This window comes from Vibrio caribbeanicus ATCC BAA-2122, from assembly GCF_000165125.1.
Classification (GTDB): domain Bacteria; phylum Pseudomonadota; class Gammaproteobacteria; order Enterobacterales; family Vibrionaceae; genus Vibrio; species Vibrio caribbeanicus.
This window is the reverse complement of record NZ_AEIU01000067.1, coordinates 1-43202: the sequence shown is the minus strand read 5'-3', so window position 1 is coordinate 43202 and position 43202 is coordinate 1. Positions and strand designations below refer to the sequence as shown.

42 protein-coding genes and 4 tRNA genes are annotated in these 43202 nt (G+C 43.3%); 36 read left to right on the top strand and 10 right to left on the bottom strand.

Annotated features, from left to right (window positions below; all coding sequences use genetic code 11):
* The 9 genes from RH40_RS20315 to rpoC form a co-directional block, all read left to right on the top strand.
* On the top strand, positions 1 to 69 hold a 69-nt coding region (locus RH40_RS20315; RefSeq protein ID WP_009599998.1), incomplete at its 5' end, for an EF-Tu C-terminal domain-related protein.
* Between the two features lie 275 nt (positions 70 to 344).
* Positions 345 to 770 carry a preprotein translocase subunit SecE gene (gene secE / locus RH40_RS08065; protein ID WP_009600941.1) on the top strand — a complete coding sequence of 142 codons (426 nt, stop codon included), beginning with the start codon at positions 345 to 347 and terminating at the stop codon, positions 768 to 770.
* 13 nt (positions 771 to 783) lie between these two features.
* On the top strand, positions 784 to 1332 hold the full coding sequence (gene nusG, locus RH40_RS08060) for a transcription termination/antitermination protein NusG (protein ID WP_009600940.1): 549 nt from the start codon (positions 784 to 786) through the stop codon (positions 1330 to 1332).
* Positions 1333 to 1495: 163 nt separating this feature from the next.
* The gene (rplK, locus tag RH40_RS08055) at positions 1496 to 1924 is read left to right on the top strand and encodes a 50S ribosomal protein L11 (RefSeq protein WP_006878399.1); all 429 of its coding nucleotides are present in this window, start codon (positions 1496 to 1498) and stop codon (positions 1922 to 1924) included.
* Between the two features lie 4 nt (positions 1925 to 1928).
* The gene (gene rplA, locus RH40_RS08050; RefSeq protein ID WP_009600939.1) at positions 1929 to 2630 is read left to right on the top strand and encodes a 50S ribosomal protein L1; all 702 of its coding nucleotides are present in this window, start codon (positions 1929 to 1931) and stop codon (positions 2628 to 2630) included.
* A 280-nt stretch (positions 2631 to 2910) separates the two neighbouring features.
* Positions 2911 to 3405: a 50S ribosomal protein L10 gene (gene rplJ / locus RH40_RS08045; RefSeq protein ID WP_009600938.1), complete on the top strand. Its 495-nt coding sequence runs from the start codon at positions 2911 to 2913 to the stop codon at positions 3403 to 3405.
* Positions 3406 to 3462: 57 nt separating this feature from the next.
* Complete coding sequence (gene rplL / locus RH40_RS08040) at positions 3463 to 3831, top strand: 50S ribosomal protein L7/L12 (RefSeq protein WP_004747612.1); 369 nt, start codon at positions 3463 to 3465, stop codon at positions 3829 to 3831.
* Positions 3832 to 4061: 230 nt separating this feature from the next.
* Positions 4062 to 8090 (top strand): DNA-directed RNA polymerase subunit beta, encoded by a 4029-nt coding sequence (gene rpoB, locus RH40_RS08035; protein ID WP_009600937.1) that lies wholly within the window; start codon positions 4062 to 4064, stop codon positions 8088 to 8090.
* A gap of 73 nt (positions 8091 to 8163) precedes the next feature.
* The gene (gene rpoC / locus RH40_RS08030) at positions 8164 to 12366 is read left to right on the top strand and encodes a DNA-directed RNA polymerase subunit beta' (protein WP_009600936.1); all 4203 of its coding nucleotides are present in this window, start codon (positions 8164 to 8166) and stop codon (positions 12364 to 12366) included.
* 73 nt (positions 12367 to 12439) lie between these two features.
* Here rpoC and RH40_RS08025 read toward each other — a convergent pair whose 3' ends face one another.
* Positions 12440 to 12934 (bottom strand): Rsd/AlgQ family anti-sigma factor, encoded by a 495-nt coding sequence (locus RH40_RS08025; protein ID WP_009600935.1) that lies wholly within the window; start codon positions 12932 to 12934, stop codon positions 12440 to 12442.
* A gap of 178 nt (positions 12935 to 13112) precedes the next feature.
* Between RH40_RS08025 and nudC the strand changes: the two genes are divergently transcribed.
* The 4 genes from nudC to RH40_RS08005 all read left to right on the top strand — a co-directional run bounded on the left by nudC (position 13113) and on the right by RH40_RS08005 (position 16888).
* Positions 13113 to 13895, top strand: a complete 783-nt coding sequence (gene nudC / locus RH40_RS08020) for an NAD(+) diphosphatase (protein ID WP_009600934.1) — start codon at positions 13113 to 13115, stop codon at positions 13893 to 13895.
* Between the two features lie 79 nt (positions 13896 to 13974).
* Positions 13975 to 15039 carry a uroporphyrinogen decarboxylase gene (gene hemE, locus RH40_RS08015; RefSeq protein WP_009600933.1) on the top strand — a complete coding sequence of 355 codons (1065 nt, stop codon included), beginning with the start codon at positions 13975 to 13977 and terminating at the stop codon, positions 15037 to 15039.
* 174 nt (positions 15040 to 15213) lie between these two features.
* Positions 15214 to 15849, top strand: coding sequence for a TetR/AcrR family transcriptional regulator (locus RH40_RS08010; protein ID WP_009600932.1), 636 nt, complete (start codon positions 15214 to 15216; stop codon positions 15847 to 15849).
* Between the two features lie 73 nt (positions 15850 to 15922).
* A complete protein-coding gene (locus tag RH40_RS08005; RefSeq protein ID WP_009600931.1) occupies positions 15923 to 16888 on the top strand; it encodes a hypothetical protein in 966 nt (321 codons plus the stop codon).
* On the opposite strand, the gene RH40_RS08000 is transcribed toward RH40_RS08005, so the two are convergent.
* The 5 genes from RH40_RS08000 to rsgA form a co-directional block, all read right to left on the bottom strand.
* Complete coding sequence (locus tag RH40_RS08000) at positions 16885 to 18012, bottom strand: murein hydrolase activator EnvC family protein (protein ID WP_009600930.1); 1128 nt, start codon at positions 18010 to 18012, stop codon at positions 16885 to 16887. The two genes, RH40_RS08005 and RH40_RS08000, sit on opposite strands and share 4 nt — an antisense overlap.
* Positions 18013 to 18148: 136 nt before the next feature.
* The gene (gpmM, locus tag RH40_RS07995; RefSeq protein WP_009600929.1) at positions 18149 to 19681 is read right to left on the bottom strand and encodes a 2,3-bisphosphoglycerate-independent phosphoglycerate mutase; all 1533 of its coding nucleotides are present in this window, start codon (positions 19679 to 19681) and stop codon (positions 18149 to 18151) included.
* A 232-nt stretch (positions 19682 to 19913) separates the two neighbouring features.
* Positions 19914 to 20801, bottom strand: coding sequence for a DMT family transporter (locus tag RH40_RS07990; protein WP_009600928.1), 888 nt, complete (start codon positions 20799 to 20801; stop codon positions 19914 to 19916).
* A gap of 101 nt (positions 20802 to 20902) precedes the next feature.
* Entirely contained in the window at positions 20903 to 21766 is an 864-nt protein-coding gene (gene asd / locus RH40_RS07985) for an archaetidylserine decarboxylase (RefSeq protein WP_009600927.1), read from the bottom strand.
* A gap of 98 nt (positions 21767 to 21864) precedes the next feature.
* The gene (gene rsgA / locus RH40_RS07980; RefSeq protein WP_009600926.1) at positions 21865 to 22920 is read right to left on the bottom strand and encodes a small ribosomal subunit biogenesis GTPase RsgA; all 1056 of its coding nucleotides are present in this window, start codon (positions 22918 to 22920) and stop codon (positions 21865 to 21867) included.
* Positions 22921 to 23047: 127 nt separating this feature from the next.
* Here rsgA and orn point away from each other — a divergent pair, with 127 nt between their 5' ends.
* From orn to RH40_RS07955, 5 genes are all read left to right on the top strand, one after another.
* Complete coding sequence (orn, locus tag RH40_RS07975) at positions 23048 to 23593, top strand: oligoribonuclease (protein ID WP_009600925.1); 546 nt, start codon at positions 23048 to 23050, stop codon at positions 23591 to 23593.
* Positions 23594 to 23812: 219 nt separating this feature from the next.
* Positions 23813 to 23888 (top strand) — tRNA-Gly (locus RH40_RS07970).
* 42 nt (positions 23889 to 23930) lie between these two features.
* Positions 23931 to 24007 (top strand) — tRNA-Met (locus RH40_RS07965).
* A gap of 2 nt (positions 24008 to 24009) precedes the next feature.
* Positions 24010 to 24085: transfer RNA gene (locus RH40_RS07960), tRNA-Gly, on the top strand.
* A 52-nt stretch (positions 24086 to 24137) separates the two neighbouring features.
* Positions 24138 to 24213 (top strand) — tRNA-Gly (locus RH40_RS07955).
* A gap of 43 nt (positions 24214 to 24256) precedes the next feature.
* Here RH40_RS07955 and RH40_RS07950 read toward each other — a convergent pair.
* The gene (locus RH40_RS07950; protein WP_039954437.1) at positions 24257 to 24457 is read right to left on the bottom strand and encodes a hypothetical protein; all 201 of its coding nucleotides are present in this window, start codon (positions 24455 to 24457) and stop codon (positions 24257 to 24259) included.
* 275 nt (positions 24458 to 24732) lie between these two features.
* Entirely contained in the window at positions 24733 to 25845 is a 1113-nt protein-coding gene (queG, locus tag RH40_RS07945) for a tRNA epoxyqueuosine(34) reductase QueG (RefSeq protein WP_009600924.1), read from the bottom strand.
* A 198-nt stretch (positions 25846 to 26043) separates the two neighbouring features.
* On the opposite strand from queG, the gene tsaE reads away from it, so the two are divergent.
* The 9 genes from tsaE to RH40_RS07900 all read left to right on the top strand — a co-directional run bounded on the left by tsaE (position 26044) and on the right by RH40_RS07900 (position 35291).
* The gene (tsaE, locus tag RH40_RS07940; protein ID WP_009600923.1) at positions 26044 to 26508 is read left to right on the top strand and encodes a tRNA (adenosine(37)-N6)-threonylcarbamoyltransferase complex ATPase subunit type 1 TsaE; all 465 of its coding nucleotides are present in this window, start codon (positions 26044 to 26046) and stop codon (positions 26506 to 26508) included.
* An 8-nt stretch (positions 26509 to 26516) separates the two neighbouring features.
* Positions 26517 to 28208 carry a LysM peptidoglycan-binding domain-containing protein gene (locus tag RH40_RS07935; protein WP_050790433.1) on the top strand — a complete coding sequence of 564 codons (1692 nt, stop codon included), beginning with the start codon at positions 26517 to 26519 and terminating at the stop codon, positions 28206 to 28208.
* Positions 28209 to 28219: 11 nt separating this feature from the next.
* Positions 28220 to 30121 carry a DNA mismatch repair endonuclease MutL gene (gene mutL / locus RH40_RS07930; protein ID WP_009600921.1) on the top strand — a complete coding sequence of 634 codons (1902 nt, stop codon included), beginning with the start codon at positions 28220 to 28222 and terminating at the stop codon, positions 30119 to 30121.
* Positions 30118 to 31074 carry a tRNA (adenosine(37)-N6)-dimethylallyltransferase MiaA gene (miaA, locus tag RH40_RS07925; RefSeq protein WP_009600920.1) on the top strand — a complete coding sequence of 319 codons (957 nt, stop codon included), beginning with the start codon at positions 30118 to 30120 and terminating at the stop codon, positions 31072 to 31074. Before mutL ends, miaA begins: the two co-directional genes overlap by 4 nt.
* 172 nt (positions 31075 to 31246) lie before the next feature.
* Positions 31247 to 31513, top strand: coding sequence for an RNA chaperone Hfq (gene hfq, locus RH40_RS07920; RefSeq protein WP_009600919.1), 267 nt, complete (start codon positions 31247 to 31249; stop codon positions 31511 to 31513).
* Between the two features lie 41 nt (positions 31514 to 31554).
* The gene (gene hflX, locus RH40_RS07915; protein WP_009600918.1) at positions 31555 to 32844 is read left to right on the top strand and encodes a ribosome rescue GTPase HflX; all 1290 of its coding nucleotides are present in this window, start codon (positions 31555 to 31557) and stop codon (positions 32842 to 32844) included.
* Between the two features lie 45 nt (positions 32845 to 32889).
* A complete protein-coding gene (gene hflK / locus RH40_RS07910; RefSeq protein ID WP_009600917.1) occupies positions 32890 to 34068 on the top strand; it encodes an FtsH protease activity modulator HflK in 1179 nt (392 codons plus the stop codon).
* Between the two features lie 2 nt (positions 34069 to 34070).
* Positions 34071 to 35051, top strand: coding sequence for a protease modulator HflC (hflC, locus tag RH40_RS07905; RefSeq protein ID WP_009600916.1), 981 nt, complete (start codon positions 34071 to 34073; stop codon positions 35049 to 35051).
* Positions 35052 to 35105: 54 nt separating this feature from the next.
* Entirely contained in the window at positions 35106 to 35291 is a 186-nt protein-coding gene (locus RH40_RS07900) for a DUF2065 domain-containing protein (protein ID WP_009600915.1), read from the top strand.
* 2 nt (positions 35292 to 35293) lie between these two features.
* On the opposite strand, the gene RH40_RS07895 is transcribed toward RH40_RS07900, so the two are convergent.
* Positions 35294 to 35524, bottom strand: coding sequence for a SlyX family protein (locus tag RH40_RS07895; RefSeq protein WP_009600914.1), 231 nt, complete (start codon positions 35522 to 35524; stop codon positions 35294 to 35296).
* Between the two features lie 2 nt (positions 35525 to 35526).
* Positions 35527 to 36507, bottom strand: a complete 981-nt coding sequence (locus RH40_RS07890; RefSeq protein WP_009600913.1) for a WD40 repeat domain-containing protein — start codon at positions 36505 to 36507, stop codon at positions 35527 to 35529.
* A 137-nt stretch (positions 36508 to 36644) separates the two neighbouring features.
* Here RH40_RS07890 and fkpA point away from each other — a divergent pair, with 137 nt between their 5' ends.
* The 9 genes from fkpA to RH40_RS07845 form a co-directional block, all read left to right on the top strand.
* The gene (gene fkpA / locus RH40_RS07885; protein ID WP_009600912.1) at positions 36645 to 37424 is read left to right on the top strand and encodes an FKBP-type peptidyl-prolyl cis-trans isomerase; all 780 of its coding nucleotides are present in this window, start codon (positions 36645 to 36647) and stop codon (positions 37422 to 37424) included.
* 211 nt (positions 37425 to 37635) lie between these two features.
* Positions 37636 to 38358: a helix-turn-helix transcriptional regulator gene (locus tag RH40_RS07880; RefSeq protein ID WP_009600911.1), complete on the top strand. Its 723-nt coding sequence runs from the start codon at positions 37636 to 37638 to the stop codon at positions 38356 to 38358.
* Positions 38355 to 38750, top strand: coding sequence for a sulfurtransferase complex subunit TusD (tusD, locus tag RH40_RS07875; RefSeq protein ID WP_009600910.1), 396 nt, complete (start codon positions 38355 to 38357; stop codon positions 38748 to 38750). The genes RH40_RS07880 and tusD overlap by 4 nt, the downstream gene beginning before the upstream one ends.
* Positions 38747 to 39103, top strand: a complete 357-nt coding sequence (tusC, locus tag RH40_RS07870) for a sulfurtransferase complex subunit TusC (RefSeq protein ID WP_009600909.1) — start codon at positions 38747 to 38749, stop codon at positions 39101 to 39103. The genes tusD and tusC overlap by 4 nt, the downstream gene beginning before the upstream one ends.
* 7 nt (positions 39104 to 39110) lie before the next feature.
* Positions 39111 to 39386 (top strand): sulfurtransferase complex subunit TusB, encoded by a 276-nt coding sequence (gene tusB, locus RH40_RS07865; protein ID WP_009600908.1) that lies wholly within the window; start codon positions 39111 to 39113, stop codon positions 39384 to 39386.
* A gap of 176 nt (positions 39387 to 39562) precedes the next feature.
* A complete protein-coding gene (gene rpsL, locus RH40_RS07860; RefSeq protein ID WP_004399892.1) occupies positions 39563 to 39937 on the top strand; it encodes a 30S ribosomal protein S12 in 375 nt (124 codons plus the stop codon).
* A gap of 118 nt (positions 39938 to 40055) precedes the next feature.
* Entirely contained in the window at positions 40056 to 40526 is a 471-nt protein-coding gene (rpsG, locus tag RH40_RS07855) for a 30S ribosomal protein S7 (RefSeq protein WP_004415829.1), read from the top strand.
* A 141-nt stretch (positions 40527 to 40667) separates the two neighbouring features.
* On the top strand, positions 40668 to 42767 hold the full coding sequence (fusA, locus tag RH40_RS07850; protein ID WP_009600907.1) for an elongation factor G: 2100 nt from the start codon (positions 40668 to 40670) through the stop codon (positions 42765 to 42767).
* A 155-nt stretch (positions 42768 to 42922) separates the two neighbouring features.
* The coding region (locus tag RH40_RS07845) for a GTP-binding protein (protein WP_009600906.1) at positions 42923 to 43202 on the top strand (280 nt) is incomplete at its 3' end.

The window sequence follows — 43202 nt, the reverse complement described above, 5'->3', positions numbered from 1 at the left end:
CTACGTTTCGCAATCCGCGAAGGTGGCCGTACAGTAGGTGCTGGTGTTGTTGCTAAAATCTTCGACTAATTCGAAAGAATTAGCTGAAGGTTTCGGAAAATTTTTGAATAAGATTTGACGAACCGTTAGCAAAAAGGGCATCATTTGATGCCCTTTTTCTGCACTGAAAAAAATGTCTGCCGTTTTAATGATCGGTATGGCATCACGCAGGAATGTTTTGACAGATGCTTTTTACTTCGGTCAATAAAGAGTGCGTCAATCAATTTTAGGTTGTCGCTTCATGGATTTGCCCTGCAACAGCGGGGTTGTCGTCGTCTATAGTAAGACTTAAACAGGTTGGTTTTATGAAAGCGAATAATGCTGAAACTCCTGATAGCTCAAATTTTGCAGATATCTTTAAGTGGGTTGTCACTTTTGCTCTGTTAGCTGCCGCTGTTGTGGGTAATTACCTGTACGGTGTGTACAGTGATCCGGGACTATACCCAGACTCTCTATTCACTGGGGCTGGATCGGTAGTCATTCGTGTTGCAGGTGTTGTTATTCTGATTGCTGCTGCATTGGGTGTGGCTGCTACTACACGCAAAGGTAAAGCTGCAATTGAATTTGCAAAAGAGTCACGTATGGAAGTTCGCAAAGTTGTTTGGCCTACTCGCCAAGAAACTATGCAAACAACCCTTATCGTTTTGGCTGTAAGTATTGTAATGGCTCTAATCCTATATGGTATTGATAGCATTATGTACCATATCGTTAACTTTGTAACTGGAGTGTAGAGGGTTTTAATTCATGAGTGAAGCTCCAAAAAAACGCTGGTATGTGGTTCAAGCCTTCTCTGGTTTTGAAGGTCGAGTTGCCCAATCTCTTCGTGAGCACATCAAAATGCATAGCATGGAAGAGTCGTTTGGTGAAGTTCTTGTTCCTACAGAAGAAGTCGTTGAAATGCGTGCTGGTCAGCGTCGTAAATCTGAGCGTAAGTTCTTCCCTGGCTATGTTCTTGTTCAAATGGTGATGAACGATGAATCATGGCATTTAGTGCGTAGTGTGCCACGTGTCATGGGCTTCATAGGTGGGACCTCAGACCGTCCAGCTCCTATCACTGACAAAGAAGCAGACGCGATTTTAAATCGTCTTGAAAAAGCAAGTGAAGCTCCTCGCCCACGTACAATGTACGAAGCGGGTGAAGTGGTACGTGTTACTGATGGACCATTTGCTGATTTCAACGGAACCGTTGAAGAAGTCGATTACGAAAAGAGTCGCTTAAAGGTTTCTGTATCGATCTTTGGTCGAGCAACGCCTGTTGAATTGGAGTTTGGCCAAGTTGAAAAACTTGACTAACTTTGTCGGCAAGCACAGTACAAAAAGTCACCTTTAGACTTGTATAAGGCGTGAGATATGATTATAATTTCGCGCCTTTTTGTTTCATAAGAGACAAAAAGTAATTGTTTAAACGGGGAGCTGGTCAATTGATTAGCGTTAGTACCCAAAATTAGGAATAATCATGGCTAAGAAAGTTGAAGCTTATATCAAGCTGCAAGTTGCTGCTGGTATGGCAAACCCAAGTCCACCAGTTGGTCCTGCTCTAGGTCAACACGGTGTTAACATCATGGAATTCTGTAAAGCGTTCAACGCAAAAACAGAATCTATCGAGAAAGGTCTACCGACTCCAGTTGTTATCACTGTATACAACGACCGTTCTTTCACTTTTGTAACTAAGACTCCACCTGCAGCAGTTCTACTGAAGAAAGCAGCGGGCATCAAGTCTGGTTCAGGTCGTCCAAACACTGAGAAAGTGGGCACAGTAACTGACGCTCAGATCCAAGAAATCGCAGAAACTAAAGCTGCTGATATGACTGGTGCTGATATCGAAGCAATGAAGCGTTCAATCGCTGGTACTGCTCGTTCAATGGGCCTAGTGGTAGAGGGTTAAGATCATGGCAAAACTAACTAAGCGCATGCGCGTAATCCGTGAAAAAGTTGACGTAACTAAAGAGTACGAAATCAATGAAGCTGTAGCTCTACTACAAGAGTTAGCAACAGCGAAATTCGTTGAGTCTGTTGATGTTGCTGTTAACCTTGGTATTGATGCACGTAAATCTGACCAAAACGTTCGTGGTGCTACTGTACTTCCACACGGTACTGGCCGTGACATCCGTGTTGCAGTGTTCACTCAAGGTGCAAACGCTGAAGCAGCAAAAGAAGCTGGCGCAGATGTTGTAGGTATGGAAGATCTTGCAGAGCAAGTGAAAAAAGGCGAAATGAACTTTGACGTTGTTGTTGCTTCTCCAGATGCAATGCGCGTTGTAGGTCAGCTAGGTACTATCCTAGGTCCTCGTGGCCTAATGCCTAACCCTAAAGTTGGTACTGTAACTCCTAACGTTGCTGAAGCGGTTAAGAATGCTAAAGCTGGTCAGGTTCGTTACCGTAACGACAAAAATGGCATCATCCACACAACTATTGGTAAAGCTAACTTCTCTGCTGAGCAGATTAAAGAAAACCTAGAAGCACTTCTAGTTGCTCTGAAGAAAGCTAAACCATCTTCTGCAAAAGGTACATTCCTGCAGAAAGTAAGCATCTCTACAACTATGGGTGCTGGTGTTGCTGTTGATCAGGCTAGCCTGAATACTCAAGCATAATTTAATTTGCTTAGGTGCGAAATTTATGTATAATTTCGCGCCTAATATTTGTGGTTGGGGCTGAACTTTGGTTCTATTAGAATTAAAAACCAGTCTCCGTCCAAGACCGTAGGTGCCAATATTAATTTTTTAATAAAGGCTTAATTTTCCTACGTAGATGGTGCCCGAACTGACAGAAAGCTCTATGTAAATAGTTACCTTTCTTCTGGGAAGCACCTAAATAACTCTCACTGTTGCGATAATAGTGAGTGGTGTAACGACAACCAGGAGTTTATCCAAGATGGCTTTAAACCTTCAAGACAAAAAAGCAATTGTTGCTGAAGTCAACGAAGCTGCCAGTGGTGCACTTTCTGCAGTTGTAGCTGATTCTCGTGGCGTTGAAGTGGGCGCGATGACTTCTCTACGTAAACAAGCTCGTGAAGCGGGTGTTTATGTACGAGTTGTTCGTAACACACTAATGCGTCGTGCGGTTGCAGGTACTGAGTACGAGTGTCTAACAGACATTTTTACAGGTCCTACTCTAATCGCATTCTCTAATGAGCACCCAGGTGCTGCAGCGCGTCTTTTCAAAGACTTCGCTAAAGAGAACACTAACTTCGAGATCAAAGCTGCTGCATTTGAAGGCGCGCTTGCTGACGCTGAAGTACTAGCGACACTACCAACTTACGACGAAGCGGTTGCACGCCTAATGATGTGCATGAAAGAAGCTTCTGCTGGCAAGTTGGCACGTACAATCGCTGCTATCCGCGATCAAAAAGAAGAAGCTGCGGCATAAGCCTTGCTTTTTTCTGGTTGCTTAATAAACTTATTGTTGATTTAAAAGAGAATTGTTATGTCTATTACTAACGAGCAAATCCTAGACGCAGTTGCAGAAATGTCTGTAATGCAAGTTGTTGAACTAATCGAAGCAATGGAAGAGAAATTCGGTGTTTCTGCTGCTGCTGCTGTTGTAGCTGGCGGTGCTGCTGGTGGCGAAGCTGCTGCTGAGCAAACTGAATTTGACGTAATCCTTGAGTCTGCTGGCGGTAACAAAGTTGCTGTAATCAAAGCAGTACGTGGCGCAACTGGCCTAGGTCTTAAAGAAGCGAAAGCTCTAGTAGACGGCGCTCCTGCACCTCTTAAAGAAGGCGTAGAGAAAGACGAAGCTGAAGCTCTTAAAGCTCAGCTAGAAGAAGCTGGTGCAAGTGTTACTGTTAAGTAATTATTGCTTAGTTTCTTAGCCTAACGGCTAATGGCTGGTGGTTTTTAAACCACCAGCCTTTTTGCGCTGTAAGGGTTGAGTGATTTTTCCGCTGTTTGAGCACTCAATTCCTAGCAAAAAACATGTCATTTGATCTTAATGATATGCCACTACAATCAAACAGATTTCAGTCACTACCTCGTCACGACTCGAGGTGGTTTGGGTCACTTATCAGCGAGCTGAGGAACCCCATGGTTTACTCTTATACCGAGAAAAAGCGCATCCGTAAGGACTTTGGTACTCGTCCACAAGTTTTGGACATTCCATACCTGCTATCGATCCAGCTCGATTCATTCGAGAAGTTCATCGAACAGGATCCTGAAGGTCAATATGGTCTTGAAGCCGCTTTCCGTTCTGTATTTCCAATTCAGAGCTATAACGGCAACTCTGAGCTGCAATACGTTAGCTACCGTCTTGGTGAGCCAGTTTTTGACGTTAAAGAATGTCAAATTCGCGGCGTAACTTATTCAAAACCACTACGCGTGAAACTACGCCTAGTTATTTTTGATAAAGACGCGCCAGCAGGTACTGTAAAAGACATTAAAGAACAAGAAGTCTACATGGGCGAAATTCCGCTTATGACAGACAATGGTACCTTCGTAATTAATGGTACCGAGAGGGTTATCGTATCCCAGTTGCACAGAAGCCCTGGTGTATTCTTCGACAGCGATAAGGGTAAAACCCACTCTTCAGGTAAAGTTCTGTATAACGCACGCGTTATTCCTTATCGTGGTTCATGGCTCGACTTTGAGTTTGATCCTAAGGATAACCTGTACGTTCGTATCGACCGTCGTCGTAAACTTCCTGCTTCGATCATTCTGCGCGCGCTTGGTAAGACGACAGAAGAAGTGTTGGATATCTTCTTTGAGAAGATCAACTTCGAAGTGAAGGATCAGACCCTTCTGATGGAGCTAGTCCCTGATCGCCTGCGTGGTGAAACTGCTTCATTTGATATCGAAGCGAACGGTAAAACGTACGTTGAAACAGGCCGTCGTGTGACAGCACGTCATATCCGCCAGTTAGAGAAAGACAGCGTTGACCATATTGAAGTGCCTGTTGAATACATTGTTGGTAAAGTTGCTTCTAAAGACTATATCAATGAGTCTACTGGTGAAATCATCGTTGCTGCAAACCAAGAGATAAGCTTAGAAGCATTAGCTAACCTCTCTCAAGCTGGTCATAAAGCACTTGAAGTCCTCTTTACGAACGATTTGGATCACGGTCCATTCATGTCGGAGACTTTGCGTATTGACAGCACGGTTGACCGTATCTCTGCGTTGGTTGAAATCTACCGCATGATGCGACCAGGTGAGCCGCCAACGAAAGAAGCAGCAGAAGCTTTATTCGAGAGCTTGTTCTTCTCTGAAGAACGTTACGATCTATCTACTGTGGGTCGTATGAAGTTTAATAGCTCTATCGAACGTGAGGATGCTCAAGAACAGGGTACACTTGACGAGCAAGATATCATTGAAGTAATGAAGAAACTGATCGCGATCCGTAATGGTATCGGTGAAGTTGATGATATCGACCACTTGGGTAACCGTCGTATCCGTTCTGTAGGTGAGATGGCTGAAAACCAATTCCGAGTTGGTCTAGTTCGTGTAGAACGTGCAGTTAAAGAGCGTCTTAGCCTTGGTGATCTTGATGCTATCATGCCTCAAGACCTGATTAATGCTAAGCCTATTTCTGCTGCAGTAAAAGAATTCTTTGGTTCATCTCAGCTTTCACAGTTTATGGATCAAAATAACCCGTTGTCGGAAGTGACGCACAAACGTCGTATCTCTGCTTTGGGTCCAGGTGGTTTGACACGTGAGCGAGCAGGTTTCGAAGTGCGAGATGTACACGTGACCCACTACGGTCGTCTATGTCCGATCGAAACGCCTGAAGGTCCGAACATCGGTCTGATCAACTCTTTGTCAGCCTTTGCTCGTTGTAACGATTTTGGTTTCTTGGAAACACCTTATCGCCGCGTTGTTGATGGTGTTGTGACGGATGAGGTTGATTACCTATCTGCAATCCAAGAAGGTCAATACGTTATTGCTCAGGCAAATACTATATTGACAGAGCAAGGCACTTTCTCTGAAGAGCTGATAACGGCGCGTCAGAAAGGGGAATCAGGTCTCCACCCACGTGAGCACGTCGATTATATGGACGTTGCGACAAACCAAGTGGTTTCTATTGCAGCGTCTCTTATCCCATTCCTAGAGCACGATGATGCAAACCGTGCCTTGATGGGGGCGAACATGCAACGTCAGGCCGTACCAACGTTGAAGGCAGACAAGCCACTCGTAGGTACAGGTATCGAGCGTAACATTGCCGTTGACTCTGGTGTAACTGCAGTTTCAAAACGTGGTGGTGTTATCCAGTCTGTAGATGCTTCTCGAATCGTTGTTAAAGTGAACGAAGATGAGTTGATCCCTGGTGAAGCTGGTATCGATATTTATAACCTCACTAAGTACACTCGTTCTAACCAGAACACGTGTATTAACCAGCGCCCATGTGTTATGCCTGGTGAGCCGGTTGCGCGTGGTGACGTTTTGGCCGATGGACCCTCGACGGATCTTGGTGAACTTGCTCTTGGCCAGAATATGCGCATCGCATTCATGCCTTGGAATGGTTACAACTTTGAAGACTCGATCTTGGTTTCAGAGCGCGTTGTTCAAGAAGACCGCTTCACGACTATCCACATCCAAGAACTTTCTTGTGTAGCACGAGACACTAAACTCGGTGCAGAAGAGGTGACAGCGGATATTCCTAATGTGGGTGAGTCTGCGCTTTCTAAACTTGATGAGTCGGGCATTGTTTACATCGGTGCAGAAGTCAAAGGCGGCGACATTCTTGTTGGTAAAGTAACACCGAAAGGTGAAACTCAGCTGACACCGGAAGAAAAGCTTCTACGTGCGATCTTTGGTGAGAAAGCATCAGACGTTAAAGATACGTCTCTGCGCGTACCAAACTCTGTTTCGGGCACGATCATCGATGTTCAAGTATTCACTCGTGATGGTGTTGAAAAAGACAAACGTGCACTTGAAATTGAACAGATGCAGCTGAAAGAGGCTAAGAAAGACCTTACAGAAGAATTCCAGATTCTTGAAGGCGGTCTTCTTAACCGAGTCAAAGCCGTACTCATCGATGGTGGCTACAGCGAAGAGCGCGTTGATGCGATAGATCGCAAAAAGTGGCTTGAGCTGACTCTTGATGATGATGCACAGCAAACTCAGCTAGAGCAACTAGCAGAGCAGTATGACGAGCTCAAAGCAGACTTTGATAAAAAGTTTGAAACTAAGCGTCGTAAGATCACTCAAGGTGATGACCTTGCTCCTGGTGTACTTAAAATTGTTAAGGTATATCTTGCTGTTAAGCGTCGTATTCAACCTGGTGATAAGATGGCTGGTCGTCACGGTAACAAGGGTGTTATCTCTAAGATCAACCCTGTTGAAGACATGCCTTATGATGATAAAGGTCAGCCCGTCGATATCGTACTTAACCCGCTAGGTGTACCATCTCGTATGAACATCGGTCAGATCCTAGAAGTGCATTTAGGTCTGGCGGCGAAAGGTATTGGTGACAAGATCAACCAGATGGTGAAAGAACAACAAGAAATAGCGAAGTTCCGCGATTTCTTACAGCGTGTTTATGATCTTGGTGATACTCGTCAAAAAGTTGATGTATCGTCACTATCCGATGCTGAAGTTGTTACTTTGGTCAATAACCTGCGTGGCGGCTTACCAATTGCGACACCAGTATTTGATGGCGCATCCGAGAAATCGATTAAAGAGCTACTAAAACTGGGCGATCTACCTGAATCTGGTCAGTTAACCTTGTTTGATGGCCGTACGGGTGATGCGTTTGAGCGTCCTGTAACTGTTGGTTATATGTACATGCTCAAGCTTAACCACTTGGTTGATGACAAGATGCATGCTCGTTCTACTGGTTCTTACAGCCTAGTAACACAGCAACCACTTGGTGGTAAAGCTCAGTTCGGTGGTCAGCGTTTTGGTGAGATGGAAGTTTGGGCGCTTGAAGCATACGGTGCTGCTTACACACTACAAGAAATGCTAACCGTTAAATCTGATGATGTTAACGGCCGTACTAAGATGTATAAAAACATTGTAGACGGAAACCACAGTATGGAACCTGGTATGCCAGAATCTTTCAACGTATTGTTGAAAGAGATCCGCTCACTAGGTATCAATATTGAACTAGAAGACGAAGAGTAATCCCCACGGGATTATTGGTAGAAGGTGCTCACTGTTGTGGTGAGCTCCTTTTAACTCCTTACAGGAGCTGATTGTGAAAGACTTATTAAACTTTCTAAAAGCACAGCATAAGACCGAAGAATTTGATGCAATCAAAATTGGTCTTTCTTCACCAGACATGATTCGTTCATGGTCTTTTGGTGAAGTTAAAAAACCTGAAACGATCAACTACCGTACGTTCAAGCCTGAACGTGATGGTTTGTTTTGTGCGCGTATTTTTGGCCCAGTTAAAGATTATGAGTGTCTTTGTGGCAAATACAAACGCCTAAAACACCGTGGTGTTATCTGTGAGAAGTGTGGCGTTGAAGTTACACAAACAAAAGTTCGTCGTGACCGCATGGGCCACATTGAACTGGCTTCACCAGTTGCTCACATCTGGTTCCTAAAATCGCTTCCGTCTCGTATCGGCCTATTGATGGATATTCCGCTACGTGATATTGAACGAGTACTTTACTTCGAAATGTACGTGGTTACTGAACCAGGTATGACAGATCTTGAGAAGTCTCAGATGCTGACAGAAGAAGAGTACTTGGATCGTTTGGAAGAATGGGGTGATGAATTCACGGCCAAAATGGGTGCAGAAGCGATCAAAGATCTGCTTGCATCTATGGATCTTCCTGCAGAAATTGAAGAAATGCGTGAAGAGCTTCAGTCAACTAACTCAGAGACTAAACGCAAGAAGATCACTAAACGTCTTAAATTGGTCGAAGCATTTGTCCAATCTGGTAACAATCCAGAGTGGATGATACTGACAGTATTGCCAGTTCTTCCACCAGACTTACGCCCACTTGTTCCATTGGATGGCGGACGTTTTGCTACTTCTGATCTGAACGATCTTTACCGTCGTGTTATCAACCGTAACAACCGATTGAAGCGTCTTCTTGAACTTGCTGCACCTGATATTATCGTGCGTAATGAAAAGCGTATGCTCCAAGAATCAGTTGATGCGCTTCTTGATAACGGTCGTCGTGGTCGTGCCATCACAGGTTCAAATAAGCGTCCTTTGAAATCTCTTGCTGATATGATCAAGGGTAAACAAGGTCGTTTCCGTCAGAACTTGCTTGGTAAGCGTGTTGACTACTCTGGTCGTTCGGTTATCACGGTAGGTCCTTACCTACGTTTACACCAGTGTGGTCTTCCTAAGAAGATGGCACTTGAGCTATTTAAGCCATTTATTTACAGCAAGCTAGAAACTCGTGGTTTAGCGACGACGATCAAAGCTGCAAAGAAAATGGTAGAGCGTGAAGAAGCTATTGTTTGGGATATTCTTGACGAAGTTATCCGTGAACACCCTGTATTACTAAACCGTGCACCAACACTTCACCGTCTTGGTATTCAGGCGTTTGAACCTGTACTTATCGAAGGTAAAGCTATTCAGCTTCACCCTCTTGTATGTGCAGCGTATAACGCGGACTTCGATGGCGACCAAATGGCGGTTCACGTTCCTCTAACACTAGAGGCGCAGCTAGAAGCACGTACTCTGATGATGTCGACAAATAATATATTGTCGCCTGCATCGGGTGACCCAATCATCGTACCTTCTCAGGACGTAGTATTGGGCCTTTATTACATGACTCGTGATAAAATTAATGTCAAGGGCGAGGGTATGTACCTTGCTAGCCCTGCAGAAGCTGAAAAAGCTTATCGTACTAAAACTGCTGAGCTTCATGCTCGCGTTAAGGTTCGTATCACAGAGACTGTAAAAGACGAAGATGGCCACATCACAACAGAAACGAAAATGGTTGATACAACTATCGGTCGTGCAATGTTGTGGCAAATCGTTCCTAAAGGGCTTCCTTACAGCATCGTAAACCAAAAATTGGGTAAGAAGCAGATTTCTCATTTGCTTAACGAAGCGTATCGTAAGCTTGGTTTGAAAGACACAGTTATCTTCGCTGACCAAATCATGTATACAGGTTTTGCTTACGCAGCACTTTCTGGTGTATCTGTAGGTATCGACGATATGGTCGTTCCAGATGCGAAATACACTGAGATCGAAGAAGCAGAAGCGGAAGTTCGCGAAATCCAAGAACAGTACCAATCTGGTCTTGTTACCGCGGGTGAACGTTATAACAAAGTGATCGATATTTGGGCATCAACCAATGATCGTGTCGCTAAGTTAATGATGGAAAACCTTTCTTCAGAAACGGTTGTTAATCGTGACGGCGACGAAGAACAGCAAGAATCGTTCAACAGCATCTACATGATGGCTGACTCTGGTGCTCGTGGTTCAGCTGCCCAGATCCGTCAGTTAGCTGGTATGCGTGGTTTGATGGCTCGTCCTGATGGCTCCATCATCGAAACGCCAATTACGGCTAACTTTAAAGAAGGTTTGAACGTTCTTCAGTACTTCATCTCAACTCACGGTGCACGTAAAGGTCTTGCCGATACAGCACTTAAAACAGCAAACTCAGGTTACCTAACCCGTCGTCTAGTAGACGTTGCGCAAGATGTTGTTGTTCATGAGCATGACTGTGGTACTCATGAAGGTATCGATATGATGCCTCATATCGAAGGTGGTGATGTTAAGGTTGCGCTGTCTGAGCTTGCTCTAGGTCGTGTCGTTGCTGAAGATGTACTTAAGCCTGGAACCGATGATGTTCTTATCCCGCGTAATACGCTGATCGACGAAAAGTGGTGTCAGATTATGGAGGAAAACTCCGTAGACAGCATGAGAGTACGTTCAGTAGTTACATGTGACGCTGACTTTGGTTGTTGTGCACAATGTTACGGTCGTGACCTAGCTCGTGGACACCTAGTTAACCAAGGTGAGGCTGTTGGGGTAATTGCAGCTCAATCGATCGGTGAGCCCGGTACTCAGCTTACGATGCGTACGTTCCACATCGGTGGTGCTGCATCGACAGCTGCTGCAGAGAACAGCATCCAAGCTAAAACTACTGGTACAGTGAAGCTACATAACGCTAAATTTGTTACTAACAAAGATAGCAAGTTAGTTATCACATCTCGTGCATCTGAACTAACCATCATTGACGAGTTTGGCCGTACTAAAGAGAAACACAAACTTCCTTATGGCTCGTTGCTAAACAAAGGCGACAATGCGGCAATCGAAGCTGGTGAAACAGTGGCTAACTGGGAAGCGCATACCATGCCTATCATCACTGAGGTGGCAGGTCGTATCCAATTTGTTGATATGATCGATGGTGTGACGGTCTCTCGTCAAACAGATGACCTAACGGGTCTATCCTCCAGTGAAGTCACAGAAGCTGCGGCACGTCCCGCTGCTGGCAAAGATATGCGTCCAGCGATCAAATTGGTTGATGCGAAAGGCAAAGACGTTATGATCCCTGGTACTGATATGCCAGCACAGTATTTCTTGCCAGGTAAAGCTATTGTTAACATCGAAGATGGTGCGGAAGTTGGTGTTGGTGATACTCTAGCGCGTATTCCACAGAAATCTGGCGGTAACAAAGATATCACTGGTGGTCTTCCTCGCGTTGCTGACCTATTTGAAGCTCGTAAACCTAAAGAGCCTGCGATTGTTGCAGAGCACACTGGTACGGTAAGCTTTGGTAAAGAAACGAAAGGTAAACGTCGTTTAGTGATCACTCGTGACGGTGGAGACACCTATGAAGAGATGATTCCTAAACATCGTCAGCTTAACGTTTTTGAAGGTGAGAAAGTCGAACGTGGTGATGTGATCGCTGATGGACCAGAATCTCCACATGATATCTTGCGTCTTCGTGGTATTCACGCTGTAACTCAATACATCGCTAATGAAGTACAAGAAGTTTACCGTCTGCAAGGCGTTAAGATTAACGATAAGCACATTGAAACTATCGTTCGCCAAATGCTTCGTAAGTGTACGATCACTTACGCAGGTGACTCTGAGTTCCTCGCTGGTGAGCAAGTTGAGTACGCTAACGTTAAGATCGCTAACCGTGCTCTTGAAGCTGAAGGTAAAGAGCCGGCTCGTTTTGAGCGTGAATTACTTGGTATTACCAAAGCTTCTTTGGCTACTGAGTCATTCATCTCGGCAGCTTCGTTCCAAGAAACAACACGTGTTCTAACAGAAGCGGCGGTTTCTGGTAAGCGTGATGAGTTACGTGGTCTGAAAGAGAACGTTATTGTGGGTCGATTGATACCAGCTGGTACTGGTTTCGCCTACCACCAAGACCGTCAAGCAAAACGTGTTGAAGAGCAAGAAGGACCGTCAGCAGAACAAGCTACGGATAACCTAGCTGCTTTACTCAATGCAGGCTTCTCAACAGAAGAGTAACGATAAAGCTCGTTAAGTAAAAAGGCACCTTCGGGTGCCTTTTTTAGTGTGTGTATGAAATTTTTTAATTGGGCTATGCCCCAGGGGGGATGGCTAAACTTTCGGCAATTAATTGTATTAGGTGGTCTTCAACTTCAAAGCGAACCTCAATGATCTCACCTGTTTTTGAGAGATCTTCATCGAATGTTTCCAGCGCCTCTTGTTCATTGATGGAAGCATAAGTATCGGTAAAATTGAGCAGTGGTTCTGTAGTAAGTACAATCTTTCCATAGGTCTGGTTAATTTCTTCTGTGGCTTCAAATCCAGTTGAGCGCCACTTATCCATCACCATATCGTATATCCTGAAATGACCTTCAGAAATGTAATCAACTAGGTGTTGGCAAAATATTTGAAGCTCGTTTGAGGTGGGAAGTGAAGCCATGGTAGCTTTCGCTGAACAGGGCTGTAAAGATGCCAATTTGCAGTATTCAACGATCAGTAATTGTCGAGTTTCAAGCCAGTGGTCAATAACTTCACTTGAACCACCCCATTGTTGCTGCGTTTGTTTGAATTTATTAAGCATGACCATATCCTCATGATCGAACCACTTCGCCGGTGGCTATTACGCTTTGACTCCCAAAGCCGGTACAAAATAGAACCTTTTGTCGCTACTAAAATCTACAGTTCTAACTATTATCAACCACAAACTCTAGTATGAAACTAGATTGCCAGTAAAATAAACAGACTGCAAGCAAAGAGGTGAACAAATGTTAAATAAATGTAAAGTTGATGGTGCAGGGGCCTCATATTGGTGTGTTGTGTCTGGTTCTACAGTCTGGCTGAACAGTGGGAAGGTTCCGTTTGGTACTGCGAAAGAACTCAATTTGAGTGACGATGCTGTGTGTATCGGGCAGTATCAACAATTTCCTGTAATGTGGGTTGACGCAGATAGCATAGCTCATGAGTATGAACTGACATCTTTTAGGGAATGCTTATCTTTGCCTGAAGAGTTATTTTTTATGCTGAGCAAAGCGGTTCAACTGAGTCATATGCTACATGGCTTTCGATTTTGTCCGCAATGTGGTGGACGTAATCACTTTAACCACAATCAATTGGCCATGCAATGTGGTGATTGCCGCACTCTTCACTACCCAAGGATCTCTTCTTGCATTATCGTCGCGGTTAAAAATAAAGAGCAAATACTCTTGGCTCAACATCCACGCCATCGTAACGGTATGTATACCGTCATTGCTGGTTTTGTTGAAGTTGGGGAGACGTTGGAGCAATGTGTAGCGCGAGAAGTAAAAGAAGAAACCGGAATTAACATTAAAAACGTTAGATACTTTTCAAGTCAACCATGGGCATTTCCGTCTAACCTGATGATTGGATTTGTCGCAGAATATCAGTCTGGAGAACTGAAACCAGATTATACCGAGTTAAGTGATGCCGCTTGGTTTTCTCGAGAAACGTTACCCCAAGTTCCCCCTAAGGGAACAATTGCACGAGCTTTAATTGAAGACGTACTTGGCCACATTGAACAGGGAGAGTGAGGAGTAGGATTCTCTGTGCCATTTCGCTAACAAACAATGATAGAATGTGAGCAAGAAAAATAACAATTGAGTATACGCTATGAGTGAAATAAAAAATGACCGCTACCTGCGGGCCCTCATGAGACAGCCTGTTGATCATACTCCTGTATGGATGATGCGCCAGGCAGGGCGTTATTTACCGGAATACAAAGCAACTCGTGCACAAGCTGGAGACTTTATGTCTCTATGTAAAAACGCACAATTAGCTTCTGAAGTCACTCTTCAACCTTTAAGGCGTTTTCCTCTTGATGCCGCCATTTTGTTTTCAGATATTTTGACGATTCCCGATGCCATGGGCTTAGAGTTGCGCTTTGCTGCTGGTGAGGGGCCAGTTTTTGATAAACCGATTAAGAACAAAGCAGACATTGAGCGCATTGGGATACCTGATCCTGAAGTTGAATTGCAATATGTGATGAACGCAGTCCGTCAAATTCGTAAAGATTTGCAGGGCGAAGTCCCTTTGATTGGTTTCTCCGGAAGTCCATGGACCTTAGCAACGTATATGATTGAAGGTGGCAGCTCAAAGGCATTTACTAAGATAAAGAAGATGATGTATGCCGAACCTCAATTGCTCCATCTTCTACTTGATAAATTGGCAAACAGCGTGATTGAGTACCTGAATGCGCAGATAAAGGCAGGAGCCCAATCTGTGATGATATTTGATACATGGGGTGGTGTACTCACTCCTCGAGACTACAATCTCTTCTCTTTGCAATACATGCACAAAATTGTCGATGGCCTGATTCGTGAAAATGATGGTCGACGTGTTCCCGTGACTCTTTTTACAAAAAATGGTGGTATGTGGCTTGAGCAAATAGCGGCGACAGGTTGTGATGCCGTTGGTTTGGATTGGACAGTTAATATTGCAGATGCAAAGGCTCGAATCGGGGACAAGGTTGCATTACAAGGTAATATGGATCCATCGATGCTTTATGCGTCTCCTGAACGTATTAGAGAAGAAGTTTCTTCTATCCTTGAGGGGTTCGGTAAAGGGACTGGTCACGTCTTTAATCTTGGTCACGGTATTCACTTGGATGTACCGCCTGAAAATGCGGGTGTATTTGTTAATGCCGTACATGAACTTTCTAAAATCTACCATAATTGATAGCTAATGAGCGCCTGATTTAGACCTGGCGCTTTTTTATTATTTACACTGGTACTTATGAGCTAAATTGAGCAATTTTGAGACGATCGATAACTCATTTAAATTTAAAATTGCTCAATAGTGATTAGCAAGGTATATGTCTAGCAATAAGAATGAAAAGTATGCGGAGAATTGATGAAAACTCGTGACAAAATAGTGTTCGCCGCACTAGAGCAATTTAATGAATTTGGTGAGCGCAATGTGACTACCAATCACATTGCCGCATTTTTAGAAATTAGCCCCGGAAACTTGTATTATCATTTTCGAAACAAACAGGAAATCGTTCGAGAAATATTTGCTCTGTATTCCGATGAGTTACTTGAACGTTTTACTCCGATTCAGACTCAAAAAGAGAGTCTTGCCCTACTCAAACATTATTTGGATTCTATCTTCACATTGATGTGGAAGTACCGATTTTTTTATGCAAACTTACCTGAAATTTTGCAGCGAGATGAGGTGTTACATAATGAATACATTGGTGTGCAAGAGAAGCTTCAAACAAACTTGGTCGATATTATGAGAGCCTTCGTTTCTCTTGGGCTGGTGGCTGTTGATGAAGAAGAGATGAAGCCTTTAGTAAGAACGTTACACCTAATTGCGTCGAGTTGGCTTGGATATCAAGCAGCGATGTCGCCCAAGACGAAAATTACCGAACAAGTTATCCACCAAGGTATGTTACAAATGGTTTCTGTGCTCAAGCCTAAAGCAACACCGCAAGGTTTTGAACAACTTCAATTATTCGAAGATGGCGTTAAAGCAATTCATACTTAGTAATAACGAATAGAAATTGTTCATTAACTGAATACCGATTAGAGTAAAGAAAAGTACTTTAATCGGTTTTTTTATGCACTTCGATGTTTTTAATGGCGATGCAGATGGCATCTTATCACTGGTTCAATTGCGAAAAGCGGCTCCTAAGCAGTCAACCTTAGTGACAGGCGTAAAAAGAAATATTAATTTATTGGCGGGGATTCACATCGAGAAAGGTGATGAGATCACTGTACTGGACATTTCGATGAAAAAAAATCAAGTCGATCTCCGTCGCCTGCTTAGTGACGATGCTAAGGTATTTTACGCCGATCATCATCAAACTGGTGATATGCCTCAGCACAAGAATCTTGAAGTTCATATTGATACTAACGCTGATATATGTACAGCTTTAATTATTGACCGGTTTCTTGGTAGCAAGTACCACGATTGGGCTATTGCAGGAGCGTATGGTGATAATTTGCATGCCGTGGCGGATAGACTTACCCAGCAAGCTCGTTTGTCTCTTAAACAGAGAGAGCAGTTGAAGCAACTCGGTACTTTGGTGAACTACAATAGTTATGGTGAGCAGTTAGAGGATCTTATTATCGATCCCAAAGCTCTCTACTTGGAGCTAGTCCAATTTAATGACCCCTTTTCAGCTATATCTGAAGATGGGGCAGCTTTGTCCACTTTACAAAAGGCGTATCAGCAAGATTTTGAATGGGCAATGCAGCAAGTAGCGCACTATAAAACAAGGATACTTCGGGTGTTTAAATTACCCAATCTGCCCGTATCTCGTCGTATCAGTGGTGCATTAGGCAATCATCTCGCTAATCAATCCCCCGACTGTGCTCATCTTGTTTTGACTGAGAATTCAAATGGCCAGTATACGGTGTCTCTTCGAGCACCACTTAGGCATAAGTTTGGTGCTGGTAGTTTATGTCAGCAGTTCGCTTCTGGGGGAGGCAGAGAAGCAGCTGCTGGAATTAATCATTTTGATATTAGAGAATTACCCAATTTTATTGAACAAGTAGAGAGCTATTATCACCAGAATTTCTAACGAGTAAGCCAATATCTAGGGTTTTGGGTTTTACTGTTTCTACGTATCTCAAAGTAGAGTGACGTTTTATTCTGTCCACCGGTATCTCCGGCTAGGGCGATGTTTTCGCCAGCAGAGACTTTGTCGCCTTCCTTTTTTAGTAAACTTTTATTAAATCCGTAAAGGGTCATATCCCCTTTGCCATGATCGAGTAGAATGACCAAGCCATATCCTCTTAGATAGTCAGAAAAAACCACTGTACCAGAGTATACGGCTTTAACTGCATCACCATAGTTAGCGGAGATGACCATTCCCTTCCAGTTAATTTGACCTGTTTGGCGTGAGCCATAGTTGTGCAGAACTTTGCCCTTGAGTGGCCAGGGGAGACGGCCTTTTTGTTTGGCTAAGCCATCCATTGGAATTCGGTTTCTTTTGGCCGCTTTGGCGATTTCTGCTTTGAGACGCGTTTCGTTTCGCTGTAGTTCAGAAAGGTAGACTTGATCGTTAGAAATATTTTTTTTGATTTTAGCCAATGTCCCTTTGCGACTTGACTGTGCTTTGGCTAATTTATCTCGCTGTTTTGTTTGTTGTCCCAAAAGTTCAGAGATTTGTTGTTTTTCCAATTCGATTTGTTGACGGTTTCGCGAGAGTTCTTCAATCGTCTTTTCAAGTTCAGCGATCGTTTTTGCTCTCTCACTGGCTAAATGTTGGAAGTATTGACTAATCCTATTTTCACTTTCATCGTGATTAAATATATGTGAAGAGCCTTTGGCTTGTTTAGTGACGTAATACGTTTGAATGAGACTGGCTAGTGTGTCACTTTGTTGATGTTTTCTTTTTTCAAGATCCTTGATATTCGCTTCAAGTTTTTTAATTGACAGGTTTGTATTTGACAATGATCTTTCAGTCTCAGTAATATCTTTTTCGATACGATTGATTGATATTTCCTGAGATTTTAATTTCTTTTGTAATGTATTTAATTGATTCTTTTGGCTAGAAAGGGTGTTTTTTTGCCGAGAAATTTCACTACTAACACCTTTTAGCTCAGCATCACTAGCGGCATGGTTGGTGAAAGGTAGAAAAGCAACTGACAAAAGAAGAAGCTTTCCCCATACATGGCTTTTTCTTGTAGTGTAAGAAGTCATGCGATCTCTCGTAACTGCTCTGGACAAAAAGGCAGTATAACCAAACCGACTCACAATTAGAATCTGGAATATAAAAAGTTGACTATGAACAAACCAAAGCAACTCCCGATGAGTTACTTTGGTTCTTTGCGCTTGATTAATTGAGTAATACAGAGCCCGTCATTTCTGGCGGAATGTCGAGTTCAGCGAGTGAAAGCATAGTCGGGGCGAGATCGGAAAGTTTGCCCCCAGCTTTGAAGTTAACCGCTTTTTCTCCAATGTATATAAGTGGCACAGGAAGGTTGGTGTGTGCAGTATGAGCACCGCCTGTTTCAGGATCTACCATCATTTCAGCGTTACCGTGGTCAGCCGTAATGAGTGCTTGTCCTCCCACTTTTTCTATTGCCTCGACAACCCTGCCCACACAGTGGTCGACAGCTTCAATGGCTTTCTTAGCTGCTTCATAAACACCAGTATGACCAACCATATCTGGGTTAGGGTAGTTACAGATGATAGCATCATAGTGACCAGACTCTATCGCTTTGACCATTTTATCTGTCAACTGAGTGGAGCTCATCTCCGGTTGTAAATCATAAGTTGCGACTTTCGGCGAAGCGACAAGCTGTCTTTCCTCCCCCGAGAATTCACTTTCAACACCGCCGTTGAAAAAGAAGGTCACGTGAGCGTACTTTTCTGTTTCCGAAATGCGTAACTGAGTGTGGCCTTTTTTAGAAAGCCACTCACCATAAGTGTTTTCAAGAGATGCTGGAGGAAAGGCGACCGCGAGAGGAATGTCTGCTGCATACTGCGTAAGCATGACAAAGTGAGTATTTGGAGTGGTATTTCGTTCAAAACCGGCGAAATCCGATACAAAAGCGCGAGTAATTTGGCGAGCGCGATCAGCACGGTAGTTCATGAATATTAGGGCATCGCCATCTTGAATGCTGCTATCTTCTTGGTCTGGCGTTCTTACACTTGTTGCTTGGACAAATTCATCATTTTCGCCCCTTTCATAGGCCGCATTTAATGCCGATGTTGCGCTTGAGTAAGAAAATGTTGCTTTATTTTCAGTTATCAGCTCATAGGCAAATTTGACTCTATCCCAATTATTATCACGATCCATCGCATAGTATCGACCGATCAAAGAGGCAATGCGTCCTTTACCTAATGTCTTAAATAGATTGTCAAAGCGCTCCAAGGACTGCTCAGCACTACGCGGTGGTGTATCACGTCCGTCGAGGAAGCAGTGAAGATAGATCTTTTGTGCGCCGCGTGATGATGCCATTTCTATAGCGGCATAAATATGATCTTCATGTGAATGAACGCCGCCTGGAGACATAAGCCCCATAATATGAACAGCTTTGCCGGCTTCTACTGCTTTGTCTATCGCGTCGGTAAGGGTAGGATTATTTTCAAACTCACCATCTTTAATCGACTTTGTTATTCGAGTTAAATCCTGATAGACGATACGTCCTGCACCAATATTGGTGTGACCTACTTCTGAGTTTCCCATTTGCCCGTCGGGGAGACCGACATCCATGCCAGATGCAGATATCAGAGTGTTAGGCTTGGTCGCGAATAAATGATCAAGTACGGGTGTATTGGCGTTTGCGATGGCGTTGCTCGCAGTTTCTTCACGGTGGCCGTAGCCATCAAGAATTACCAAAGCAATTGGCTTCTTGGCTGTCATAATTATGACCTCTCAACAATTTAGGTAATTTGAAAACGAAATAACTGTAACTTTACTACATTAATACCATGAAAAAGTAGTTTTGTAGTGCAGATTGTACGTAAAATTTGGTTGCAATATTTCACTGGATTATTTTTCCTGCTGCACTTCTCCCGTTGATCCTAGTTGTCTACCAGTAATTTTCTGCCTTTTTTAACAGATAAATAGGAAATAACGGGCGTTAAATAGGTCATTATTGTACCAGAAATCCTGTACCGATGACGGCTAATAAAGCACCTATCCATGCAAAACGACCGGGACGCTGGCCTGTATAAAACCATAAAAGAGGTAACAGCATTATTGGTGTTGTTGAGGATAATAGGGCGACCATGCCGACGTTACCGCCTTGAAGGGCAAAGAGAATAAGGGTCATGCCAAGCGTCATCGCAAGAAAACCATTGAGAAAGGTAACCATAAAGATATTAAGATTGATTTTCTGTGTTGCCCGAGCAATTTTTGCGCCCGAGAGAAACAAGATACTATGGGCGATGAATGCAGTTATCACGCGAACGGCTGAACCTGTGATAGGGTCAACAGATGTTTGCATGATTGGTTTAGCGAGTAAACTACCCACTGCTTGGCAAAGCGCAGCGATAACTCCGAGACTAATGCCAACCGCTATGTTTCCCTTAAGTTTCTCCAGATTATCGTCTGAATATTTAGGGCGACCAAAGAAGATCGCGGTGATCACCCCTAAGAAAACTAGACTGGATGCGCCGATTTCAACCAGGCTTAAGGTTTCTTGAAACAAAAAGTAACCCATGAAAGTTGAAAAAACCGCATGGCATGAAAATAATAATCCTGCTTGTCTTGGCCCCATTCTGTTTAAACAAGCAAATAAAGCCGTGTCTCCAACAAAGATACCAATAAGCCCAGAAACTGCGAGTATCAGTATTGCACTCGTATCGAGAGTAGTCCATTGTCCTGAGATAAAGACAACCGCAGATAAGGTCAGTGAAGTCAGTCCCATTCGCCAGCGACTGTAGGCAAAAGTGCCAAGATGAAGAGCGGGCTTAACAGAAAGCAAGCTGGCAAGTGCCCATAAAAATGCAGCACTTAGCGCAAGCCATTCGTAGGTCATGATGATACCAATTAATTGTCTAAACAGTTACTAGTCTACACAAAATTGGTATCCAAAACGATATTGCCTCTTAAAGTAGGGGCTATTAAGTTGGTGAATACTTACATCTTGTTGATGTGTGCGTAGCAACTTCCCATTTGTGTCGCAGCACCATTTTGTACAGAGTCATCGAATCGTATTGCATTCTTGGCAAATAAATTGATGACGGTAGAGCCCAATTTGAAACGCCCCATCTCTTCACCTTTCTTGAGTTTTACCGATTGATTCCCTTCCGATGGATAGTCCCATTTGTAGACACTATTTCCTCGAGGTGGAGTGACGGTACCTGCCCAAATTTGTTCAATACTCCCGACAATTGTTGCGCCAACTAAAACTTGTGCCATTGGGCCAAACTCCGTATCGAAAATACATACAACACGCTCATTTCGAGCAAATAAATTGGGAACATTCTCTGCAGTTAAAGGATTGACTGAGAAGAGATCACCGGGCACGTAGATCATTTGACGGAGCGTCCCATCGCAAGGCATATGCACGCGGTGGTAATCACGGGGGGATAAATAAAGTGTTGCAAAATCACCATCATCGAATTCTTGGGCTAAGTCGACGTCTCCCCCTAAAAGCTCGAGTGCGCTAAATTCGTGTCCTTTGGCCTGAATAAGACGTCCATTGGTTATTGGACCAAATTGGCTGACACATGCATCAGCAGGGTGAGTGATTACTTTGCTTTCAGAGCTTATCGGGCGTGCTCCAGGTTTTAATTCACGGACAAAAAAGTCATTGAATGTCTTAAAATGCTTGGGGTCGGTATGAAGTGCTTCATCCATATTGACTTTATATTGTTTGATAAACCAGCGAATTACCGCTGTTGTTAGACTGCCTGCTTGAGCTGATGCAAGCTTCCCTACTAAACGTGTAAGAGCATGTTTCGGGATCCAGTATTGGAGTCCAACTTTGATTTTATCCATTGTGTTTTATTCCAATGTTATTTGTGAGATCAATAAATCTTGAGCCGAAAATTTTACTTAAATTTCCAAAGAAAGCCAGCCAATAGAAATTAACACGATTATAAATCGGCTTTTTTGTTCTTTGAATATTGTCGGTTGGCTTTATTTTCCAACATGCTTTCGATGATTTTATGGTAACTATCAAATCGCGTTTGACTGATATGCCCCGCAGAAACAGCCTGTTGAAGCGCACAACCAGGATCATCATTGTGTTTGCAGTCGCGGAATTTGCACGTGCCCAAAAAGGGCTCAAATTCAATGAAAGCTTTGGTGATCTCATCGGTTTCAAGGTGCCACAGACCAAACTCCCGGACACCCGGAGAATCAATGAGATCGCCTCCAGTTGGAATATGGTAGAGACGCGAGGCTGTTGTTGTGTGTTGTCCCAGCCCAGAGTTAGTCGAAATTTCACCTTCTTCTACATCAAACTGAGGCATAAGAGCATTAACTAAGCTGGATTTTCCGACACCAGATTGCCCAACGAATATATTAATTCTATTGACCAATTCCGACTCCAATTGTTCAATGCCTTGATGCGTTTTTTTACTCACATAAAGTACGCGATAGCCTATACGTTGGTATTCTGTCAGCCAAGTCTTATACTCGGCTAGGCGAGACTCATCAAGAAGGTCAATTTTATTAAGCACCAAAAGAGGTTCAATGTTCAGCGTTTCAGCGGCAATCAGGTAGCGGTCAATGATGTTAAGTGATAGCTCTGGTAGAACCGATGATACGATGACCATTTGTTCAACATTGGCAGCAACGGGCTTTAGTCCGTCATAATAGTCTGGTCGAGTTAGCACTGATACACGAGGCTCAACGGCTTCAACCACGCCATTAATGCCTTCCATCGATTCAAGACCAGGTCGCCATATTACTCGGTCTCCAGACACGAGAGTTTCAATACCACGGCGAAGATTACAACGATGAATCTCACCACTTTCGGTATCTTCGATGTCGGCATGCTGTCCAAAACGTGTGATCACTAATCCTGACTTACTTGTGCCAAGCATTGATTCATCCCATTGAAACGGATCTTCTTTTTTTAGTTTACGTTTTTGATTGTCACGAACGCGTCTCACCTGACCTTTGGTTAACTTTTTCTTTTTCGCCACGATATATTACTTCAGTTAATAAATTTGAGTGTAGATAGTCAGCTGATATTGGCTGCTCGTCGCTACCCTGAGTATCCGAATTTAGTTATAGTACCTTTTTTCTCTAAAAACCTATAGGCAACACTTTATGTCTTTTGATTCACAAAATCTGATATGGATTGATTTAGAAATGACCGGGTTGGATCCTGAGGAACATAAAATCATCGAAATCGCGACGATAGTAACTGACCGTGAGCTGAATATCCTAGCAGAAGGACCTGTTTTAGCGATTCATCAGCCTGAAGTCGAGTTGGCAAAAATGGATGATTGGTGCACCAACACGCACACTGCGAGTGGATTGGTCGAGCGAGTTCAATCTAGTGCTATTTCAGAACACAGCGCAGTGTCTCAAACCATTGATTTTCTTGAAAAGTGGGTGCCTAAAGGCGCGTCACCCATTTGTGGGAATAGTGTTGGTCAAGACCGTCGTTTTTTGTACAAGCATATGCCAAAATTAGAAGAGTATTTTCATTATCGCTATTTGGATGTGAGTACTTTGAAAGAGCTGACTCGTCGTTGGAAGCCTGAGGTTTTAGATGGATTTTCAAAAGCAGGAACTCATTTAGCTTTAGACGATATTAGAGAGTCTATCGCTGAGCTTCGTTACTACCGCAAACACGTAATGGCAATCTAAATATTTGTCATCACGTGGTGTTTTGGTATTCGAACGTGGTATTGATGGGAGACCTTGAAAAGTTGACTTTAAATAACGTTTAAATTTCAAGCTTTTTTTACATTCCTTGTGCGCTTTTTATCCAAACTAAAAAAAACCATTTTTTTTTGCCCTAAGGACTTGCATCACAAAAAAATGCTCTTATAATTCGCAGCCCTAAACGACAGAAACATCGTCTGTGCGACACTAGCTCAGTTGGTAGAGCGCAACCTTGCCAAGGTTGAGGTCACGAGTTCGAACCTCGTGTGTCGCTCCAAGTTTAGAAGTTGTCATCGTACTTTAAACGATGAATCACGGACGCGGGGTGGAGCAGCTTGGTAGCTCGTCGGGCTCATAACCCGAAGGTCGTCGGTTCAAATCCGGCCCCCGCAACCAAAGCGACACTAGCTCAGTTGGTAGAGCGCAACCTTGCCAAGGTTGAGGTCACGAGTTCGAACCTCGTGTGTCGCTCCAAATCTTTTTCTTAAAGTATGAATAACGGTTACGTGATTCATACATGTAAAATGCGACACTAGCTCAGTTGGTAGAGCGCAACCTTGCCAAGGTTGAGGTCACGAGTTCGAACCTCGTGTGTCGCTCCATATCTCTACTCTGTAGAATAGGCTTGTTAGCCAATGCTCTTTCCTAATGCTGAGAAGCATTATCCCCAAAATTATAGATACGCAGATAAGATATCGTCTTGGTCTTGATTGATGCTGCATTGCCATACAATGGTATTGAATTACAGCGCCTGTATTGTAAGGGATATACGTGTCCATCAACAGAGTTATCCACAGGGTAGGTTTGTGGATAAGTTAGTGGGTAAAGCCATTCTTTCTTGTGCATGCGTTGCTCTTAAAACGATCAATTGCACTGCATTTAAACTAATAAAACACTGATGTTTTATGTTAAGTTATTGTTTTTTATGTTTTATTTGGCTTTTTTTTCGATCGGTTAAGTAAGTGATTGTGATCTTTAAGTCACTGTTTTTTGATCTCGCTCATTAACCTTCATTGTGGTTAACTTATTTTAGTTAACATAAATGGCACGATTATTTTTTCTTTTCCACATTTTTATTTTTAGATCTAAGTCAAACTTTGATCGCTCTTTATCGGCAGGTTTTATGCATCTCTCGGTAGACCTTTGGTGACCACACGAATTAGCCTATCGAGTTTAGTCGATCTGACTGAGATTTTTTGATCTTGTTGCATTAAAGCCCATTTTACATGCTCATCCAGTACATCGTTTATACCAAGACGCGTTTTTAGTGCGTCGACTATACGTTGTGAAAAAGGTGCGTTCCCCATAGCCACAGATAGGTTACGTAACCATTTTGTGTGACCAATTCTCCTGATAGCTGACCCTTCCATGTATTTGAGAAAAGTCTGTTCATCCCACAAGAAGAGCTCGACGAGGTCTGCTTGGTTTAAGGAGGACCGTCGATGGAAGTCATTTTGCTCTGTGAGTGGTGAAAATCGATTCCACGGGCAAACGAGTTGGCAGTCGTCACAGCCATAAATTCTATTTCCCATCGACTTTCTGAATTCTTCAGGAATTACTCCATCAAGCTCTATCGTCAAATATGATATGCAACGCCTAGCATCTACCACACCATCAGCAACAATCGCCTGTGTTGGGCAAGAGGTGATGCAAGCTTTGCATTTTCCGCATTCATCAATGCTGGGTTGATCTACTGGTAAAGGTATATCAATAAGTAGCTCACCAAGGAAAAACCAAGATCCACAGTCTTTATCGAGAATCAAAGAGTGTTTACCTGTCCAACCTAGACCTGCTTTTTGTGCAAGGGGCCTTTCTAGGATAGGAGCGGAATCAACAAAAGGTCTGTGGCTAAAATTTTCCATTTCTTGCTCTATTTTCTGACCCAGCTTCTTGAGTTGGTTGCGCATGAGTTTATGATAGTCACGGCCAAGAGCGTAGCGGCTAATATAAGCTTGGGTTGGATCAGATAGATTGGAGGCAAACTGAGCTTCAGGAGGAAGGTAATTCATTCGCACGCTGATAACACGAGTTGTTCCTGGGAGTAATTCACTGGGCCTAGCGCGCATCATACCATGTCGCGCCATCCAGTCCATCTCACCGTGATAACCAGCATCGAGCCATTTTTGTAAAAGGGGTTCGTGTTCACTAAGGTCTACATCGCAGATGCCTACTTTTTGGAACCCAAGCTCTTTTCCCCAAATTTTTATCTTGTTTGCAAGCTCAGTGTAGTTCATTGTGACTCTATTCCTTATTGAAGGGACGAGATCTTAGCGGATCTGATTTAGTCGATCTAGCTCATAAAAAAACAAAATGACCAGAAAAGACACTTTTTTTACTCAACTTACACAAGAAGGCTTGTTTCACAATTCCAACCCAGTTTACTATTCTTGTTATTTTAATTTTTATACCGTCTAACCCAGAGAACGTGATCCATGACTAAGAAACAATTTGCCTTAAAAGATGAAAAGGCAACCATTTCACTGGGCGCCCAGTTGGCAAAAATTTGTTTTAAGCAAACAACCATCTACCTTTACGGAGATCTAGGCGCAGGCAAAACGACGTTTAGTCGCGGTTTTATCACTGCTCTTGGGCATATAGGGACGGTGAAAAGTCCTACTTATACATTAGTTGAGCCCTATGAGCTTGAACAATGGCATGTTTTTCATTTTGATCTGTATCGTCTGTCTGATGCCGAAGAACTTGAGTTCATGGGTATTCGTGATTACTTTTCATCAGATGCGATTTGTCTGGTTGAATGGCCGCAAAGAGGACAAGGAATTTTGCCGGAAGCAGATATCACGCTGGATCTACGTTACGACGGTACGGCACGAGTTGCTGAACTCGTAGCCAATAATAGTTATGGTGAAGAAATACTAGAACAATTGGAGTTATCTTGAAGCATTCGTTGATCAGAGCCTTCTTCTTTTCATTTACTGTCTTTTTCATCCCCTGTTTGGCGCTGGCAAATGCATTGGAGAGTATTCGTGTCTGGCCCTCACCGGATGAAACCAGAGTTGTTATCGACCTTAAGACAGAGGCTGACTTTAGCTATTTCACATTATCGAGTCCAGAGCGATTGGTGGTTGACTTGAAGAAAACATCACTGAGCGCTAAGTTACCTGTCTCAATCAGTGATAGTCCTGTATTAAAAAATATCCGCAAGAGCTCACCACCGACCAAAGGAACCTTTCGGCTCGTTTTCGAGTTAAAAGAAAAAGTTCGCCCACAGCTTTTTAAGCTAGCCCCGACACCAGGGGGGCAGTATGGGCATAGACTTGTTATCGATTTGCCACATAAAGCAAGGGGAGCACCCGTTGATAAGGTAACATCTGATAGTAAAAAAGTAAGTCGAGATGTCTCTCAATTATATGGTACTGCGGACATTATTGTTGCAATCGATGCTGGTCATGGAGGAGAAGATCCTGGTTCCATTGGCCCAAGTCGTAAGTATGAAAAAAATGCAACTTTGGCGATATCAAAAAAGATCGCCACACAAATTAACAAAGTGCCTGGTATGAAAGCGGTGCTGACTCGACATGGTGATTACTTTGTTAACCTCAATAAGCGTTCTGAAATCGCGCGAAGAAATAAAGCGCATCTTTTAGTATCGATACATGCAGATGGTTTTCATACCCCTCACCCTGAAGGTGCTTCTGTTTTTGTGCTTAATACTCGCAGGGCAAATTCAGAAATTGCCCGATGGGTCGAAAATCATGAGGCTCAGTCCCAGTTACTAGGTGGTGCTGGGGAAGTTCTTTCTAAAAATAATAGTGATAGAAATATCAGTCAGACGCTCTTGGATTTACAGTTTAGCCACTCACAAAAAGAGGGCTACAAGCTAGCAACAAAAATCCTATCTCAGATGACTAGGTCAGGAATTCGATTGCATAAAAAAAATCCAGTTAATGCTAGCTTAGCAGTATTAAAATCGCCTGACATACCATCTGTTTTGGTTGAAACTGGCTTTATAACTAACCCAACAGAAGAAAGGCTACTTTTCCAAAGAGGACATCAGGATAAGTTGGTAAGAGCCCTGTCCAATGCCATTGTTGATTATTTTGAAGCAAACCCTCCCGAAGGAACGTTATTTGCCAATCGAGGTCAATCTAAAAAGCATAAGGTACGTCGAGGTGAGTCTTTATCGATTATTGCTGGCAACTACGGCTCATCTGTAAAGGCCATAATGCAAGCAAATAAATTAAAAAGTAGTGGCTTAGCTATCGGGCAGGTCCTTATTATTCCTGCTGTGAGTAAATCGGCATCGAGCCCAAGGATACCAAAGCTCAGTAAAACAGTGACTCATATTGTTCAACGTGGTGACTACTTAGGTAAAATCGCTAAACGTTATCAGGTGTCTGTCGCGGCAATAAAAAAACAAAACCGTTTACGCACAGATACATTAAAATTGGGACAAAAACTGACCATTACGGTGGGCTTGAAAGATGAACCATTGCGTAAGCATGTTGTTAAGCGGGGAGATTTTTTGGGGAAAATTGCGAAAAAATACCAAGTAAGTGTGAATAGTATCCGTCAGGCTAACAACTTACGCTCTGATTCCCTTGCTGTTGGGCAAGTTCTCCTAATTCCGCACAGTTAAGAGGTGAACTTGTGACGATAAAAATTTTACCCGCTCGTTTGGCTAATCAAATTGCAGCAGGAGAAGTAGTGGAGAGGCCAGCTTCTGTTGTAAAAGAGTTGATAGAAAATAGCCTTGATTCAGGTGCGAGTCGCATCGATATTGATATTGATAAGGGTGGTTCAAAACTGATACGGGTGCGTGATAATGGCAAGGGGATTGCAAAAGATGAACTCGGCCTAGCCTTAAGCCGCCATGCGACTTCTAAGATCCATTGCTTGGATGATTTGGAAACGATCATGAGTTTAGGGTTTCGTGGAGAAGCTCTAGCCAGCATCAGCTCTGTTTCGAGACTGACCATCACTTCACGCCCCGCCGCTCAGGAACAGGCGTGGTCAGCGTACAGTGAAGGTCGAAATATGGAAGTTAAATTACAACCTGCTGCGCATCCAATAGGGACTACCGTAGAGGTGCTTGACCTGTTTTTTAACACTCCAGCACGTCGGAAGTTCTTGAGAACTGAGAAGACAGAATTTAGTCATATCGAAGAGTTAGTCAGACGAATTGCATTGAGCCGTTTTGATGTGTCTTTAAACTTGAAGCACAACGGAAAAATCGTTAAACAATATCGAGCATCGAAAACGGACAAGCAGACAGAACAGCGTTTGGCTTCTGTCTGTGGCTCGGCATTTGTGCGCCACATGTTGAAAATTGAATTAGAGCACAATGGGCTGAAACTGCATGGTTGGATCACGACCCCGCAGGGTGCAAGACAACAAGGTGATTTACAGTATTGCTACGTCAATGGCCGTATGATGCGAGACAAACTGATTAATCATGCGATTCGCCAAAGTTACGAAACGAGTCTTGAGGCGAATCAATTCGCTGCTTATGTGCTCTTTATTGAAATTGATCCGCAGCAAGTTGACGTTAATGTTCACCCAGCTAAGCATGAAGTGCGTTTTCATCAAGCAAGGCTAGTACATGATTTTATATATCAAGCTTTGAGCGATGCTTTGGTTCAAGGTGCTTATATTGAGCCGATTCCGTTGAATGAGGGAGCTTTTCACCAAGATCAATGTCCTATGAAGTCTCAAAGTGCGTCGGCAGCTTACGAGCGAGAGAGGCAGGTCATTGACTCTGTGCCGAACTACCCAGGAAAAGAAGTTAAGGTTCAGGAAACGGCTCAAGTTAGGGAGCAGAGAGATTGGGTAACTCCTCAATCGCACACCCGCGAGAAAATAACCGAACAGTATTCCTCAAAAAAACCTAGGTCAAATGAGATAAAAGCGTACCAACAGCTTTTAACGGTGACTCGTGAAGCTAAAGATGATTTAGAAGACACAACGGAATTAACTTCTCCAAACCAAGTGCTAAGCATTGGTAAAGCCATGCACGTTATCCATGACCAATATCTGGTCACGGCAGACAAATTAGGTACGAATATTGTTAATCTTGCAAAAGCGGAATGGTTGAGAGTACGGGGACAGTTACTGTTTGAAGAGGGCTTAAAAAGCCAACCTCTGTTGGTTCCCCTCGCAATGAAACTCGACAATAACTTATTAAAGATTGCCGATGACTACAAACAATTATTTACTCGTTTTGGATTGGAAATTCGCACAAGAGGAAAGGAATCCATCATTGTGATGGGTGTACCTAATCTTTTACGTCAGCAAAACCTACAGCAATTGATCCCCGATTTACTGACTTTTGTGGGTAATCATGAAGTAGAATCTCAGTCTTTGAATAAGAAAGAGTTGGCGGATTGGCTGTCCTTTCAAATCACACGTGTGAAAGATACCTATACTCTCTCAGAAGCGATTCAAATTTTGGCCGATATTGAATTAACTTGGAAAGACAGTTTGCCTCTTGACGATAGAACATTTGTTAAACCTGTCGACTTTTTGCCGACCATCACGACATTTACCCTATGAATAATCAATCTTTACCCCTAGCTTTATTTTTGATGGGGCCAACCGCCTCAGGAAAAACTGAACTTGCCATACGTTTGCGTCAGAGGTTTCCGGTGGAAATCATTTCTGTTGATTCCGCTCTCATTTATAAAGGTATGGATATTGGTACGGCAAAGCCAGACACTACTGAACAGTCTTTAGCTCCCCATCGTTTGATCGATATTCTTGATCCAAGTGAAGCTTATTCTGCCGCCGACTTTCGTAAAGATGCATTGTCAGAAATGCATAACATTGTTGCGCAGGGAAAAATTCCCTTATTGGTCGGTGGAACAATGTTATATTACAAAGCATTGCTTGAAGGTTTGTCGCCACTTCCTGCGGCAAATCCCGAAATTCGCCAGCAAATTGAGCAACAAGCATTGACTCTTGGGTGGGATACGATGCACGATAGGCTTAAAGAAGTCGACCCTGTTGCTGCACAAAGAATACACCCCAACGATCCACAACGGTTATCGAGAGCGTTGGAGGTATATCAAATCACGGGGAAGACTTTGACAGAGCTGACTCAAACTAAAGGTGACAGTCTACCATTTAACGTCAGACAATTTGCAATAGCGCCCACGGAAAGGGCAGAACTCCATCGTCGTATTGAACAACGCTTCAATAATATGATCGAGGCGGGTTTTGAGCAGGAAGTTCGTCGACTTTATGCTCGAGAGGACCTGCACTCAGATCTACCCTCTATTCGTTGTGTTGGTTATCGACAGATGTGGGAATATTTGGATGGAAGTAGTACATTCGAAGATGCTGTTTTTAAAGGTGTCTGTGCTACCCGTCAATTGGCCAAGCGACAAATTACCTGGTTGCGCAGCTGGGATAATTTAACTTGGTTAGATAGTGAGAACATTGAACAAGCATTCGAAACGATGTCAGAAACGATCCTTTCTGACCGTGGAGATGGTGTAATAATGTGATCATTTTTGCGTCTACATACCTTGTTCGTTAGTGATGACTTGAAATTTTTGCTTCAAGGCACCATAACCATACACGACAGGGTATTTTTATTGGTTTAGCTCAGATTATTGCCAAGTATCATTTGGTAAAATTGCTAAATAAACAAAACATGACTAAAAAAAGGAAAATAAAATGGCTAAGGGGCAATCTTTACAAGACCCGTTTTTAAATGCACTGCGTCGCGAACGTATTCCCGTGTCAATCTACCTGGTAAATGGAATTAAACTGCAGGGCCAGATCGAATCGTTCGATCAGTTTGTTATTTTACTGAAAAACACCGTAAATCAAATGGTATATAAGCACGCTATATCAACGGTTGTACCTGCTCGTCCTGTCAGTCATCACAGCGGAGAGCGCCCACAGGGTAGTGAACGTCAGCCCGAGAAATCAGAAGATTAACCATCTGTTGTTTATTAATATTATCTTAGGGAGTTGATTGCTTGTTTGACCGTTATGAAGCCGGTGAGCGAGCCGTACTTGTTCATATCAACTTCACGCAAGAAGGTGAGTGGGAAGATCTCAATGAATTTGAGATGCTGGTGTCTTCTGCAGGGGTTTCTGCGTTACAAGTTGTAACAGGGAGTCGCCAGTCCCCACATCCTAAATATTACGTTGGAGAGGGTAAGGCCCAAGAAATTGCACATGCTGTGCGAATGATGGGGGCTGATATTGTTTTATTTAATCACTCTCTTTCTCCTGCCCAAGAACGTAACCTAGAAAAGTTGTGTAAATGTCGAGTCCTTGATCGTACGGGCTTAATACTTGATATTTTTGCTCAAAGAGCGCGAACTCATGAAGGAAAGCTTCAGGTTGAGTTGGCGCAGTTGCGTCACATCTCGACGCGACTGATACGCGGATGGACACACTTAGAAAGGCAAAAAGGGGGAATAGGTCTACGTGGCCCAGGAGAAACTCAGTTAGAAACTGATCGACGTTTATTGCGTGACAGAATAAAAGCAATATTGCGGCGTTTAGAAAAAGTTGCGAAACAGCGTGAACAAGGCCGTCGCGCAAGAAATAGAGCAGAGATTCCGACTGTATCACTAGTTGGTTATACCAACGCAGGGAAATCAACACTGTTCAACCAGATAACTCAAGCGAGTGTTTATGCCGCAGATCAGTTATTTGCCACACTTGATCCTACATTACGTAAGATAGATGTGGCCGATATTGGTTCTGCCATTTTGGCTGATACGGTTGGATTTATCCGACATTTGCCACATGATCTTGTTGCAGCTTTTAAAGCGACGCTGCAAGAAACTCAAGAAGCTGACATTTTGTTACATGTTGTCGATGCTAGTGATGAGCGTTTTCGTGAGAATATTCACGCTGTTCACGAAGTATTAGAAGAAATTGATGCCCATGATATCCCAGCTTTGGTCGTGATGAATAAAATCGACAATCTAGAAGGGCAGGAACCTCGTATAGAGAGGGATGAGGATGGCGTTGCTTCTGTCGTATGGTTATCTGCGATGGAAGGTAAGGGGACAGAATTACTTTTTGCAGCGTTATCTGAACGTCTTGCAAGTCAAATGGTTCAGTATCGCTTACGAGTTACTCCTCGATATCAGGGACGCATCCGTAGTACATTTTTTCAAATGCGATGCATTGAACGCGAAGAATATGACCAAGACGGTAACTTGTTGATTGATGTTCGTATGCAACAAGTGGATTGGTCTAGACTAGAAAAAAGAGAAGGGGCAGTTTTGCGTGACTTTATAGTTACTTAAATGACTGCTACAGTATAACGTCATATCAAATGATGGAGCTTTCTAATGGCGTGGAATGAGCCAGGTAATAATAACGGCAATAATGGCCGCGATAATGACCCTTGGGGTAACAACCGTGGCAACAAGGGTGGTCGTGATCAAGGGCCGCCAGATTTGGATGAAGTGTTTAACAAGCTGAGCCAGAAACTGGGTGGAAAGTTTGGTGGTAGCGGGGGTAAAGGTCCCTCGTTCGGTGGTGGGGCCATGGGTTTTGGTGTCATTGCAGTTATTGCCATCGTACTCTGGGTCGTCTCAGGATTCTACACTGTTAATGAAGGTGAGCGAGGGGTTGTTCTCAGACTCGGAAAATACGACCGAATGGTTGATCCTGGTTTGAACTGGCGTCCAAGGTTTATTGATGCTGTGACCGCAGTTAACGTGCAGGCTATTCGCTCATTGCGCTCATCTGGGTCGATGCTGACTAAAGATGAGAATGTGGTTTCTGTGGCGATGGAAGTTCAGTATCGTGTTGCGGATCCTTATAAATACCTTTATCGAGTCACTAGTGCGGACGATAGCTTGCGTCAAGCGACAGATTCCGCATTGCGCGCTGTCATTGGTGATTCACTGATGGACAGCACCCTAACTAAAGGTCGTCTATCAATCCGCCAAAATACTCAAACCTTACTGGAAGACATTGTCGACAGTTACGATATGGGTATTGAGGTTGTTGCGGTTAACTTTGAGAATGCCCGCCCCCCAGAGCAAGTGAAAGACGCATTTGATGATGCGACAGCATCACGTGAGGACGCAGTTCGATTTGTGCGTGAAGCAGAAGCTTATCAAAACGATATTATTCCAAAAGCGAAGGGTCGAGCTGAGCGTCTACTCAAAGAAGCACAAGGCTACAGCGAGCGCATTATCAATGGTGCTTTGGGTCAAGTCGCACAGTTTGATAAATTATTGCCAGAATACCAAGCGTCTCCAGAGGTTACTCGTAACCGTCTCTATTTAGACACGATGGAACGCGTATATTCCAATACCTCTAAGGTATTAATCGACTCCGAAGCAAGCGGTAACCTGCTTTATTTGCCACTTGATAAGCTGACAGAGCAAAAAAGTTCCGCTAGAAAAAGTGTCACTCAAGAAACATCGACATACGATAAAATTGAACTAGAACCTCAGAGCAATCCGCAAAGCACTGATTCGTCAAGTCGTTCAAGCTCACGTCAAGGGAGATACTAACTATGCGTAAACTAATGATCCCTTTATTGGCTCTTGGTTTGGTCGCTCTGCTATCCTCATTGTTTGTTATTGAGGAAGGTGAGCGTGGAATCGTTCTTAGGTTTGGCCGAGTTTTGAAAGACAACAACGAGATAGCAAAAGTCTACGAGCCCGGTTTGCACTTTAGGATTCCTTTTTTCGATAGAGTTGAAATATTAGATGCGAAGATTCAGACCATGGACGGACGCTCCGATCGTTTCGTCACGTCTGAGAAAAAAGACGTCATTATTGATTCGTACGTAAAGTGGCGAATCGAAGATTTTGGTCAATTTTATCTCGCGACAGGTGGCGGTAATATCGGTACTGCACAAACCCTGCTGGGTAGAAAAGTCACCGATGTGCTTCGTTCTGAAATTGGTTCAAGAGAAATCAAGCAAATAGTTTCAGGCCCACGTAATGAAGATATTTTACCAGACAGCACTGATAGCGATGTTGTTACTACCGAAGCGGCAAAAGAAGCCTTGGAAGTAGATGGTGAGCGTGACATGATCATGAAGAATGTCTTAAACGATACTCGTAAAGATGCCATGGAAGATCTTGGCATCCACGTATTTGACTTTCGGATGAAGAAAATCAACTTACCAGATAGTATCAGTCGATCAATCTACGATCGTATGCGTGCTGAACGTGAGTCAGTGGCAAGACAGTTCCGTTCTGAAGGTCGTGAGCAAGCAGAGGTGATTCGCGCACAGGCAGAGCTTGAAGTTGCAACGATCTTAGCTGAAGCAGACAAATCAGCGCGAGTAACTCGTGGTGATGCTGATGCGAAAGCGGCGAAAATTTACGCAGATGCCTACAATAAAGACCCTGAGTTCTTTGGCTTCTTGCGTTCATTAAATGCCTATCGTAAGTCATTTAGTGATAAGAGCGATATCCTAGTTCTTGATCCAAAGAGTGATTTCTTTAAATATATGAATCAGGCCTCGGGCAAACCGTCTAACTGATAGATATACTGTTCATTAGGGCTCCTTCGGGAGCCCTTTTTATCGGAAGAAGTAATGATAGATAGTCTTTTTTTAGCGCTAGGCATTGTGCTGATTGTTGAGGGTCTAGGTCCAATGATAGCCCCTAATGGCTGGAGACATATGGTGGCTCAATTGAGTCAACAGCCTGACAACCAGTTGCGCAGAGTGGGTGGATGCTTGGTTGTAACAGGCATGGTTATTGTGTTTATGCTCGCATAGCTTTAGTAATGAGGTGGTGGCGGCTCTTTGGCAGGATCAGAAGTAAGGTGAGAGCTATCTAAGTTCTTCATCTTACCAACCACGTATTTCATTTGATCTTGCATCTTAGAAATCAAAAGCTGCTGCTGTGTTATTGCTTGATTTAACTCTTCGATGGTTTGCTCTTGGAAAGCCAATTGACATTCTAAGTCATTCACACGACTTTCTAGCTTCCCCAGTTCATTTTCGTTCATGATTAATAATCCACATTCCAAGCTTGAGCCATTCCTGCTGACGTTCCAGAGACGACACGATCTTGGCTATCAAAGGCCGCATCATACACTACTGCGCGAGGAGGGCGAGTATCTTTTAATGGCTCCGCTTCAAAACCATCGATCTGTTTTCCTGTTTTGGTTCGCCATACCATGATTCTGCTTGAGGGTGTGCCAGTTACTAAATAACGGCCATCGTCAGAGAAGCGAGCACTGGAAAAAATTAATTGACGTGAGTAACTGCGAAGTTGAGCAATCTTTTCACCAGTGTTGAGATCCCAAATGAAGGCTTGATTTCCACCATCTGAAGTCAACGCGTATTTGCCGTCTCTTTGCAAAGCCACTCGATTGATGCGCTGGCCATGCTCGAATGTACGTAATATTTGTCCTGTTGTAGTATTCCAGAGGTAAGCCTTGTAGTCATTACCACCGGTAAGGGCAAAGCGCCCGTTTGGAGAGAGTGCCACTGTATTGATTTTTTCGTTATGTGCGAGAAACTCTAATCTTCTACCTGTAGCGAGATTTACATAGATCGCTTTTCCATTGGATAGGCCCAATAAGACTTGGTCACCATTGCTTGCGATATCAATGTCTCTAATAAGGCCATCAGAGATTGACCACAAACCTTCAGCTTGCGTCCATGCTAAATCCCACACTGCAAAGTTAGTTTGAGTGGCTGTGACGGCAAATCGCCCATTATCGGAAATACGGATCTTAGAAACTGTACTTGCTTCTGGATCCTGTGGACCGAGAGACGCTAATTGTGAATTCTCGTAAAGATCCCAAAATACCAACTGCTGCTCTTTTGAATAAATAAGCGCGAAGCGTGCATCACGACTTAAAGCAAAACTAGTGGTGCCGTTCGCTTCTATCGTCCAGCGTTGAGCATCTTGGTTGGAGAAAAAACAGCCATTTAACGTAAAAATGACAAAAAGCATAAAGATTAAGTTAAAAATTATACGCATTAAATCCCAATATCCGCTTCGTTTACGTTCAAATAAGTGGCATATTGGTTATATTGGTACAACATGCTTGTGTGCACCAGAAAAAAATGTATCTTTGTGCACAAAGACAAATGGTTAGCCATTATTTGGAGAATTAAATGAAATCGATTTTTAAAGTGTCATTGCTTGCCGCGACGGTTGCGTTAGCTGCTGGCTGTCAAAAAGAAGAAACAAAAACAGATGCAGCGCCTAAAGCAGAACAAGTGCAGGCAGAAGCGGTTTCTTTCAAAAATGAAGATGATAAAGCGGCTTATGCCATTGGTGTTTCTTTCGCAAATTACTTGAGTACCAGCCTAGAGAAACCAAGTGAAATTGGTATTACTTTAAATAAGGATTTGGTACTTCAAGGTATCGAAGACGTTTTTGCAGGTAAACCTAGCCTTGACGAAGAGCAAACACGCAGCGCTTTAGAGTCTTTAGATAAGCGTGTTGCAGATACGATGCAAAAGAAAGCAACAGAGAAAGCAGCCGAAGCGAAAAAATTGGGTGATGATTTCCGCGCGAACTTCGAAAAAGAAGAGGGCGTTAAAAAGACAGATACGGGCCTACTATATCAAGTCATGAAAGGGACAAAAGGTGAACATCCAAAAGATACTGACACAGTTCAGGTTCACTATAAAGGTACATTGATTGACGGCACTCAGTTCGATAGCTCTTATGATCGCGGAGAGCCAGCCACCTTCCCATTGAATCGAGTGATTCCTGGTTGGACTGAAGGTGTACAATTAATGTCTGTTGGATCTAAATACAAATTTGTTATTCCACCAGAGCTTGCTTATGGTGAACAGGACACACCAACTATTCCGGCAAATTCAACACTTGTGTTTGAAGTTGAGCTACTTAAAATCGACAACGAGGAAGAAAAAGCCGTTCAATAAAACGAGCGTTCATCCACGTTATCTTAAGGGGCCCGGTTTAGACCGGGCCTTTTGTTTATGTAAACCTAGCATCTTGACGTTATTTGATTATATGAATTGGCAAAAATAGGATGGGCTATGTTAACAGAAAAAGCGTGATTAGATGCTTGGCTAGAATTTTCTGATAAGCTTAGATAAATTTATTGATTTTCACTTTGGAAGGCGACAAAAAGTGACGAATACAGAAAGTGTCAGTACTGAAATGTTACTCGATATTGAGTCGGTAAATGTTATGCCATTCAGTCAGGATGATAAAATAATTCTTAGGTCCTATGAGGCGGTCGTCGATGGTATCGCCAGTCTGATCGGTCCATTTTGTGAAATAGTGCTTCATTCACTTGAAGATTTAAACACCTCTGCGATTAAGATTGCTAATGGAGAAAATACGGGACGGCAAGTCGGGTCTCCTATTACAGACCTTGCTTTGAAAATGTTGCAAGATATTGAGGGTTCAGAACGAAATTTTTCCCGTTCCTATTTTTCCCGAGCGAAGGGCGGTGTGCTTATGAAGTCTATTACCGTCGCAATTCGAAATGGCAACAATCGTGTGATTGGCTTACTGTGTGTCAATGTTAATTTAGATGCACCATTTTCACAGGTTTTACAATCTTTTATGCCGACAGAAGAAGCAAAAGAGGCTGCATCGTCGGTTAATTTTGCCAGTGACGTAGAGGAGTTGGTGGATCAAACCGTTGAAAGAACGATTGAAGAAATTAATGCCGATAAGTCAGTGTCAAATAATACTAAAAACCGCCAGATTGTTATGGAGCTGTTTGATAAAGGTATTTTTGATATCAAAGATGCCATTAACCGAGTAGCTGAAAGATTAAATATTTCTAAGCACACCGTGTATTTGTATATCAGGCAACGGAAAGTTGAGGATGATGATAAATGAATAGGCTAACCTATACGCTCGTTGTGAATGGCTCAGTCTATGGTGGTCAATCTGCACGCAATGCTTATCAATTTGCCAATGCTCTCGTCGCCAGAGGTCATACGTTAGTCAGCGTTTTCTTCTATAAAGAAGGTGTTACTAATGGCAGTGCTTTGACTGTTCCAGCAAACGATGAGTTTGATTTGGTAAAAGGTTGGCAGAGGCTTGCCAAAGAACATGGCGTTCGTTTAGAGACCTGCGTTGCTGCCGCATTACGTCGCGGTATACTGAGTGAAGAGGAATCTTCTTTACATGGCCTAGATGGCCACAATCTTGCAGCAGGGTTTGAACAAGCCGGTTTAGGTAGCCTAGCTGAAGCGATGTTAGTCCAAGATAGGGTGGTTCAATTTTGACATCACTAACGTACGTATTTTGTTCTGCTCCACATTCGACATCATCTGGTCGAGAGGGGTTGGATGCTTTGTTGGCCGCCTCTGCATATTGTGAGGACATTCGAGTCATATTTTTGGGTGATGGTGTGTATCAATTACTCAAGGATCAAGAGACTCAGCAAATTTTAAGTAAGGGCTATGCCCCGTCGTTCAAGTTAATGGAATTATATGATATTGAGTCTATTTATATTTGTGAATCTTCGATGAAAGAACGAGGGTTAGTGTTAGCTGACCTTTTAATTGGCGGGCAACTTCTTGATTCGGCGGCGCTGTCGAATCAATTGCACGATGCAGATAAAGTTCTCACATTCTAGGTTTACTATGCTTTATATCATTAAATCCCTTCATTCATTAGAACTTGTTACTGGCTTTGATGCTTCTCACGACGCTATGTTACTGGTTGAAGATGCTATCTATGCAGCGATTTCTGGACACAAGATGTATGACATGTTGAGAGATATCAAGGTTTATGTACTTGATGCCGATGTTATGGCCAGAGGCTGTAAGACGAAAATGAGCAAGACAACGAAAACGATTAATTATGATGGCTTTGTTGAATTGACTGAACAGCATTCAAATATCATCACATGGCCTTAAAACTTGCCCAACTTTGATGTCATGGATTGTTTTTTACCAAGATGGCTAAAAAAGATCCGTATATTTCTTGACAGCCAGAGCACTAAAAAATAGAATTTTGCGTCCCTGACTGCGACTGTTAGTCAGGGAATAGATTTTTCACAAAGCTTACTTTCAAGTAAATCAGGAGCTAGTTAATGGCAACTATTAACCAGTTGGTACGTAAACCTCGTGCAAAGCAAGTTGTTAAAAGCAACGTGCCTGCACTAGAAGCGTGCCCACAAAAACGTGGTGTATGTACTCGTGTTTACACTACTACACCTAAAAAACCTAACTCAGCACTTCGTAAAGTTTGTCGTGTTCGTTTGACAAATGGTTTCGAAGTGACTTCGTACATCGGCGGTGAAGGTCACAACCTTCAAGAGCACTCAGTTGTTCTAATCCGCGGTGGTCGTGTTAAAGACCTTCCGGGTGTACGTTACCACACTGTTCGCGGTGCACTTGACTGTGCTGGCGTTAACGACCGTAAACAAGGTCGTTCTAAGTACGGTGTGAAACGTCCTAAGTCTTAATGCTCTTCTAAATTGATAGAAGCGTTAAGTAAGGCCAAACACTAAAATTAAATTTTAATTTTTGAAGAAACTGAAAAGTTTTGGATAACCTGAAGAATAAGACAACGGAGATAATTCCATGCCACGTCGTCGCGTCATTGGTCAGCGTAAGATCCTTCCAGATCCGAAGTTCAAATCTGAATTGCTGGCAAAATTCGTCAACATCCTAATGGTTGACGGTAAGAAATCTACTGCAGAGAAAATCGTATACACTGCACTAGATGCTATGGCTGAGAAATCTGGTAAAGATCACTTAGCTGTATTTGAAGAAGCTCTTGAAAATGTTCGCCCAGCGGTAGAGGTTAAATCTCGCCGTGTAGGTGGTTCAACTTACCAAGTTCCTGTAGAAGTGCGTCCGGTTCGTCGTAACGCGCTAGCTATGCGTTGGTTGGTTGAAGCTGCGCGTAAGCGTGGTGAAAAATCTATGGCTCAGCGTCTTGCAGCAGAAATGCTTGATGCGTCTGAGAACAAAGGTACTGCGGTTAAGAAACGTGAAGACGTTCACCGTATGGCTGATGCTAACAAAGCATTCGCTCATTACCGTTGGTAATACCTTTACATGCCGTGAATTCTTTCACGGCATGTGTTTAGTTCCTATGTGCAAGCGTAGGAACTATTGCTATTTTTAGGAGATGGTAAAAATCATCAAACTGAAAATAGCAATAGTCCCTAATGCAAAGAGGATTCAATAGTGGCCCGTAAAACACCTATTGAGCGCTATCGTAACATTGGTATTGTCGCTCACGTAGACGCTGGCAAAACCACCACAAGTGAACGCATTCTTTTCTACACTGGTCTTTCTCACAAAATTGGTGAGGTTCATGACGGTGCTGCAACCATGGATTGGATGGAGCAAGAGCAAGAGCGTGGAATTACCATTACTTCTGCTGCGACAACTACATTCTGGCGCGGTATGGAAGCACAATTTCAAGACCATCGCATTAATATCATAGACACTCCCGGACACGTAGACTTCACTATTGAAGTTGAGCGTTCTCTCCGCGTGCTCGATGGAGCTGTCGTTGTATTTTGTGGAGCCTCTGGTGTTGAACCTCAATCTGAAACTGTATGGCGTCAAGCAGATAAATATCACGTACCTAGAATGGTATTTGTCAACAAAATGGACCGTGCAGGGGCCGACTTTTTACGTGTTGTTGACCAGATCAAAAATCGCCTCGGTGCCAACCCAGTTCCTATCCAACTAAATATTGGTGCTGAAGATGACTTCAAAGGTGTTATTGACCTTATCAAAATGAAGGCGATCAACTGGAATGAGGCTGATCAGGGTACCACCTTTACTTACGAAGATATTCCAAGTGATATGCTTGAATTAGCAGAAGAGTATCGCATGAATCTTGTTGAAGCTGCGGCAGAGGCTTCTGAAGAGTTAATGGATAAGTATCTTGAAGAAGGTGAACTGACCGAAGCTGAGATCAAACAAGCACTACGAACTCGTACGTTAAATAACGAAATTGTGCTCGCTACTTGTGGTAGCGCCTTTAAAAATAAAGGTGTTCAAGCAGTACTAGATGCTGTGGTTGAATATTTGCCTTCGCCTGTAGATGTTCCTGCTATCAAAGGTGTCGATGATAGTGACAATGAGGTAGAACGTCATGCGGATGATAATGAACCGTTTTCTGCCCTTGCATTTAAAATCGCAACAGACCCGTTTGTCGGCACTTTGACATTTATGCGAGTTTATTCTGGAGTGGTTAATTCTGGCGATGCTGTTTACAACTCGGTCAAGCAGAAAAAAGAGCGATTTGGACGAATTGTGCAGATGCACTCAAATAAGCGCGATGAGATCAAGGAAGTTCGTGCAGGCGATATTGCAGCGGCAATCGGCCTTAAGGACGTAACAACAGGGGATACTTTATGTGACCAAAACCATAAGGTTATCTTAGAGCGAATGGAATTTCCGGATCCAGTGATTCAAATTGCGGTTGAACCTCGTTCAGTAGCTGATCAGGAGAAGATGGGTATTGCACTGGGTAAACTAGCAGCAGAAGATCCGTCATTCCGTGTAGAAACAGATGATGAAACAGGCCAGACATTGATCTCTGGCATGGGTGAGCTTCATTTAGATATCATTGTTGATCGCATGAAGCGTGAATTCAGCGTTGACTGTAATGTCGGTAAACCTCAGGTAGCGTACCGAGAGACGATTCGTGGTAACGCGGAAGTCGAAGGTAAGTTTGTACGCCAATCTGGTGGTCGAGGTCAATATGGTCACGTATGGATCAAGCTTGAACCTTCAGAACCAGGCGAAGGCTTTGTTTTTGTAGACGAAATCGTGGGCGGTGTTGTTCCAAAAGAATACATCAGCTCGGTAGCGAAAGGTATCGAGGAGCAAATGAATAGCGGTGTCTTGGCGGGTTACCCCGTACTAGATATTAAGGCAACGTTATTTGATGGTTCATACCATGATGTCGATTCGAATGAGATGGCGTTTAAAATCGCTGGTTCTATGGCATTCAAAAAAGGTTCTTTGGAAGCACAACCCGTTCTTCTTGAACCAATGATGAATGTTGAAGTAACTACCCCTGAAGATTGGATGGGGGATGTTGTGGGTGACCTGAATCGCCGTCGTGGCATGATCGAAGGTATGGACGATGGTGTGGCTGGGATTAAGATCATCCGTGCCCAGGTTCCATTATCTGAGATGTTTGGGTACGCCACAGACCTGCGTTCTGCAACTCAAGGCCGTGCGTCTTATTCTATGGAGTTTAATGAGTACGCTGAAGTGCCTAAAAACTTCGCAGAAAAAATCATTGCAGACCGAGGTTATTAAACAAAATGCTTCGATCTTAAAAAAAGTCTCGCTTTTTTAAAAGATCAATGCGTCCAAATATTGCGCTGACTGACGTTGGCGCATAAAATAGCAATTTCTGGCGCGTCTCGATCAATTCGGATCGTGGCGAATCATAACTAGGAAGGAACACGATCGTGTCTAAAGAAAAATTTGAACGTACTAAACCGCACGTAAACGTTGGTACTATCGGCCACGTTGACCACGGTAAAACAACTCTAACTGCTGCAATCTGTACAACACTTGCTAAAGTGTACGGCGGTGAAGCGAAAGACTTCGCATCTATCGATAACGCTCCAGAAGAGCGTGAGCGCGGTATCACAATCGCTACATCTCACGTTGAGTACGACACTCCAACTCGTCACTACGCACACGTAGACTGTCCAGGACACGCTGACTATGTTAAAAACATGATCA

Bases quoted from the DNA above. Each gene is read 5' to 3' on its own strand.
- nudC (WP_009600934.1), top strand. From the start codon at position 13,113: ATGTTAAATAAATGTAAAGTTGATGGTGCAGGGGCCTCATATTGGTGT.
- RH40_RS08005 (WP_009600931.1), top strand. From the start codon at position 15,923: ATGCACTTCGATGTTTTTAATGGCGATGCAGATGGCATCTTATCACTG.
- hfq (WP_009600919.1), top strand. From the start codon at position 31,247: ATGGCTAAGGGGCAATCTTTACAAGACCCGTTTTTAAATGCACTGCGT.
- asd (WP_009600927.1), bottom strand. From the start codon at position 21,766: ATGGATAAAATCAAAGTTGGACTCCAATACTGGATCCCGAAACATGCT.
- RH40_RS07895 (WP_009600914.1), bottom strand. From the start codon at position 35,524: ATGAACGAAAATGAACTGGGGAAGCTAGAAAGTCGTGTGAATGACTTA.
- tusD (WP_009600910.1), top strand. From the start codon at position 38,355: ATGAATAGGCTAACCTATACGCTCGTTGTGAATGGCTCAGTCTATGGT.
- RH40_RS07990 (WP_009600928.1), bottom strand. From the start codon at position 20,801: ATGACCTACGAATGGCTTGCGCTAAGTGCTGCATTTTTATGGGCACTT.
- tsaE (WP_009600923.1), top strand. From the start codon at position 26,044: ATGACTAAGAAACAATTTGCCTTAAAAGATGAAAAGGCAACCATTTCA.
- nusG (WP_009600940.1), top strand. From the start codon at position 784: ATGAGTGAAGCTCCAAAAAAACGCTGGTATGTGGTTCAAGCCTTCTCT.
- rpsG (WP_004415829.1), top strand. From the start codon at position 40,056: ATGCCACGTCGTCGCGTCATTGGTCAGCGTAAGATCCTTCCAGATCCG.
- RH40_RS08010 (WP_009600932.1), top strand. From the start codon at position 15,214: ATGAAAACTCGTGACAAAATAGTGTTCGCCGCACTAGAGCAATTTAAT.
- rpsL (WP_004399892.1), top strand. From the start codon at position 39,563: ATGGCAACTATTAACCAGTTGGTACGTAAACCTCGTGCAAAGCAAGTT.
- secE (WP_009600941.1), top strand. From the start codon at position 345: ATGAAAGCGAATAATGCTGAAACTCCTGATAGCTCAAATTTTGCAGAT.
- miaA (WP_009600920.1), top strand. From the start codon at position 30,118: ATGAATAATCAATCTTTACCCCTAGCTTTATTTTTGATGGGGCCAACC.
- rplJ (WP_009600938.1), top strand. From the start codon at position 2,911: ATGGCTTTAAACCTTCAAGACAAAAAAGCAATTGTTGCTGAAGTCAAC.
- gpmM (WP_009600929.1), bottom strand. From the start codon at position 19,681: ATGACAGCCAAGAAGCCAATTGCTTTGGTAATTCTTGATGGCTACGGC.
- hemE (WP_009600933.1), top strand. From the start codon at position 13,975: ATGAGTGAAATAAAAAATGACCGCTACCTGCGGGCCCTCATGAGACAG.
- hflC (WP_009600916.1), top strand. From the start codon at position 34,071: ATGCGTAAACTAATGATCCCTTTATTGGCTCTTGGTTTGGTCGCTCTG.
- rplL (WP_004747612.1), top strand. From the start codon at position 3,463: ATGTCTATTACTAACGAGCAAATCCTAGACGCAGTTGCAGAAATGTCT.
- RH40_RS07900 (WP_009600915.1), top strand. From the start codon at position 35,106: ATGATAGATAGTCTTTTTTTAGCGCTAGGCATTGTGCTGATTGTTGAG.
- RH40_RS08025 (WP_009600935.1), bottom strand. From the start codon at position 12,934: ATGGTCATGCTTAATAAATTCAAACAAACGCAGCAACAATGGGGTGGT.
- rplK (WP_006878399.1), top strand. From the start codon at position 1,496: ATGGCTAAGAAAGTTGAAGCTTATATCAAGCTGCAAGTTGCTGCTGGT.
- tusB (WP_009600908.1), top strand. From the start codon at position 39,111: ATGCTTTATATCATTAAATCCCTTCATTCATTAGAACTTGTTACTGGC.
- RH40_RS07890 (WP_009600913.1), bottom strand. From the start codon at position 36,507: ATGCGTATAATTTTTAACTTAATCTTTATGCTTTTTGTCATTTTTACG.
- RH40_RS08000 (WP_009600930.1), bottom strand. From the start codon at position 18,012: ATGACTTCTTACACTACAAGAAAAAGCCATGTATGGGGAAAGCTTCTT.
- queG (WP_009600924.1), bottom strand. From the start codon at position 25,845: ATGAACTACACTGAGCTTGCAAACAAGATAAAAATTTGGGGAAAAGAG.
- orn (WP_009600925.1), top strand. From the start codon at position 23,048: ATGTCTTTTGATTCACAAAATCTGATATGGATTGATTTAGAAATGACC.
- hflK (WP_009600917.1), top strand. From the start codon at position 32,890: ATGGCGTGGAATGAGCCAGGTAATAATAACGGCAATAATGGCCGCGAT.
- rpoB (WP_009600937.1), top strand. From the start codon at position 4,062: ATGGTTTACTCTTATACCGAGAAAAAGCGCATCCGTAAGGACTTTGGT.
- rplA (WP_009600939.1), top strand. From the start codon at position 1,929: ATGGCAAAACTAACTAAGCGCATGCGCGTAATCCGTGAAAAAGTTGAC.
- fkpA (WP_009600912.1), top strand. From the start codon at position 36,645: ATGAAATCGATTTTTAAAGTGTCATTGCTTGCCGCGACGGTTGCGTTA.
- RH40_RS07950 (WP_039954437.1), bottom strand. From the start codon at position 24,457: ATGCACAAGAAAGAATGGCTTTACCCACTAACTTATCCACAAACCTAC.